This window comes from Bradyrhizobium sp. SZCCT0148 (assembly GCF_018129985.1).
GTDB classification, from domain to species: Bacteria; Pseudomonadota; Alphaproteobacteria; order Rhizobiales; family Xanthobacteraceae; genus Bradyrhizobium; species Bradyrhizobium japonicum_H.
Genome location: NZ_JAFCKT010000008.1, coordinates 1 through 55,634, shown reverse-complemented (window position 1 = coordinate 55,634; position 55,634 = coordinate 1). Strand labels below are relative to the sequence as shown.

At 64.8% G+C, this 55,634-nt stretch carries 55 protein-coding genes and 1 tRNA gene (1 of these 56 running past the window's edge); 30 read left to right on the top strand and 26 right to left on the bottom strand.

Annotated features, from left to right (window positions below; translation table 11 throughout):
• Window positions 1-1,110: the 3' portion of a cell wall hydrolase gene (locus JQ580_RS22765; RefSeq protein ID WP_212282444.1), read on the top strand. Its footprint begins 345 nt before the window's first position; 1,110 of the gene's 1,455 nt are visible here — the last part of the coding sequence; its start codon lies beyond the left edge, outside the window; its stop codon occupies window positions 1,108-1,110.
• Window positions 1,111-1,179: 69 nt separating this feature from the next.
• Here JQ580_RS22765 and nadC read toward each other — a convergent pair whose 3' ends face one another.
• From nadC to nadA, 3 genes are read right to left on the bottom strand one after another with little or no spacing between them, the layout of a single operon-like run.
• Window positions 1,180-2,058, bottom strand: coding sequence for a carboxylating nicotinate-nucleotide diphosphorylase (gene nadC, locus JQ580_RS22760; protein WP_212282443.1), 879 nt, complete (start codon window positions 2,056-2,058; stop codon window positions 1,180-1,182).
• Between the two features lie 11 nt (window positions 2,059-2,069).
• Window positions 2,070-3,668, bottom strand: coding sequence for an L-aspartate oxidase (locus tag JQ580_RS22755; RefSeq protein WP_212282442.1), 1,599 nt, complete (start codon window positions 3,666-3,668; stop codon window positions 2,070-2,072).
• A 9-nt stretch (window positions 3,669-3,677) separates the two neighbouring features.
• Window positions 3,678-4,796: a quinolinate synthase NadA gene (gene nadA / locus JQ580_RS22750; RefSeq protein ID WP_212282441.1), complete on the bottom strand. Its 1,119-nt coding sequence runs from the start codon at window positions 4,794-4,796 to the stop codon at window positions 3,678-3,680.
• Between the two features lie 334 nt (window positions 4,797-5,130).
• Between nadA and JQ580_RS22745 the strand changes: the two genes are divergently transcribed.
• The 7 genes from JQ580_RS22745 (at window position 5,131) to JQ580_RS22715 (ending at window position 14,623) form a co-directional block, all read left to right on the top strand.
• Window positions 5,131-6,384, top strand: coding sequence for an MFS transporter (locus tag JQ580_RS22745; protein ID WP_212282440.1), 1,254 nt, complete (start codon window positions 5,131-5,133; stop codon window positions 6,382-6,384).
• Between the two features lie 40 nt (window positions 6,385-6,424).
• On the top strand, window positions 6,425-7,411 hold the full coding sequence (gene acuI / locus JQ580_RS22740) for an acrylyl-CoA reductase (NADPH) (RefSeq protein ID WP_212282439.1): 987 nt from the start codon (window positions 6,425-6,427) through the stop codon (window positions 7,409-7,411).
• Window positions 7,412-7,523: 112 nt separating this feature from the next.
• Entirely contained in the window at window positions 7,524-8,123 is a 600-nt protein-coding gene (locus JQ580_RS22735; RefSeq protein WP_212282438.1) for a hypothetical protein, read from the top strand.
• Between the two features lie 163 nt (window positions 8,124-8,286).
• Window positions 8,287-8,520: a DUF6894 family protein gene (locus JQ580_RS22730; protein ID WP_212282437.1), complete on the top strand. Its 234-nt coding sequence runs from the start codon at window positions 8,287-8,289 to the stop codon at window positions 8,518-8,520.
• Between the two features lie 231 nt (window positions 8,521-8,751).
• A complete protein-coding gene (locus tag JQ580_RS22725; RefSeq protein WP_212282436.1) occupies window positions 8,752-10,494 on the top strand; it encodes a methyl-accepting chemotaxis protein in 1,743 nt (580 codons plus the stop codon).
• A gap of 195 nt (window positions 10,495-10,689) precedes the next feature.
• Window positions 10,690-12,660, top strand: a complete 1,971-nt coding sequence (locus tag JQ580_RS22720; protein ID WP_212282435.1) for a methyl-accepting chemotaxis protein — start codon at window positions 10,690-10,692, stop codon at window positions 12,658-12,660.
• Window positions 12,661-12,934: 274 nt separating this feature from the next.
• A complete protein-coding gene (locus tag JQ580_RS22715) occupies window positions 12,935-14,623 on the top strand; it encodes a methyl-accepting chemotaxis protein (protein ID WP_212282434.1) in 1,689 nt (562 codons plus the stop codon).
• Between the two features lie 3 nt (window positions 14,624-14,626).
• Here the strand turns inward: JQ580_RS22715 and JQ580_RS22710 are convergent, their stop codons facing one another.
• The 6 genes from JQ580_RS22710 to ygfZ all read right to left on the bottom strand — a co-directional run bounded on the left by JQ580_RS22710 (window position 14,627) and on the right by ygfZ (window position 21,330).
• Window positions 14,627-17,332 carry a DUF2339 domain-containing protein gene (locus JQ580_RS22710; protein WP_212282433.1) on the bottom strand — a complete coding sequence of 902 codons (2,706 nt, stop codon included), beginning with the start codon at window positions 17,330-17,332 and terminating at the stop codon, window positions 14,627-14,629.
• A 53-nt stretch (window positions 17,333-17,385) separates the two neighbouring features.
• Window positions 17,386-18,354: an NUDIX hydrolase gene (locus tag JQ580_RS22705; protein WP_212282432.1), complete on the bottom strand. Its 969-nt coding sequence runs from the start codon at window positions 18,352-18,354 to the stop codon at window positions 17,386-17,388.
• Between the two features lie 190 nt (window positions 18,355-18,544).
• A complete protein-coding gene (locus JQ580_RS22700) occupies window positions 18,545-19,051 on the bottom strand; it encodes a tyrosine phosphatase family protein (protein WP_212282431.1) in 507 nt (168 codons plus the stop codon).
• A 163-nt stretch (window positions 19,052-19,214) separates the two neighbouring features.
• Window positions 19,215-19,829 (bottom strand): YfbR-like 5'-deoxynucleotidase, encoded by a 615-nt coding sequence (locus JQ580_RS22695; RefSeq protein WP_212282430.1) that lies wholly within the window; start codon window positions 19,827-19,829, stop codon window positions 19,215-19,217.
• On the bottom strand, window positions 19,826-20,452 hold the full coding sequence (locus JQ580_RS22690; RefSeq protein ID WP_212282429.1) for a DNA-3-methyladenine glycosylase I: 627 nt from the start codon (window positions 20,450-20,452) through the stop codon (window positions 19,826-19,828). Before JQ580_RS22690 ends, JQ580_RS22695 begins: the two co-directional genes overlap by 4 nt.
• The gene (ygfZ, locus tag JQ580_RS22685) at window positions 20,449-21,330 is read right to left on the bottom strand and encodes a CAF17-like 4Fe-4S cluster assembly/insertion protein YgfZ (protein WP_212282428.1); all 882 of its coding nucleotides are present in this window, start codon (window positions 21,328-21,330) and stop codon (window positions 20,449-20,451) included. Before ygfZ ends, JQ580_RS22690 begins: the two co-directional genes overlap by 4 nt.
• 101 nt (window positions 21,331-21,431) lie before the next feature.
• On the opposite strand from ygfZ, the gene JQ580_RS22680 reads away from it, so the two are divergent.
• The 5 genes from JQ580_RS22680 (at window position 21,432) to JQ580_RS22660 (ending at window position 25,565) form a co-directional block, all read left to right on the top strand.
• Window positions 21,432-22,766 carry a dihydroorotase gene (locus tag JQ580_RS22680; RefSeq protein WP_212282427.1) on the top strand — a complete coding sequence of 445 codons (1,335 nt, stop codon included), beginning with the start codon at window positions 21,432-21,434 and terminating at the stop codon, window positions 22,764-22,766.
• 170 nt (window positions 22,767-22,936) lie between these two features.
• Entirely contained in the window at window positions 22,937-23,806 is an 870-nt protein-coding gene (locus JQ580_RS22675; RefSeq protein WP_212282426.1) for a sulfurtransferase, read from the top strand.
• A gap of 114 nt (window positions 23,807-23,920) precedes the next feature.
• A complete protein-coding gene (locus JQ580_RS22670) occupies window positions 23,921-24,613 on the top strand; it encodes an RNA polymerase sigma factor (protein WP_212282425.1) in 693 nt (230 codons plus the stop codon).
• An 89-nt stretch (window positions 24,614-24,702) separates the two neighbouring features.
• Window positions 24,703-25,233 carry a DUF4142 domain-containing protein gene (locus tag JQ580_RS22665; RefSeq protein ID WP_212282424.1) on the top strand — a complete coding sequence of 177 codons (531 nt, stop codon included), beginning with the start codon at window positions 24,703-24,705 and terminating at the stop codon, window positions 25,231-25,233.
• Between the two features lie 11 nt (window positions 25,234-25,244).
• Window positions 25,245-25,565, top strand: a complete 321-nt coding sequence (locus tag JQ580_RS22660) for a cupredoxin domain-containing protein (RefSeq protein ID WP_212282423.1) — start codon at window positions 25,245-25,247, stop codon at window positions 25,563-25,565.
• Window positions 25,566-25,743: 178 nt separating this feature from the next.
• Here the strand turns inward: JQ580_RS22660 and JQ580_RS22655 are convergent, their stop codons facing one another.
• The 4 genes from JQ580_RS22655 to JQ580_RS22640 form a co-directional block, all read right to left on the bottom strand.
• Window positions 25,744-26,010: a hypothetical protein gene (locus tag JQ580_RS22655; RefSeq protein WP_018323382.1), complete on the bottom strand. Its 267-nt coding sequence runs from the start codon at window positions 26,008-26,010 to the stop codon at window positions 25,744-25,746.
• A gap of 204 nt (window positions 26,011-26,214) precedes the next feature.
• Window positions 26,215-26,592 (bottom strand): TIGR02301 family protein, encoded by a 378-nt coding sequence (locus JQ580_RS22650; RefSeq protein WP_212282422.1) that lies wholly within the window; start codon window positions 26,590-26,592, stop codon window positions 26,215-26,217.
• 46 nt (window positions 26,593-26,638) lie between these two features.
• Entirely contained in the window at window positions 26,639-27,073 is a 435-nt protein-coding gene (locus JQ580_RS22645; protein ID WP_212282421.1) for an NUDIX hydrolase, read from the bottom strand.
• Window positions 27,074-27,090: 17 nt separating this feature from the next.
• Window positions 27,091-27,591, bottom strand: coding sequence for a hypothetical protein (locus JQ580_RS22640; protein WP_212282420.1), 501 nt, complete (start codon window positions 27,589-27,591; stop codon window positions 27,091-27,093).
• Between the two features lie 61 nt (window positions 27,592-27,652).
• On the opposite strand from JQ580_RS22640, the gene JQ580_RS22635 reads away from it, so the two are divergent.
• Window positions 27,653-28,417: an SOS response-associated peptidase gene (locus JQ580_RS22635; protein ID WP_212282419.1), complete on the top strand. Its 765-nt coding sequence runs from the start codon at window positions 27,653-27,655 to the stop codon at window positions 28,415-28,417.
• A 235-nt stretch (window positions 28,418-28,652) separates the two neighbouring features.
• Here JQ580_RS22635 and JQ580_RS22630 read toward each other — a convergent pair whose 3' ends face one another.
• The 6 genes from JQ580_RS22630 to JQ580_RS22605 form a co-directional block, all read right to left on the bottom strand.
• On the bottom strand, window positions 28,653-29,846 hold the full coding sequence (locus JQ580_RS22630) for a CaiB/BaiF CoA transferase family protein (RefSeq protein WP_212282418.1): 1,194 nt from the start codon (window positions 29,844-29,846) through the stop codon (window positions 28,653-28,655).
• Between the two features lie 37 nt (window positions 29,847-29,883).
• Window positions 29,884-30,813 carry a glycine reductase gene (locus JQ580_RS22625; protein ID WP_212282417.1) on the bottom strand — a complete coding sequence of 310 codons (930 nt, stop codon included), beginning with the start codon at window positions 30,811-30,813 and terminating at the stop codon, window positions 29,884-29,886.
• A 156-nt stretch (window positions 30,814-30,969) separates the two neighbouring features.
• Entirely contained in the window at window positions 30,970-31,551 is a 582-nt protein-coding gene (locus JQ580_RS22620; RefSeq protein ID WP_212282416.1) for an NUDIX hydrolase, read from the bottom strand.
• A gap of 10 nt (window positions 31,552-31,561) precedes the next feature.
• Complete coding sequence (locus JQ580_RS22615; protein ID WP_212282415.1) at window positions 31,562-32,023, bottom strand: GNAT family acetyltransferase; 462 nt, start codon at window positions 32,021-32,023, stop codon at window positions 31,562-31,564.
• Window positions 32,020-33,447, bottom strand: coding sequence for an FAD-binding oxidoreductase (locus tag JQ580_RS22610; protein ID WP_212282414.1), 1,428 nt, complete (start codon window positions 33,445-33,447; stop codon window positions 32,020-32,022). Before JQ580_RS22610 ends, JQ580_RS22615 begins: the two co-directional genes overlap by 4 nt.
• Before the next feature lie 80 nt (window positions 33,448-33,527).
• Entirely contained in the window at window positions 33,528-34,517 is a 990-nt protein-coding gene (locus tag JQ580_RS22605; protein ID WP_212282413.1) for an L-threonylcarbamoyladenylate synthase, read from the bottom strand.
• Window positions 34,518-34,585: 68 nt separating this feature from the next.
• On the opposite strand from JQ580_RS22605, the gene JQ580_RS22600 reads away from it, so the two are divergent.
• The 3 genes from JQ580_RS22600 to JQ580_RS22590 all read left to right on the top strand — a co-directional run bounded on the left by JQ580_RS22600 (window position 34,586) and on the right by JQ580_RS22590 (window position 35,946).
• Window positions 34,586-34,662: transfer RNA gene (locus tag JQ580_RS22600), tRNA-Pro, on the top strand.
• Window positions 34,663-34,966: 304 nt separating this feature from the next.
• Window positions 34,967-35,425 (top strand): low affinity iron permease family protein, encoded by a 459-nt coding sequence (locus JQ580_RS22595; RefSeq protein WP_212282412.1) that lies wholly within the window; start codon window positions 34,967-34,969, stop codon window positions 35,423-35,425.
• On the top strand, window positions 35,425-35,946 hold the full coding sequence (locus JQ580_RS22590) for a DUF1003 domain-containing protein (protein WP_212282411.1): 522 nt from the start codon (window positions 35,425-35,427) through the stop codon (window positions 35,944-35,946). The genes JQ580_RS22595 and JQ580_RS22590 overlap by 1 nt, the downstream gene beginning before the upstream one ends.
• Before the next feature lie 86 nt (window positions 35,947-36,032).
• Here the strand turns inward: JQ580_RS22590 and JQ580_RS22585 are convergent, their stop codons facing one another.
• Window positions 36,033-37,136, bottom strand: coding sequence for a DNA topoisomerase IB (locus JQ580_RS22585; RefSeq protein WP_212282410.1), 1,104 nt, complete (start codon window positions 37,134-37,136; stop codon window positions 36,033-36,035).
• Between the two features lie 260 nt (window positions 37,137-37,396).
• Here JQ580_RS22585 and JQ580_RS22580 point away from each other — a divergent pair, with 260 nt between their 5' ends.
• Window positions 37,397-38,221, top strand: a complete 825-nt coding sequence (locus tag JQ580_RS22580; protein ID WP_212282409.1) for a ribonuclease HII — start codon at window positions 37,397-37,399, stop codon at window positions 38,219-38,221.
• A gap of 147 nt (window positions 38,222-38,368) precedes the next feature.
• On the opposite strand, the gene JQ580_RS22575 is transcribed toward JQ580_RS22580, so the two are convergent.
• Window positions 38,369-38,956: an ANTAR domain-containing response regulator gene (locus JQ580_RS22575; protein ID WP_212282408.1), complete on the bottom strand. Its 588-nt coding sequence runs from the start codon at window positions 38,954-38,956 to the stop codon at window positions 38,369-38,371.
• Window positions 38,953-40,128 (bottom strand): transporter substrate-binding domain-containing protein, encoded by a 1,176-nt coding sequence (locus tag JQ580_RS22570; RefSeq protein ID WP_212282407.1) that lies wholly within the window; start codon window positions 40,126-40,128, stop codon window positions 38,953-38,955. Before JQ580_RS22570 ends, JQ580_RS22575 begins: the two co-directional genes overlap by 4 nt.
• Before the next feature lie 408 nt (window positions 40,129-40,536).
• On the opposite strand from JQ580_RS22570, the gene JQ580_RS22565 reads away from it, so the two are divergent.
• The 9 genes from JQ580_RS22565 to JQ580_RS22525 all read left to right on the top strand — a co-directional run bounded on the left by JQ580_RS22565 (window position 40,537) and on the right by JQ580_RS22525 (window position 50,007).
• The gene (locus tag JQ580_RS22565; protein ID WP_212282406.1) at window positions 40,537-41,937 is read left to right on the top strand and encodes an amidase; all 1,401 of its coding nucleotides are present in this window, start codon (window positions 40,537-40,539) and stop codon (window positions 41,935-41,937) included.
• Window positions 41,938-41,954: 17 nt separating this feature from the next.
• Window positions 41,955-42,950, top strand: coding sequence for an acetamidase/formamidase family protein (locus JQ580_RS22560; protein ID WP_212282405.1), 996 nt, complete (start codon window positions 41,955-41,957; stop codon window positions 42,948-42,950).
• Window positions 42,951-42,983: 33 nt separating this feature from the next.
• Window positions 42,984-44,225 (top strand): urea ABC transporter substrate-binding protein, encoded by a 1,242-nt coding sequence (locus tag JQ580_RS22555; RefSeq protein ID WP_409363223.1) that lies wholly within the window; start codon window positions 42,984-42,986, stop codon window positions 44,223-44,225.
• 95 nt (window positions 44,226-44,320) lie between these two features.
• Window positions 44,321-45,187: an ABC transporter permease subunit gene (locus JQ580_RS22550; RefSeq protein WP_212282404.1), complete on the top strand. Its 867-nt coding sequence runs from the start codon at window positions 44,321-44,323 to the stop codon at window positions 45,185-45,187.
• Between the two features lie 12 nt (window positions 45,188-45,199).
• Window positions 45,200-46,270 (top strand): branched-chain amino acid ABC transporter permease, encoded by a 1,071-nt coding sequence (locus tag JQ580_RS22545; protein ID WP_212282403.1) that lies wholly within the window; start codon window positions 45,200-45,202, stop codon window positions 46,268-46,270.
• A gap of 3 nt (window positions 46,271-46,273) precedes the next feature.
• Window positions 46,274-46,993 carry an ABC transporter ATP-binding protein gene (locus JQ580_RS22540; protein WP_212282402.1) on the top strand — a complete coding sequence of 240 codons (720 nt, stop codon included), beginning with the start codon at window positions 46,274-46,276 and terminating at the stop codon, window positions 46,991-46,993.
• Complete coding sequence (locus JQ580_RS22535; RefSeq protein ID WP_212282401.1) at window positions 46,983-47,708, top strand: ABC transporter ATP-binding protein; 726 nt, start codon at window positions 46,983-46,985, stop codon at window positions 47,706-47,708. Before JQ580_RS22540 ends, JQ580_RS22535 begins: the two co-directional genes overlap by 11 nt.
• A 47-nt stretch (window positions 47,709-47,755) precedes the next feature.
• Window positions 47,756-48,517: an SDR family NAD(P)-dependent oxidoreductase gene (locus tag JQ580_RS22530; protein ID WP_212282400.1), complete on the top strand. Its 762-nt coding sequence runs from the start codon at window positions 47,756-47,758 to the stop codon at window positions 48,515-48,517.
• An 86-nt stretch (window positions 48,518-48,603) separates the two neighbouring features.
• Entirely contained in the window at window positions 48,604-50,007 is a 1,404-nt protein-coding gene (locus JQ580_RS22525) for an amidase (RefSeq protein WP_212282399.1), read from the top strand.
• Between the two features lie 198 nt (window positions 50,008-50,205).
• Here the strand turns inward: JQ580_RS22525 and JQ580_RS22520 are convergent, their stop codons facing one another.
• Together JQ580_RS22520 and JQ580_RS22515 are read right to left on the bottom strand one after the other, a co-directional pair.
• Entirely contained in the window at window positions 50,206-50,517 is a 312-nt protein-coding gene (locus tag JQ580_RS22520; RefSeq protein WP_212282398.1) for a P-II family nitrogen regulator, read from the bottom strand.
• 7 nt (window positions 50,518-50,524) lie between these two features.
• Window positions 50,525-51,496 carry a sodium-dependent bicarbonate transport family permease gene (locus JQ580_RS22515; RefSeq protein WP_212282397.1) on the bottom strand — a complete coding sequence of 324 codons (972 nt, stop codon included), beginning with the start codon at window positions 51,494-51,496 and terminating at the stop codon, window positions 50,525-50,527.
• 96 nt (window positions 51,497-51,592) lie between these two features.
• Here JQ580_RS22515 and JQ580_RS22510 point away from each other — a divergent pair, with 96 nt between their 5' ends.
• Together JQ580_RS22510 and JQ580_RS22505 are read left to right on the top strand one after the other, a co-directional pair.
• Window positions 51,593-52,450, top strand: a complete 858-nt coding sequence (locus JQ580_RS22510) for a LysR family transcriptional regulator (RefSeq protein WP_249134358.1) — start codon at window positions 51,593-51,595, stop codon at window positions 52,448-52,450.
• A gap of 302 nt (window positions 52,451-52,752) precedes the next feature.
• Window positions 52,753-53,217: a fasciclin domain-containing protein gene (locus tag JQ580_RS22505; RefSeq protein WP_409363225.1), complete on the top strand. Its 465-nt coding sequence runs from the start codon at window positions 52,753-52,755 to the stop codon at window positions 53,215-53,217.
• A 95-nt stretch (window positions 53,218-53,312) separates the two neighbouring features.
• On the opposite strand, the gene JQ580_RS22500 is transcribed toward JQ580_RS22505, so the two are convergent.
• On the bottom strand, window positions 53,313-53,639 hold the full coding sequence (locus JQ580_RS22500; RefSeq protein WP_212282395.1) for a hypothetical protein: 327 nt from the start codon (window positions 53,637-53,639) through the stop codon (window positions 53,313-53,315).
• Between the two features lie 237 nt (window positions 53,640-53,876).
• Window positions 53,877-54,101 carry a hypothetical protein gene (locus JQ580_RS22495; protein WP_212282394.1) on the bottom strand — a complete coding sequence of 75 codons (225 nt, stop codon included), beginning with the start codon at window positions 54,099-54,101 and terminating at the stop codon, window positions 53,877-53,879.
• Between the two features lie 275 nt (window positions 54,102-54,376).
• Between JQ580_RS22495 and JQ580_RS22490 the strand changes: the two genes are divergently transcribed.
• Window positions 54,377-55,345: an N-carbamoyl-D-amino-acid hydrolase gene (locus JQ580_RS22490; RefSeq protein WP_212282393.1), complete on the top strand. Its 969-nt coding sequence runs from the start codon at window positions 54,377-54,379 to the stop codon at window positions 55,343-55,345.
• The last annotated feature ends 289 nt before the right edge of the window (window positions 55,346-55,634 follow it).

Below are 55,634 nucleotides of genomic sequence, written 5' to 3'. Positions count from 1 at the left end.
GATCGCTCGATGAAGGGTGATCGCCTCACGACCATTGTGCCGACCGAGACTCCCGAAACGGTCGCGCCGGCTGCGGCACCGGCGCAGCAAGACCCCGCGACGTCGAACAGTTCGGTGTTCGGCGCCAAAACGGCCGCGCTGCCGCAGGCGATGTCGCCGGAATCCGCGGCCGCGCTCGATCCCGAGCTTCAGGAGGCGCTGCGCGCGCCGCCGCTGCCACAATATTCCAATTCACCGCGGGCCAGCGACGCCGCGCGCGCGCTCGCGACCGCGCCGCTCGAGGCTCTCAAGCGGACCACCGCGCCGACGACGCCCGTGCGCGATCCCTTCAGCATCAAGACGTCCAACCTGTTCTTCGGCAGCTCCTCGCTCGGCGGCAATCTGGAGAGCATCGAGAGCTGGCAGCCCGGCGCCGAACCGCTGATCGTGATGGCGGACCCTGATATGAAGGTGACCGCCTCGCTGTCGCCGCCGACGGTGGAGATCGCCAGGGATATCGAGAGCGGCGAGAGCGTCGCGCCGAAGGGCGAGGTCAACGCCGACAACCAGCGTGCCAAATCGCCGGCGGAGCGCCTGGCGCTCGACGACAAGTCGCGCGCGAAGTCCGAGAAGTGCCTCGCCGAAGCCGTCTATTTCGAATCGCGCGGCGAGGCCGTGCGCGGCCAGATGGCGGTGGCGCAAGTCGTGATGAACCGCGTGTTCTCCGGCAAATATCCGGACACCGTGTGCGGAGCGGTCTATCAGAACAAGCACCGCCATCTCGCGTGCCAGTTCACCTTCGCCTGCGACAACAATACTGACGTGATCCGCGAGCCCGAGATGTGGGACCGCGCCAAAAAGATCGCCAAGGCCATGCTCGACGGCCAGATCTGGCTGCCTGAGGTCGGCAAGTCCACGCACTATCATGCCTATTGGGTGCGCCCGTCCTGGGTCGCTGAGATGAAGAAGATGTACAGGACCGGCGTGCACACCTTCTATCGGCCACGCGCCTGGGGCGACGGCAGCGAGGAACCAAGTTGGGGTACCCCGGCCCAGACCGCCGCGCTGTCAGCCGAGCTTACGCAGGAAGCGAAGAGTTCTGCCGAGATGGGTGTGAGTGAGCGAAGGTAGTGCTTCACGATAGACTGTCGTGGCCAGGACAAGCCAGGCCATGACGTTGTGGAGGCGTCGGCGCTCCAATCACGCCTCGATATCCAGCGCACAGTCGAAATTCGGCGCCGAATGTGTCAGCGCGCCTGAAGAGGCGTAATCGACGCCGGTCGCCGCGATGGCTGCGATCGACTCCAGCGTGACGCCGCCGGATGCTTCCAGCGCGAGGCGGCCTTCCGTCATCCGCACCGCCTCGCGCAATGTCGCAAGGTCCATGTTGTCGAGCAGCACTGCATCGGCCATTCCGGTGTCCAGCACCTCGCGCAGCTGCACCAGCGTATCGACTTCGATCTCGATCTTGACGAGATGGCCGGCATGGCTGCGGGCGCGCTCCAGCACCGGCGCGACGCCGCCGGCGACCGCGATGTGGTTGTCCTTGATCAGGATCGCATCGTCGAGGCCGAAGCGGTGGTTGAAGCCGCCGCCGCAGCGCACTGCGTATTTCTCCAGCGCCCTCAGTCCGGGCGTGGTCTTGCGCGTGCAGCAGATACGCATTTTGGTGCCTTCGGTACGAGCGACATAGTCGGCCGTAAGCGTCGCAACGCCCGACAGACGGCCGACGAAATTCAGCGCGGTTCGCTCCGCGGTGAGAATGGCGCGCGCGGGGCCCGAGATCGTCAGCACCTGCTGTCCGCGGGCGACGCGCGCGGCATCGCGGACATGCGCGCGGACTTCGATGTCGGACGAGAGTCTTTGCAGCGTTGCAAGCGCCAGCGGCAATCCGGCGATCACGCCGGACTGGCGCGCGACCAGGATGGCTTGCGCCCTGGTCGCTTCCGGGATCGTCGCAAGCGAGGTGATGTCGCCGGCGCGGCCGAGGTCCTCGTCGAGCGCGCGCTGCACGGCCGCGTCGATGGCGAGCGGTGAGAGAAAGGCGTCGGGGTTGAGCAGTGAGGTCGGGGTGATCATGGGGGTCTCCATCAGGCGATCATGGGTTGCGCAGCGCGCGGCAGGGAGCTCAGGCTTTCCGCGGTCTCGCGCGCTGCCGTGAGCGTGGTCATCGTTCGCTGCGCCAGCGCGGGGTTTTCAGCGCGATGGTCGGAGCGGAAATGCGCGCCGCGGCTCTCACGCCGGCTCCACGCCGAGGCGGCCACGAGCAGGGCCGATGTCGCCATGTTGCGCAGCGCGATGCTGGTCGCCCCGCGTTCGACCGCGGCGAAGTGGCGCGCAGCACTCCCGAGACTCTCGCCCTCGCGGATCACGCCGACATGGGCGGCCATCGTTGCCCGCAGCCGCTTCACGGCCGCGGCATCCGGCAGGCCGCCGCCCGGTGCCATCAAGGCGCCGGAGAGGCGAGCAGGCGAGGGGATCGCATGTCCGACGATGTCGTCGGCGATGCGCGCGGCGTAGACCACGGCTTCGAGCAGCGAATTCGAGGCAAGCCGATTGGCGCCGTGCGCGCCTGTCGACGACACCTCGCCGCCGGCCCAGACCCCGTCGATCGAGCTGCGTCCGCGCGCGTCCACGGCGATGCCGCCCATGTGGTAGTGCGCGGCGGGCGCAATCGGGATGATCTGTGTGGCCGGATCGATGCCGGCGGCGATGCAGCTCGCATGCACGGTCGGAAATCTCTCGGCAAAGCGCGCGCCCAGCGCCTGCCGCGCATCGAGGAAAGCCCCGCGCCCGGCCGCGATCTCGGCGAACACGCCGCGCGCCACGATGTCGCGTGGCGCGAGCTCCGCGAGCGGGTGGAGCGCGACCATGAAGCGTTCGCCGGCGCCGTTGACCAGCGTCGCCCCTTCGCCGCGCAAGGCTTCGGTGGCGAGCGGCGCAGGATCGCGGCCAACCATGATGGCCGTTGGATGGAACTGCACGAATTCCGGGTCGGCAATCACGGCACCAGCACGCGCGGCGATGGCGAGGCCGGAGCCAAAAGCTTCCATTGGATTGGTCGTGACGGCGTAGAGATGTCCGATGCCGCCGGTGGCAAGCACCACTGCGCGCGCGGCGAGCAGGACCGGCCGCGCCGAAAGGTTGCCTGCTTCGCGCAATTGAAGGCCGGCGACGGCACCGCCCTCGGTCAGGAGGGCTTCGGCCACAAGCCCCTCGATCAGGCGGATCGACGGCGTGCGGCGTACCGCCTCGGTCAGTGCCGCGATGATCGCGGCACCGGCGTTATCGCCTCGCACATGGACGATGCGCCGGGCTGAATGTGCCGCCTCGCGTCCCACGGCGAGCCTGCCCTCGAGATCGCGATCGAACGGAACGCCATAGCTCAAGAGATCGTGGATGCGCGGCGCGGCCTCGCGCGCGATCCCAAGCGCGACCGCATCGTCGACGAGGCCGCCGCCGACCGCGTTCGTGTCAGCGGCGTGCGCTTCCGGCGTGTCGCCCTCGGCCACCGCCGCGGCGATACCGCCTTGCGCCCATGCGGAGGATGCGCCCTGTCCGAGCGGCGCGGCCGAGATCAACGTCACCGGCCGCGGCGCCAGCTTCAGCGCGCAGAACAGTCCGGCAAGGCCGCCGCCGACGATCACGATGTCGTCGGTGCGGGTGAGGTCGTGGATGTTGCCTGTCATGGTGCAGTCTCAGTTCTTCAGATTGATCATGCGCTCGACCGATCGCCTTGCCCGCATCGCAAGCGCGGGATCGATCGTCACCTCTTCGCGGAGCGTCAGCAGGCTGTCCAAAATGTTCGCGAGCGTGATGCGCTTCATGTGCGGGCAGAGATTGCAGGGCCGCAGCATCTCCACATCGGGCAGCTCGGCGCGCACATTGTCGGCCATCGAGCATTCCGTGATCATCACCAGCCGTCGCGGACGCTTTTCGCGCACCCAGTTGATCATGTGCGCGGTCGAGCCGGTGAAGTCGGCCTCCGCCAGCACGTCCGGCGGGCACTCCGGATGCGCGATGATCTGGACGGACGGATCGGCCTCGCGAAGGGCGCGCAGCTCCTCACCCTTGAAGCGCTCGTGCACCTCGCAGGCGCCTTTCCAGGCGATGATCTTCACGTCGGTCTTCGAGGCCACGTAAGTGGCGAGATAGCGATCGGGCAGGAAGATCACGCTCGGGGCGTTCAGGCTCTCGACCACCTGCACCGCGTTCGAGGAGGTGCAGCAGATATCGACCTCGGCCTTCACCTCCGCGGATGTATTGACATAGGCGACGACGGGCACGCCGGGAAATTTTTCGCGGAGCAGGCGGACGTCGGCGCCGGTGATGCTGGCGGCAAGCGAGCAGCCGGCACGCGAGTCCGGGATCAGCACCGTCTTGTCCGGGTTGAGCAGTTTTGAAGTCTCCGCCATGAAGTGCACGCCGCACTGCACGATGATATCGGCCTTCACCTTTGTGGCTTCGACCGCGAGCTGAAGCGAGTCGCCGCCGATGTCGGCGACACAGTGGAAGATCTCCGGCGCCTGATAGTTGTGTGCGAGGATCACCGCGCCTCGCTTGCGCTTCAGCTCGTTGATCGCCTTGATCGTCGGCGCCATCAGCGGCCATTCGATCGGCGGGATCACATGTTTCACACGCTCGTAGAGCGGCGCGGTGGCGCGCTCGACCTCCGGCGTCCATTCCAGTGCAGGCGTCGGCAGGGGCGGACCCGTTCGCGCGGCTGCTGCGTGGGAGGAGACCGTGACTTGGGCGATGGTTAGGCCCTGCGGCCGGTTGGCAAAGTCGTCGGGGCCGTAGATTTCAGCGATCGGCATTGAAGCTCCCTTAAGTCGTTTATACTCAAAATGAGTATATCGAAGGCCCAGATCATTCGACCGCGGGGCCAGCGCGACCGTCACTGGGAGCTAAATATACTCATATTGAGCAAATCAAAAATAGCATGCTCTTTCGAGGATCGCCAGATGCTGTCGCACACATTTCCGTCAAGCCCTCGACGCCTCCGGCGAGGTCAGATTGAAATGCAATGCTTGCGCGACAGCTCCCCGCGCGATGCAACCGTTTTTGATTTGGGATTTTCATGCAAATGCATTAAGTGACGCATTTGCGGCCGCCTCCTGGCGAATCCGCCAACGATAGACGGGGAATGCCATGTCGACATCAGTGGGCGAACTCGCGCCGGGGCCACGTTCCTCCAACTGGCGCACTCCCGCCGTCATCATCCTCTGTGGCTGTGCGATCGGCATGCTCGGCTTCGGTCCGCGCTCTGCGCTCGGCTTCTTCGTGCAGCCGATGAGCCACGAATTCTCCTGGGGCCGTGACGTGTTCGGCCTCGCCATTGCCTTTCAGAATCTGCTGTGGGGACTGGGCCAACCGCTCGCCGGCGCGGTGGCCGATCGCTTTGGCCTGTTCCGTGTGATGTGCGTCGGCGCTCTGCTCTATGCCGGCGGCCTGCTGTTGATGCGCTATTCCACGACGCCGTTGTCGCTCGACATCGGTGCGGGCGTCATGATCGGCTTTGGTCTTGCCGGCTGCTCGTTCAACCTGGTGCTGTCGGCATTCACCAAGCTGCTGCCGGCCGAGAAGCGCGGCCTTGCGCTTGGAGCCGGCACGGCGGCTGGCTCATTCGGCCAGTTTTTGTTCGCACCGATCGGCGTTGCGTTGATCGACAATTTCGGCTGGCAGCAGGCGCTCTCCGTGTTCGGCTTCCTGATGCTGCTGATCATTCCGCTGTCGCTGGCGCTCTCGACGCCGCCGGTCGCAACCACGGCAAACACGGCGCCTGCGGACGAGCAGACGTTTATGAAGGCGCTCGCGGAAGCCTTCGGCCATCGCTCCTACGTGCTGTTGGTGCTCGGCTTCTTCACCTGCGGCTTCCAACTCGCCTTCATCACCGTGCATCTGCCGGCCTTCCTGGTCGATCGCGGCATCTCCGCGCAGACCGGCGGCTGGGTGATTGCAGCGATCGGCCTGTTCAACATCGTGGGCTCGCTGAGCGTCGGCTATCTCCAGAACTCGCTGCCCAAGCGCTACATCCTCTCCACCATCTACTTCACGCGCGCACTCGCGACCCTCGCCTTCATCTCGTTCCCGATCACGCCGTTCTCGGCGATCGCCTTCGGTGCGGTCTCCGGCCTGACCTGGCTGTCGACGGTGCCGCCGACCTCGGCGCTGGTGGCGCTGATGTTCGGCACGCGCTGGCTTGCGACGCTCTATGGCTTCGCCTTCGTCAGCCATCAGGTCGGCGGCTTCCTCGGCGTCTGGCTCGGGGGTATCGTCTTCGAAAAGTACGGTTCCTACACGCCGATCTGGTGGCTCTCGATTGTGTTCGGCGTGCTCTCGGCGCTGATCAATCTTCCAATCGTGGAGAAACCTGTCGTTAGGGCGGTTGCGCAGCCTGCCTGATCGGCTAAACATCCCGGTCAACCTGTCAGGGAGTTCAGTCGTGGCCACATTCAAGGCGATCCGGATCGACAAGGCGGACAAGGGCACCACCGCCGCGCTGACGCAGTTCGACGAAGCCGAGCTGATGGACGGCGACGTCACCGTCCGCGTGGAATGGTCGACGCTGAACTACAAGGACGGCCTTGCGCTCACCGGCAAGGCCCCGGTGGTGCGCCGCTTCCCGATGATCGCCGGCATCGACTTCGCCGGCACCGTCGAAGCGTCCTCGCATCCGCAGTGGAAGGCGGGCGACAAGGTCGTCTGCACCGGCTGGGGCATGGGCGAAACGCATCTCGGCGCCTATGCCGAGATGGCACGGGTGAAAGGCGACTGGCTGGTGGCCTTGCCGCAAGGCCTGTCGGCGCGCGATGCCATGGCGATCGGCACCGCCGGCTTCACCGCGATGCTCTCGGTGCTGGCGCTGGAGAAGCACGGTCTGTCCCCGAAGAGCGGCCCTGTGGTGGTGACGGGTGCCGCCGGCGGCGTTGGCTCGGTCGCGATCGCCGTGCTCTCCAAGCTCGGTTACCACGTCATCGCTTCGACCGGTCGCGCCTCGGAGGCCGACTATCTGAAGCAGCTGGGAGCAGCCGAGATCATCGACCGCAACGAATTGTCGGCGCCGGCCAAGCCGATCGCGAAGGAGCGCTGGGCAGGGGGCATCGACAGCGTCGGCTCGACCACGCTGGCGAATCTGCTGTCGATGACGAAATACGGCGGTGCGATCGCGGCCTGCGGCCTGGCCGCCGGCATGGACCTGCCATCGTCTGTCGCACCCTTCATTTTGCGCGGAGTGTGCCTTCTCGGCATCGATTCCGTGATGTGCCCGATCGAGCCGCGGAAAGCCGCCTGGCAGCGCCTGGCGTCAGATCTGGATCGGACAAAACTATCTGAAATTACTCACGAAATCTCCCTCGATCAGGTTTCGGAGTGGGGCGCGAAAATCCTGGCCGGACAGGTCCGCGGTCGCACCGTGGTAAAAATTGTCTAACGGCGTTCAGACTTTACCAACCATGCTGCTTCAATGTCGCCATGGTTAGTATGGTAAGCAGCGGGTAAAGAGATAAGGCATCGCCCGCGCTGGGGTTGGTTCGGAGTTGAGCATGCTTGCGCGTATTGTGTTGGGGGCTGTCACGGCGGCAGCAACGTTTGCGCCGGCCCTTGCCGGAAGCATGAATGCCGATGAGGCGCGCCGCTTCGTGGCGGGCAAGGTGTTTGCCTTCACCTGTTTCGACGGCACCCGCGGCGCAGGCCGTATCCTGGACGATCTTGGTGCCGCCGGCGCGGTGCAGTTCTCCGGTGCGGGCCCGGTCAAGCATCTCCGCCTGCCCGGCAATACGTTGCAGATCCGCGGCCAGAACGTCTGTGCCTCGATCAAGGGCATTCCGTTCGAGCCCTGTTTCAACCTGGAAAAGACCGACGACCGCAGCTTCCGCGGCTCGGTGTCGGGAATGGGCTTCGCCTATTGCGACTTCCATCACCAGGGCGGCAACCAGATGCTGATGGCGCGCGCTGCGGCGCGGCCGCGCTCGCTGCACCGGGCGGAGCACACCGGGTCTGTCGGCCCTGCCAACACCGAAGTGGCCTCACGGGTCGAGACGCCACGCGTCGAGAGCAGCCGGCTCGAGCCGGTAAAGTCGGAGGTCAAGTCTGAGCCCGCCAGGACCGAGGGTCCGCTGGAGCTGCGCCGCTCGACCCAGTGAGACAGCAGCGCAGGACGGTTTGCGCACTCTGTCGTTGAAGACGTCCGTCGAACATGAAGCCGCCGCGCCGTAGTCATACGGACGGCGGCTTTCATGCGTTGGTAGCTGTTCGCGCTCAGTTTGCGTACGGCCGGGGGGCGCGGCCCGATAAAAGGGTTCGACGATGTCGCTGTACTTCTTCCGCATCAGCACCGGTCGCTATTCTGGCGCCGCCGACCAGCCCTACGAGTTCGAGGACCGCGCAGCCGCCTGGACCGAGATGACGGAGGTCTGCGCCAACCTGCTCGGTGGTATTGCACGCAGCCTGAAGCCGAACGCCGAGTGGTGCATGGAGCTGCTCGACGAGGACAAGAAGCCGGTCTTTCGCATCAGCCTCCTCGGCGAGAGTTTACGCTGACGATTGTCGATCGAGTGACCCGGCGTTCACGTCTACCGATGCGTTTAAATCCGCGAAGTCCGTTTTCCTGCACGTAAGAGATGCGAAGAACCATGCGGTTCAGCGGCCCATCCGGTATTTCTACGGAGGTCGGCGAGGCTTTGCTTAACGTTAATGAGGAACCTCGCTGTTAGCCTCCCCGGCTGTTCACGCGCTTCGCCGCGGCAAATGCGTACCCTTGGGGATACTTTGATGACGTTCATTCAGAACCTGCGAATCGGCACCAAGCTCGCGGTCACTTCGGCGCTGACCATCGTGCTCGTCGCGCTCATGATCTTTCTGCAGACGAGCGGAGATGCCAATGTCCAGAAGCTCAGCAATGCCGCGTCAGGCCAGCAGGCGATCGCGCAGAACGCCGCGGAAGCGAAAGCGTCGGTCCGGGGCATGCAGATCGGCATTCGCGACATCTTGATGTCTGCTTCGCCGGCCGAGATGCAGAAGGCAGTTTCCTACTTCAATGACCGGCAGGCCGCCGCCACGAAGTTTTCGGGCGAGATGGCGAAGCTTTCGCGCTCGCCGGAGAACCGCAAGCGGATCGATCGCCTGACCGTGTTGATCGGCGAATTCGGCAAGGGCCAGCAGCAGATCGAGGCCATTCGCAAGCAGGAGCTGGCGCTGGAGGGGAAGAAGGACGGCGAAGCGGCGGCGCAGCTCGCCAAGCTCGTGGCCGACGTCGATCAGTTTCGCAAGGGAACGCTCGCGCCGATCAACGCCGAGATTTCCGAGTTGACCAACCAGATAACCGATTTCGCGAAACAGAGGAGCGTCGAGACGCGCGCAGCCGCGGAAGCCGAGGCGACCTCAGTTGCACGGACCTCACTCGTTACCGGCGTTCTGGCCGCGCTTGTCTTGATCGGTGCGTGCATCTTCTCTGTCTTCAGCATCGCGCGGCCCATGCGGGCGCTGACGGCGGCGATGGAAAAACTTGCCGGCGGAGATTTCTCCGTGGTGCTGCCGGGCCTCGGCCGCAAGGACGAAGTCGGAGAGGTCGCTGGCGCCGTCGAAAAATTCAAGGTCGTATCCGAGCAGAAGGCCCGCGAGGAAGCGGAAGCCAAGGTGCGGCAGGACCAGATCGCAGCCCAGCAGCGCAAGGCCGAGATGCACAAGCTTGCGGACAATTTCGAGTCGGCGGTCGGCCAGATCGTCGGCACGGTGTCCTCGGCCTCGACCGAGCTCGAGGCATCCGCCACCACGCTGACCTCGACCGCGGAGCGCACGCAGGAACTCACCGCCATGGTGGCTGCCGCGTCCGAAGAAGCCTCCACCAACGTGCAGTCGGTGGCGTCGGCGACCGAGGAGCTGTCGTCTTCGATCACGGAGATCAGCCGCCAGGTGCAGGAATCTGCCCGCGTCGCCGGCGAGGCAGTGAGCCAGGCCCGCACCACGACCGACCGTGTCGGCGAGCTCTCGGCTGCGGCGGCACGAATCGGCGACGTGGTGGAACTGATCAACACCATCGCCGGCCAGACCAATCTGCTGGCACTCAATGCAACCATCGAGGCTGCGCGGGCGGGCGAGGCCGGCCGCGGCTTCGCCGTGGTCGCCTCCGAGGTCAAGGCGCTCGCCGAGCAGACTGCGAAGGCGACCGGCGAGATCGGCCAGCAGATCGCCAGCATCCAGACCGCGACCGAGCATTCCGTCGGCGCGATCAAGGACATCAGCCATACCATCGAGAGGCTGTCGGAGATCTCCTCCACGATCGCGGCCGCCGTCGAAGAGCAGGGCGCGGCGACGCAGGAGATTTCCCGCAACGTGCAGCAGGCGGCTGAGGGTACCCATCAGGTGTCGTCCAACATCACCGACGTGCAGCATGGCGCGAGCGAGACGGGGTCCGCTTCCTCCCAGGTCCTGTCCGCCGCGCAGTTGCTGTCCGGCGACAGCAACCGCCTCAAGATCGAGGTCAGCAGATTTCTCGACACCGTGCGCGCCGCCTGACGGCGGCGTCTTTCGACGCTCATCTGCAACCATCGCGCGTGACTGCGCGGCGGTTGCGCGCTTTCATGGTCCATTCGCCGCGATTTCAGCCCGCGCAGGATTAACCTTCCGGAAAAGCGATCCGGTCATCATTGCCGTAATTTCCCGGGCACTGAGTCGCCCTTCGCATTGCCCATCAATCGTTGGAGCACTTTCATGAGTGGCATTTCCATTCGCCTCACTCACAAGGTCATGGCGATCGGACTGTTCGGTCTCATCGGGCTCATCGCCTTCGGCGCGATCTACCAGATTGGCAGCCTCTCCCAGGACACGTCGCGCGATGCCGCTGATAGCGCGCGCAAGATGTCCGATCTCAACCAGCGGGTTTCCCAGCAACTGCTCGAAGCGCGCCGGGCCGAGAAAGACTTCCAGCTGCGTCGCGATCAGTCTTACGCGAAGCGGCACGCCGAACTCGCGTCCGACATCGTCGGGAATTTCGATCGCCTCGGCAGTGCGACGCGTGCGGCTGGCTACGCGACGATTGGCGAGAAGGTGGCGCAGGCCCGTGCCGGGTTCGAGCGATACGTGAATGAGTTTGCGGCCGTCGAGAAGGCCGAGGTCAAGCTCGGTTTGAACGAAACGCTGGGCTTGTCAGGTTCGCTGCGCGCGGCGGTCCACGACATCGAGACCAAGCTGAAGGAGGTCGATGACCCGCGACTTACCAGTGGCATGCTGATGATGCGCCGGCACGAGAAGGACTTCATGCTGCGTCGCGACCAGAAATATGTGGAGGCTCTGAAGAAGACCGCGGCGGAGTTCTCCAAGCAGGTGGATGCATCGACAATTCCCCCGGCGATGAAGGCGGATATCGCCAAGAAGCTCGCCAAGTATGAAAGTGATTTCTCGACCTGGGCAGCCGGCGCGCAGGATCTGGCCTCGCACGGCTCGGCGATGTCCAAGGAGTTCAGGGTGATTGAACCCGTCCTCGAAGACATCGAAAAGAACGTCGCCCAACGATACGACGCGGCGAAGGCTGACGAAGCGTCGACACGGGCCTCGATCAAGCTGTGGATGTGGGTCGCGCTCGGATGCTCCGTCCTGCTGGTGGGAAGCGTGGCCTTTTTCGTCGGCCGCTCGATCTCGACCGCGCTGATAGCCATGGTGCGGTCGATGACCGGCCTGGCAAACGGTGACACCTCCGTGGTGATCCCCGGCGTCGGCCGCAAGGACGAGATCGGCGAGATGGCCGGAGCGGTTGCGGTCTTCAAGGCCAACATGGCGGAGGCCGACCGGCTGCGCGCCGAGCAGGCGGAAGCCGAGGCGCGTGGTCGCGCACAGCGCAAGGCCGACATGCAGCGGCTCGCCGACGGCTTCGAAGGCGCAGTCGGCGAGATCATCGAGACCGTGTCGTCGGCCGCGACCGAGCTTGAGGCGTCATCCAACACGCTGACGCGGACCGCCGAGCGCGGCAATAGCCTCGCCACCGCCGTGGCGGCGGCCTCGGAGGAGGCGTCCGCGAACGTGCAGTCGGTGTCGTCCGCGAGCGAGGAGCTGACCTCCTCGGTCTCCGAGATCAGCCGTCAGGTGCAGGAATCGGCGCGCGTCGCCGACGTCGCGGTCGGGCAGGCGCAGCGCACCAATACGCGTGTCGCCGAGCTGACCAAGGCTGCTTCCCGCATTGGCGACGTGGTCGAGCTGATCAACACCATCGCCGCCCAGACCAACCTGCTGGCGCTCAACGCGACCATCGAGGCGGCGCGGGCGGGCGAGGCCGGCAAGGGCTTTGCTGTGGTGGCGACCGAAGTTAAGGCGCTTGCCGAGCAGACCGCGAAGGCCACCGGCGAGATCGGCCAGCACATCGGTGCGATCCAGACCGCGACGGAAGAATCCGTCGGCGCGATCAAGGAGATCGGCGAAACCATCGCGCGGATGTCGGAGATTTCGTCGACCATCGCTGCGGCCGTGGAGGAGCAGGGCGCCGCCACGCAGGAGATCTCCCGCAACATCCAGCACGCCGCGCAGGGCACCTCCGACGTCTCGGCGAATATCGTCGACGTCCAGCGCGGCGCGGGTGAGACCGGGGCCGCCTCGGCACAGGTGCATTCGGCCGCGCAGTCATTGTCCCAGGAGAGCAACCGCTTGAAGAGCGAGGTCACGCGGTTCCTGGAGACAGTCCGGGCGGCCTGAAACGTCGGCCCCCCGTCCAACAAGGTGCGGTGCGATGGTGCGGTGCTGCGCGCCGTCGGCCGTGCTGCTACAAATGGTAGCGGACCGTATAGTGGGTGCGCTGCCGAATTCCGTAATTCAACGTAGCTTCCTGTTAACGCCTGTTTGTAATTATGGGCGCAATCTTACGAGATAAGAACCAGCCAGCATTATTGGAATGACCACGTCCAGTCGTCCGTCGAGGCGATTGCGGCGCGGGTGATCTGCGCGTTGTATGTTCTTCGGGATTTGTGTGATGTCGAAATTGTCGATCGTCTTCAAGCTGCTGACCGTGCTGTCGGTCCTCGTGCTCTCGCTTGCCGGTGTCGGCGTGATGGCGATCGGCACCATGCAAAACATCAACTCCCACACCGTCGAGATTGCGCAGAGCTGGCTCCCCAGCGTGCGTGCGCTGGGTTCCATGCGCGCCGACATCAACGAGCTGCGCGTCGCGCTCCGCCTGCACCTAATGCAGGATACTGTCGAGGGCAAGGATGCAGCCGAGAAGCGGCTCGCCTCGTTGCGCGAGCGCATCGAGAAGACCCGCAAGGTCTACGAGCCGCTGATCACGACCGCCGAAGAGCGCTCGCTCTACGAGCAGTGGACCAAGGCATGGGCCGAATATCTCAACGGCGTGCAGGAGACGATGGCCCTGTCCCGCAAGACCATCGGTCGTTTCCCGACCGACGCCAACGAGATGCTGCAGACCAAGGTCGCGAAGATGGCCCAGGCGGCCGATCCGCTGCTTCAGAAGGGCATCGAGCTCAACAACAACGGCGCCGAGCTGGAGACCAAGCAGGCGGCCGACAGCTACGCGTTGATCTTCCGCGTGCTGGTCGGCATCATCGTCGCGGCCGTCGTGATCGCGATCGCCGCCGCATATTTTCTGGTGCGCGACGTCTCTCGCGGCATCGCCTCCATCATCAGGCCGATGCAATCGCTCGGCGAGGGCGACCTCTCGGCCGAGGTGCCGCATCGCGGCGAGAAGACCGAGATCGGCGCGATGGCGGATGCGCTGCAGATCTTCAAGGAGGCGCTGGTCGCCAAGAGGGCTGCCGATCAGGCTGCCGCGCGAGACGCCGAAGCCAAGATCGAACGCGGCCGCCGCGTCGATGCCATCACGCGCAATTTCGAGGTCATGATCGGCGAGGTCGTCGAGACAGTGTCGTCCGCCTCGACCGAGCTCGAGGCCTCCGCCGCCACGCTGAGCGGCACGGCGCAGCGCGGCCAGGAACTCGCAACCGTCGTCGCAGCCGCCTCCGAGGAAGCTTCTACCAACGTCCAGGCGGTCGCGTCCGCCTCGGAAGAGCTGTCATCCTCGATCACCGAGATCAGCCGCCGCGTACAGGATTCGGCGCGAATGGCTGCGGAAGCCGTCGAGCAGGCGGCGCGGACCAACGACCGCGTCAACGCGCTGTCGCAGGCGGCCTCCCGCATCGGTGACGTCGTCGAACTCATCAACACCATCGCCGGCCAGACCAACCTGCTGGCGCTGAATGCGACCATCGAAGCGGCCCGCGCCGGCGAAGCCGGCCGCGGCTTTGCCGTCGTCGCGTCGGAGGTCAAGGCACTGGCCGAGCAGACCGCGAAAGCGACCGGCGAGATCGGAGCGCAGGTCGCAGGGATCCAGGCTGCGACGCAGGAATCCGTCAGCGCCATCCAGGAGATCGGCGGCACCATCGAGCGGTTGTCCGAGGTGTCCTCAGCCATCGCCGCCGCTGTCGAGGAGCAGGGCGCCGCGACGCAGGAGATCTCCCGCAACGTCCAGCAGGCCTCGGTCGGCACGCAGGAGGTCTCGTCCAATATCACCGACGTGCAGCGTGGTGCGATGGAGACCGGCGAGGCCTCGGGCGAAGTGCTCTCGGCCGCGAAATCGCTGGCGACCGACAGCACCCTTTTGAAGGTCGAGGTCGCGCGGTTCCTGGAATCGGTTCGCGCGGCCTGATCCTCACCCACCCGTCTGCGGAGCCGGCGGCGGTACTGTCTGCCGCCGGAACAGGATGCGCTGGTACAGCCAGCCGATCGCGACCAGCACGACGCCGAGGCACATGAACGACAGCGCCCGGTAGACGCCGGTCAGCGTCGACATGTCGATGACGAAGGCCTTGAGGATGGTCAGCGCGATGACGGCGGCCGAGGCCAGCCGAGCCCGCTCGGAGTTGACCAGGATGCCGACGCCCAGCAACACCACGCCGAAGGCGAGCCAGCCGATCGAATAGGTGTACTGCTCGGCGCCCGTCGTCGGGCCGGTCGAGAGGATCGGGCCGTGATAGAAGCGGCGGATCTCCAGCGTGACATAGGCGAGGGCGAACAGCAGCGCGCCGCCCGCAATCGTGTTGGCGTAGACCTTGCCGCGTTGACCGACCACCGCATAGGACAGCAGCAGCATCAGCACCGCCGGCAGCGCATAGCCGAGCAGCAGCAGGTTGAACACGGCGCCGCCGACGTCGACGTGCGAGATCAGCGGGTTCTCGAGGATCAGGAGGCCGAACACGCTGACGAGCCCGCCGATCGCCGTCAGCACGACCGCGCCGACATTGTGCACGATGCTGCCGCTGCGCAGCCGCAGGCGCTCCAGCCCGATCGCCATCGCGAGCGAGACGCAAACCTGCAGCGCGAATTCGAGCAGCGATGGCGGCGAGATCATGTCGCCATGGGTCGCAAAGTGCCGGACCTCCATGAAGGCGAGCAGCGCGGTGAACAGGATCGCCGCGGTCTCGACCATGCGCAGCGGCGGATCGTCGCCGCGGCGGCGCAGGAACAGGCTCGCGCCCCAGAACGAGGCCGCCGGCAGGCCGTAGCCCCACAGCAGCCAGTTGAAGATCGGCGTGGTTCCGACGGCATCGCCGACGATGCGCGGATCGTGGACGATGCGCGCAGTGACGATCGCGGCGAACACCGCCGCGAGCCGGCGCAGCACCGGGATCGGCCGTTGCAGCGAGATCCAGGCGGTGCCGAGCGACATCAGCGCCAGGGCAATCGTGAGCCAGCCCTTTTCCAGCGCGAAGGTCAGCGCCAGCGCCAGCGCGCCGAGCGTGCCGGTCGCGAAAAGTGCGGTCGAGGTCGCTGCGCCCGGTCGATCCTCGCGGCGCGTCAGCGCTTCGGTCGCGGCGCCGAAGGCGGCTGCGAGCAGGACAGCCAGGATCGCGAACGGGATCGAGCGGTCGAGATGGGCGATGCGGGCGTAAAGCGCGACGAGGATCGCGATCGGCGTGGCGACGGCCGCCGCCGACCACACCACGGGGATGATGGTCGAGTTGGAGCGGCCCTGCGCGAGGAAGCCGGCAACGCCGAAGCCGATGGCGAAGATCGCGGCCATCACCAGATGCAGCGTGACCGAGCTGTCGATCGCAGTCGGCCCGATACCGGACATCGCGCCGCCGGGCAGCACGAGCATGTCAGGATTGGCGCGCACCGCCCATTCCGCGAACACGATGAAGACGGTCGCTGCCGCCGCGCCGAGCGCGCCGGTGGCCGCCGGCGCACGCCAGGCGACGAGCAGCGTCGCGCCGACGAGAAGCGCGAACGCGATCAGCGCCAGGTCCGCATGTGCGCTCGACAGCACGATCAGCATTGCGCTGAACAGATAGGCGCCGAGCGAGCTCGATGAGACCGGCTCGATCTCGCCGTCTTCGATGCTGGGGCCGAACATGAAGCCGCAGACGACGAGCAGTGCGGCGAGCACGAAGCCTGCGATGGCATGGAAGGCGTGCGGCGCGACCTGCACTTCGCTGGTGTCGAGACCCGGGAAGATCCACAGCACGGCGAAAGCAATGGTGGTCACCGCGAGCCAGCGCCACAGCCGGATCCGGGCGAGGCCGAAGCTCGCGGCGGTGACGACGGCAAGATAGATGTAGAGCGCCCAATAGTCTGGCCTGCCGCTGGAGACGAGCAGGGGCGTCACGAAGGCGCCGACCACGCCGAGGCCGGCGAGCGCGGGTCCGTGCAGCAGTGCGGCGGCGAGTGTGCACATGGCCACGATGCCGAGCAGCACGAAGGCGGTCGCGGGCACCAGGAAGCCGTAGAGCGCGTAAGCCGCGTAGACGGTCGCGAATGCGACGGCCGTACCCGCGGCGGTGAGGATCGCCGGGATGTTGGCGATCGGCAGCGCATGGATGTTCGAAATGCTTTCCTTGCGGCGCGACCATTCGCCGGCCCCCAGCAGCGCAGCTGCGAACAGGCCGCCCAGGAACACGCGCACGCCGGGGCCGAGCAGGCCGGCCTCGATCGAATAGCGCACCATGAAGAAGCCGCCGAGCGCGAGCGCAAGGCCGCCGATCCACACCACCCAGCGGGTGCCGAGCCGCTCCTCGAAGCCGGGCGCAGCGGCCGGCACTGGAGGTGGTGCGGCAGCCGCGAGGCTCGCTTCGAGCGGGGGCGGTGCAGGCTGTTCGGTGACCAGCGGAGGCGGTGCCGCCTCGGCCTCAGGCGCCAGCGGCGGTGGCTCGGCGGCTGCCGTCGCGGGCGCTTCAGCCTGCGCCTGTGGGGGAAGCGGTGGCGGCGCCCGAACCGGCCGCTGCTCCGCGTAAAACATCTGTTCGAGCGCGTTGAATCGCCGGCGCAGCTCGGCCGCCTGGCTGGAGGCCTTGATGGCGATCAGGATGGCGATGATCGCGATGATCAGCGCAAAGACGTCAAACGGGCCGTCGAACATGAAGCCTCCAGGTAACCGGCGCGCAGGGGCCGGTCCCGCGTATCCTTGAAGTTTTAGCGCCGGGAGCGCACGCGCAAGCCCGGCGCGGGCCGCTCCTGGAGCACGTCGCGGCGGAAGCGGTAGAGCGCCGCCGGCCGTCCGCCCGTCTGTGTCGACATCACCCCGGTCGGTTCGACCAGGGCTTCCATTTCGACCAGGCGGCGGAAATTCTGCTTGTGCAGGTGTCGGCCGGAGATCGCCTCGACCGTATGCTGCAGTTCGGTAAGTGTGAATTCAGGCGGTAAAAGTTCAAACACGACAGGACGATACTTCAATTTTGCCCGCAGCCGCGCGATCGCGGTAGCGAGAATCCGCCGGTGATCGAACTGCATTGAGGTCCCGAGCGGCGGTAGCGTCTTTCGCGCTAATGCCGCTGGGCGGCCATCGCGCCGTGCTTCCTCGACGAGCCCCGCCTCGTACAGCAGCTCGTAGCGGTCGAGCACGCGCTCTTCGTCCCAGGCCGCCCCGTCGAGGCCGAAATAGAACCGCACGCGATCCTTGCGCGGCAGCGCGCGCGTCGTCTCCGGCGTCTCTACCGCGGCCCATTCGGTCAGCGCCGGAATGATGTCGCGGGCGATGATCGCAGGCGGCTCCTCGCGCCGGTCTTCCCAGGGGAAGAATCGATACCAGGGCGCGAAGCTCGCCGCGTTAGCCGCAAGCTCGCCGTCCACCGCGCGCGTCAATGCGAGATAGCCGATCGACACCATATGGGCTCCGGTGTCGCCGGCCTCGGCATGGCGGCCGCGATCGCCGAATGTGTAGAGCTGTTCGACATAGCCAAGCCGCAAGCCGGTCTGCTCCTCGACCCAGGCGCGCAGGCCGATGTCGAAGGTGCGGTGCGCGAGTGCGTCGAATGGGCCGAACGGCAGGCCGGCAAGCCCGTCACTGCCGCGCGCGGTCAGGATTAACGGCTCATGCCCCTCGATCGCGACGATCGCCGCGGTCAAGCCGATCTCGATCGGCGTCAGCAGCGCCTCGCTCATGCGATGACGATCGCAGGTGCTGCCACAAACTCGTCGTACCCCGGCTCGTCCCGAGCATCCGCGTTCTTCGTACCGCGGGAAAACTCGTGGATGGCCGGGACAAGCCCGGCCATGACGATGCGGAAGCATCTGCGCCCGAACTTACTGAGCCGCCATGCTCGATCCGCACCTGCAATGTAGCGCGCAGCTGTCATTCGAGCTCGATCACGAAGGGGCGGCCCTCGACCATCATCGCGCCCGGGCCGATCTCGTCGAGCGCGCGCAGCATGCGGCCGTTGCGTCCCAGGGCACGGTCGGCCAGGCTGACGATGCGCCGGTTCGGCGAGGCGATTGGCGAGGCCGTGCGGATCTTCTGCGCGATCTCGAGTTCATCGCGGTTTGGGTTGAGCGCGCAGGCCGCCGCGAACGCGCTCGCGGTGGAGCGGCTGATGCCGGCATAGCAATGCACCACCAGCGGTGCGCCGCGGTCCCAGCCGCGCACGAAGTTCAGCACCTGATCGATATGGTTCTCTGACGGTGCGACGAACCCGTCCATCTCCTCGGTGATGTCGTCCATCGACACCTTGAGATGGTTGGCGGGCAGCACGGACACCGGCCGTGCCACCTGCTCGACATTGGCCATCACGGTCAGCACGTGGCTGGCCCCGGTGAGGCGGACGGTTTCGGGAAGCGCGGCGAGGGAACAGACGTGGATCATGGGGGACCTTTTTCCCGCGATTATAGCCGGTGCCGTAGGGTGGGCAAAGCGGCATGTCCACGGTAGCTCGAACAGCGAAGGCGAAAGCGTGCCCGCCACCTTTGTCGCAAACGCGAAAGGACGTGGGCACGGCGCAGGAGCGCCTTTGCCCACCGTGCGGCGCCTACGAGAACACCGCCCCGAACCGCTCCAGGAACTGCTTCTCGGCCCGCGCCGCGGTCCAGGGCGTGAGGTAGTCGCGCCGGACGCTGTCGGAGAGCCCGGGGTCCTTGCCGAACAGCCGCCGTGCCTCGCTTTCGCTGAAGCCGGCAAGCTCGGTCGCCTCGAGGTAAGCTGCGCCGCGATCGGCGGCCTTGATCGCCAGCGTGATCTCCTCCGGCAAGTCCGGCGGCAGTCCGAAGCGGATATGGATGGCGCCGAGCAGGCGCTTCTCCACCGCCTTGTAATGGCCGTCGAGCACCGCCTTGAAGGGTGAGATCATGTCGCCGATCACATATTCCGGCGCATCGTGCAGCAGCGCGGCGAGCCGCATGCGCTGGTCGGCGCGCGGCATCTCTTGCCGCAGCACGGTCTCCACCAGCAGCGTGTGCTGTGCGACCGAGAAGATGTGCGCGCCTGTCGTCTGCCCGTTCCATCGCGCGACGCGCGCCAGGCCATGCGCGATGTCGGCGATCTCGACGTCGAGCGGGGAGGGATCGAGCAGATCGAGCCGCCGGCCCGACAGCATGCGCTGCCAGGCGCGGGACGCCACGTCGCGTGCAGTCTTCTTCGCGGTCATTTGACCTTGAGGCGCGGCTTGCGCTGCGTCTTGCTGCAGCTGGCGTGACAGTGGCAGTCGACGAGGTGGTCGTTGACCATGCCGGTCGCCTGCATGAAAGCATAGACGATGGTCGGGCCAACGAATTTGAAGCCGCGCGAGGACAGCTCCTTCGAGATTTGCACCGACAGCGGCGTCGAGGCCGGGACGCTCGCGGTCGTCTTGAAATGGTTGACGAGCGGCCGCCCGTCCATGAAGTCCCACAGCAGTTTTGAGAAGCCCGGGCCCTTCTCCATGATATCGAGATAGGACTTCGCGCTCGCAATCGTGCCGTCGATCTTGGCGCGGTTGCGCACGATGCCGGCGTCGTTCATCAGTGCGTGAACCTTCTTGGCATTGTAGCGCGCGATCTTCTCCGGCTGGAAATCGTCGAAGGCTTTGCGGAAATTATCGCGTTTGCGCAGGATCGTGATCCAGGACAGGCCGGCCTGGAAGCCGTCGAGAATCAGCTTCTCGTACAACGCGCGGTCGTCATACTCCGGCACGCCCCATTCGGTGTCGTGATAGGCGACGTAGAGCGGGTCATCTCCCGGCCAGGGGCAGCGGGTCTTTCCGTCGGGATGCAGACGAGGGGCTCGGCTCATGCGATGGGCTGCTTCGCGGGAATACGGACGACCTCAGGTTCTGCCAGCTTCAACGCGAGACCGCCCGCGGTGAGCGGCTGGCCGGCATCGAGCGCCTCTGCGACACGGTCGATGCGCACCAGGGCAATACCCTTGCCGCCGGACGTCGAGCCGAGGGTGCCGACCGGCTTGTCGCCCGCGAGAATGGTCGCGCCGGCTTCGGGCGAGGCACCGTCGAGCAGCACCTTCACGCTGCGGGTGCGCGCGGTGCCGCGGTGCTGCATGCGCGAGACGACCTCCTGGCCGACATAGCAACCCTTGTCGAAGTCGACGCCGGCAAGCCGGTCCATGTTGGTCTCGTGTGGAAACGCATCGCTGTACATGAAATCGAGCCCGCCGCGCGGCACGCCGAGCGCGATGCGGTGCGCTTCGTACTCGGTCGCATCGACCAGCTCGGCCCCAATGAGGTCGGATAGCTTTTTCTTGAGATCTTCAGGGATCAGGATGCGCAAGCCGAGCGCATCATTGCGCGGGTCAGCGAAGGCAAGATCGGGCTGCGCCGCGGGCTGGCCGTCCCAGGCGGCGAGCACGCCGAGATCGTCGGACAGGTTTTCCACCGTGACCTTGGCGCGCAGCTTGTAGAATTTCAGCTTGGTGGCGAGACTTTCGGCGAGCGCCTTCGGACAGTCGATCAGGAACCCGCCGCCGTGCCCTGCGGGTGCTTCCGTGATCAGGAAATCCACGATGATCTTGCCTTGCGGCGTCAGCAGCGCGCCGAATCGCCCGAGACCCGGTTTCAGCCGGTCGACATCGGTCGTGACCAGGCCGTTGAGGAAGTTGCGCGCATCCTCGCCCGCGATCTTGACCACGCCCCGGTCGGGAAGAAACGCTGATTTCATGCGAAAATCTCTTGCGACATGTTGCTCCGGAACGTAAGCCCGCAAGGCATAAACGACAAGACCTCGAGCCCTGCGCTTGGGGATGAAAGAGGCCTTCAGCCATGACCCAGCGCTTCGATGTGATCCTCAAGGGCGGCACCGTCGTCAACCAGGATGGCGCGACTATTCGCGATATCGGCATTGCCGGCGGCCGCATCGCCGAGCTGGGTCCGCTGTCGCAGACCTCGGCCGCGGAGGTGATCGACTGCAAGGGCCTGCATATCCTGCCCGGCGTGATGGACACGCAGGTGCATTTCCGCGAGCCCGGGCTGGAGCAGAAGGAAGATCTCGAAACCGGCTCGCGCAGCGCCGTGATGGGCGGCGTCACCGCGGTCTTCGAGATGCCGAACACCTCGCCGCTCACGGTGACGGAGGCGACCTTCACCGACAAGGTGAAGCGCGCCCATCATCGCATGCATTGCGATTTCGCCTTCTTCATCGGCGGCACCCGAGAGAACGTGCAGGATCTGCCGGTGCTGGAGCGCGCGCCGGGCTGTGCCGGCGTCAAGGTGTTCATCGGCTCCTCGACCGGCGCGCTGCTTGTGGAGGACGACGAGAGCCTGCGTCGCATCTTCCAGGTGATCCGCCGTCGCGCCGCGTTCCATGCCGAGGACGAATACCGACTCAACGAGCGCAAATCGCTGCGCATCGAGGGCGACGCCCGCTCGCATCCGGTGTGGCGCGACGAGACCGCGGCGCTGATGGCGACGCAGCGCCTCGTCAAGCTCGCGCACGAGACCGGCAAGCGCATCCACGTGCTGCACATCTCCACCAAGGAAGAGATCGAGTTTCTGCGCGACCACAAGGACGTCGCGTCCTGCGAGGCGACGCCGCATCATCTCACGCTGGTGGCGCCCGAATGCTACGAGCGGCTCGGCACGCTGGCGCAGATGAACCCGCCGGTGCGCGGCGCCGATCACCGCGCCGGCATCTGGCGCGGCATCGAGCAGGGCATCATCGACGTGCTCGGCTCCGACCACGCCCCGCATACGCTGGAGGAGAAGCAGAAGACCTATCCGGCCTCGCCCTCCGGCATGACCGGCGTGCAGACGTTGGTGCCGCTGATGCTCGATCACGTCAATGCGGGCCGGCTGTCGCTGGCGCGCTTCGTCGATCTCACCAGCGCCGGCCCCGCGCGCCTCTACAACATGGCCTGCAAGGGCCGCATCGCCGCCGGCTACGATGCCGACTTCACCATCGTCGACTTGAAGCGCAGCGAGACCATCACCAACAAATGGGTGGCGTCGAAAGCCGGCTGGACGCCCTATGACGGATTGCGAGTCACCGGTTGGCCCGTTGGTACCTTCATCCGCGGCCGCCGCGTGATGTGGCAGGGCGAACTGGTCACGCCGTCGCAAGGCGAGCCGGTGCGGTTTCTGGAGACGTTGAAGCCGTAGGGGGAGAGTGGTCTAGCCTCTCGCGCCGCTGTCATGCCCCGCGAAAGCGGGGGCATCCTGTACGCCGCGGCTTTCGGTTGGTCACCACCGCCTCTGGAATACTGGATTGCCCGCCTTCGCAGGCAATGACAGTGTCATGCGGACGACGAACCTAACGTGGGGAAGCAACAATGACCCGACTGGCACCCCTCATCACCACCGAACAGCTCGCCGCCATGCTCGGCGATCTCAATCTGCGCCTCTACGACTGCACGACCTACAACGAGCCGGTGCCGCCGGGCAGCGACGTACCCTATCGCGCCGTCCCCGGCGACAGGACCTTCGCGGCCGGCCACATCCCAGGCGCCGATTTCCTCGACCTGCAAGGCGAGTTTTCCGACACCTCGTCGCAGCAGTTCTTCATGATGCCTGATGTCGCCCAATTGGAATCCGCCTTCGGCCGCCACGGCCTCGATGCGAGCAAGACCATCGTGCTCTACAGCATCGGCACGATGATGTGGGCGACACGGTTCTGGTGGATGCTGCGCGCGCTCGGCGTCGATGTCCATGTGCTCGACGGCGGTTTCGACAAATGGAAAGAGGAGGGGCGGCCGGTCGAGACGGGCGCACCGAAGGGCTATCCAGCCACGACCTTCAAGGCCGTGCCGCGCGCGGGCTTCTTCGTCGACAAGACCGCCGTGGCGGCCCGCATCGGCGATCCCGCAACCGTCATAGTCAACGCGCTAGGGCCGCAATTTCATCGCGGCCTCGAGCCGAGCCGCTATGGCCGGCCTGGCCGCGTCCCCGGCAGCGTCAACGTTCCCGCGGCCACGCTGACCAATGCCGACAAGACCCTGACGACACTCGCCGACGCCGAAGCCAAATTCGCCGCGGCCGGAGTCACGCGCGACAAGACCGTGATTCTGTATTGCGGCGGCGGCATCTCGGCGACGATCGACCTCTTCCTGCTGGCCCAGCTAGGCTTCGAAAGGCTGACGCTCTACGATGCCTCGATGGGCGAATGGGCGAGGGATACGGCGCTGCCGATCGAGACGGACTAGGATCGTTCACCGCCTTCCTGGAAGGGCGAGGTCAGATCAGAGCAAGAAAATCCGGGAACCTTTGCCCTGGGTCTGCATCCAATGTCCGGAACCAATGGAGACAAGGTAACCGCCATGCCAGGGACCGCAGCCGGCCGGTCCGCCGGCGCCAGGCCATTAGAGGCAGAGCTGATCGACCGCGCGCGGCGCCGTGACGAGGCCGCACTCCGCGAGATCATGCAGGCCAACAACCGCAGGCTCTACCGGCTCGCCCGCGGTATCCTGCGCAACGACAGCGAGGCCGAGGATGTGGTGCAGGAAACCTATGTCCGCGCCTTCACGCATCTCGATGGCTTTCTTGGTGAAGCCGGGCTATCGACCTGGTTGTCGCGCATTGCGATCAACGAGGCGCTGGGGCGCCTGCGCAGCCGGAAGCCGGAGGTCGAACTGGGATCGGTGCCGGAGTCGGTGCTCGAAGCCCAGATCATCCGGTTTCCACTTTCGTCCGCCGCAACCGATCCGGAAAGATCCATGGCCCAACGCGAGATTCAGCGTGTGGTCGAACACGCGATCGACGAAATGCCGGACGTCTACCGCATGGTCATCATCGCGCGGGTGATGGAGGCCATGAGTATGGAGGAAACGGCCGAGCTGCTCGGCATCAAGTCCGAGACCGTCAAGACCCGTTTGCATCGTGCGCGTGCTCTGCTGCGCGAGAACGTCGAAAAGAAGATCGGCCCAGTCGTGATGGACGCATTTCCGTTTGCGGGGCAGCGCTGCGAGCGCCTGACCGAGGCGGTGCTCCGGCGCCTTGGCCCTGGCGCGTAGTTTTCCGGGAACGTTTGCACGAAACGTCCATCTAATTCCTGTGAAGCAACGTGCCGGCGATGCGTCCGGCAGCACAGGAGTGTCAAACCATGTTCTCCCGCTGGAGCGCGGCGATCGCCGCCGCCATTTTTTTGTCGAGCTCTGCGCTGCAAGGCGCCGGCGCTGCCGACAAGCCGACCGATCCGCAGATTGCCCACATCGCCTACACGGCCGGCGTGATCGACATCAACGCCGCCAAGCAGGCGCAGAAAAAGGCGAAGAGCAAGGACGTGAAGGCGTTTGCCGAGGACATGCTGCGCGACCATGAAGCGGTCAACAAGCAGGCGCTCGCGCTGGTCAAGAAGCTGAATGTCACCCCAGAAGACAACGACACCAGCAAAGCGCTGTCGAGACAGGCGAGCGAAAAGTTGGTCGAACTCGGCAAGCTGAACGGCGCCGCCTTCGAAAAGGCCTATGTCGCCAATGAGGTCGCCTACCACAAGGCGGTCAACAGCGCGCTGGAGGCCCAGCTGATTCCGTCGGCGAACAATGCCGAGCTGAAGAGCCTGCTGCAGACCGGCCTGAAGATCTTCCAGGGGCATCAGCAGCATGCCGAGCACGTCGCGGCTGGACTGAAATAGGGAGTGGTGCGATGCGGTTGGGGCGCCTGTTTTCGATTTCCATCGCGCTTGTCGTTGCGGCGATGGCCGTCCCGGCCCGCGCCGCGACGATCGAGATCACGATGGAGAACCTCGTGATTTCGCCGGCAGAGATATCGGCCAAGGTCGGCGATACCATCAACTGGATCAACAAGGACGTCTTCGCCCACACCGCCACGGCAAAGAACGGCGACTTCGACGTGACGCTGCCGCCGAAGACATCGGCGACGTCAATTCTGAAGAGGGCGGGAACGATCGATTATTATTGCCGCTATCATCCCAACATGAAAGCGACGCTCAAGGTCGAGCACTAGGGGAGGGAGTACGTTCCCGCTCGCCGCGGGAACATCTCCCGGCCGGCGCGAGACTAATGCTTGTCCGCAGAAAGCGGCTTCCGTGCGATAAACGCAGCAGACTTCGCGAAGAATTTCGCAAAGTCATTCATCCGTCGACTGGCCCCGCCCACGTGGCGGGGTCATTTTCGTGGACGGCCTACTGCCTTGCCAGCGTGACCGAGAATTCGCCGTTGCGGATGCGGCCGGGAAAACCCTCGACGAACTTGGCGACCGCGTCCTCACCATAGGTGCCGACGAGCTCGGCAAAGGCCGCAAACAGGCTGGCCTGCGCCAGGCAGTCGCCGTCGACGCCCTCATGGCGGGCTTCGGCCCAGGCCTCGTTGAGATAGCTCAGTGCGGCCTGCTTCTGCTCGTGATCGGGCAGCGGCGCGCGGTCGGGGGCGTAGGAAATCGGCTGGCTCATGAAACTCGATCAGGGCTGGGGCGCGATCCACGGCGATGCGCTGTGCGAGAGGTTTAGCACGGGCGTTAACGACCGCTAGGCCACATCTTTAGGAACGGTTAACGGCTGTGAACAAAGTCGATGACAGGGTTCCCGAGGGGCCCTCAGGTCGATCCTCGCTGTCATTCCGGGGCGCGTTTAGCGCGAGCCCGGAATCACGAAGAACTAGTTCGCGTAGCGCGCCGTCAGATCCCGCGAGATCTTCGAACCTTCCTCGATGTAGCGGCGGATCGCCACGGTCGCGGCCGGCGTGCAGCTGCGATAGGTCTGCTGAAAGCCGTTATAGCCGCGGTTGAAACCGGCGATCATGCGGGTGCGGCGCTCTCCGGAGGGGGTCTCGGCATCGATCAGCGCCTGCATCTCGTTGCGCCACCTGTTGCCCTCGTTGGAGCCGCAGATGCCGCGCAGGTAGTGCAGGCCGCCGAGAATCTCCGCCAGCCGCTGCAAATCGGCGTCGAACGGCGCCGCCGCGTCCTGGGCCCGCGCGGGCACGGAAGCGCAGGCGAGAATCAGGGCAAAAATGGCCAGAAATCGCGTGGACATCGGCGGGGTGTATGCCCCCTCGGGGCGGTGGACGCAAGGCGGAGCGTCAGGCTCCAATCAGCCGCGCGGCGGACTGGATCACCTCTTCCAGTCCTCCGGTTAGCTTGAGGTCGTCGAGGCCCGCCAGGGCGTCGGGAGCGACCCAGCGGTAATCGTCGAGCTCGTCGTTCAGGGACGGCTCCCTGGCCACCCAGCGGGCGGCAAAGGACATGATCAGATAGTGGCCGGTGCCGGGCGCGGCCGGCAGCACCTCGCGCCAGCCGGCGAGGCCGATGATCTCGATCTCGAGCCCGGTTTCCTCGCCGACTTCGCGGCTCAGGGCCTGGTGCAGCGATTCGCCGAATTCGACCCGCCCGCCGGGCAGCGAATAGAAGCCCTTGGCGGGCGAGCGGGCGCGGCGGGTCAGCAGCACCTTGCCGTCGCGGAAAATCGCGGCGCTGACCGCGATCTGGGGACGGGTGGGCTGGACGACGGCCGACATGGCTTTGGCAATCCGGCTCAGTTCGACATGATGGTTTCGACGTCGGCGTCGGCGCCACCATGAATGATGCCGCCGCAGGCCGCGATCAGCGGCTGGACCCAGAGGGTCGCCTGCTCGGCGAGCTTGATGCGGGTCTGATCCTTCTCGACTTCGCGCATGGCCGTGCCGACCGCGGTCAGGATCGAGTGCAGGGTCTGGGTGATGTGGTCGAAACGCGCCCGCACGTTCGGATCGGCCTTCTCATAGGCCTCGATGGCCAGGTCCCGCGCCTTGAAGTTCGATGCCGTGAAATGCTCGGCATAGGACAGTGGCGACCAGGTCAAAAAGTCTTCTGCGCATTCCGGCATGTCCGGAATCATTTCAAGCAGCATCACGGCTTCATTGAAATGGTTGAGATAGTCCGTGGCCAGCCCGGTGCGCGGATTGATATTGGCCACGCGCAGCCGTTCGGCCCAGTCGGCGGCCTCGGGGCCCGTCTGTGCATGCGTCCGAGCGGGTTGGGAGGCCGTTGAGCTCATCCGCCGCAGTGTTAACGTTCGGGGTTAAAAGGACCTGAACGGACCCTATATAGCCCCTGAGATGTGTGGACGCTTCGTCATAACTTCGGCCCCCGCGGCTTTGCGGCAACTGTTCGGCTATGTCGAGCAGCCGAATTTCCCGCCCCGGTACAACGTGGCGCCGACACAACCGATTCCGGTCGTCTGGACCGAGAACGGCGCGCGTCATTTCCGTCTGATGCGCTGGGGCCTTTTGCCGAGCTGGGTGAAGGACCCCAAAGGGTTCACGCTCCTGATCAATGCCCGCTCCGAAACGGTGTTGGAGAAGCCCGCGTTCAAGCGGGCGATTCGCCGGCGGCGTGGCCTCATCCCGGCCGACGGCTATTACGAATGGAAGACGGAGGACGGCCGCAAGCAGCCCTTCTTCATCCACCGCGCCGACGGTGCGCCGCTCGGCTTCGCTGCCGTATACGAAACCTGGGCCGGGCCGAACGGCGAGGAGCTCGACACGGTCGCGATCGTCACGGCCGCGGCAGGCGAGGATCTCGCCGCTCTGCATGACCGCGTGCCCGTCACCATCAGCCCGCGCGATTTCGAGCGCTGGCTCGACGTCAGCGGCGACGAGGTCGATGCGATTCTGCCGCTGATGACGGCACCACGCATCGGCGAATTCGCCTGGCACCCGGTCTCCACCCGCGTCAACCGCGTCGCCAATGACGACGATCAGCTCCTGCTGCCGATCAGCGCCGAGGAGATGGCGGCGGAAGCAGAGGCGGCGAAGCCGAAGAAGGCGGCCCGAAAGGTGGCGGCGGCGTCATCAGATGACGGGCAGGGCTCGTTGTTCTAACCAAGCTCGTCTTAGGCAAGCTGGTCTTGGGCAAGCTGGTCTTGGGCAAGCTGGCGCCCTTTACTCCGCTGTCCCCTCGGACAAGCGAAGCGCAGATCCGGGATCCATAACCACAGGGCGAAGTTTGGCAACGCTCGTCGTTATTGGCTCGCGCCATAAGCGTCCCCTATGATCATGGATCACGGGCTCGCGCTGCGCGCGCCCCGGGATGACGGGAGAGTGTCAAGCGCGGTCTTCAGACAACCTCTCTTGTCCTGAGACCAGCGATCTCGGCCTCATCGAAGCCCAATTCGCCCAGCACCGCCTCCGTATCCGCCCCCAGTTCCGGCGCCATCCGGTCCAGCCGGCCGCCGCCATGGGCGAGCTTGAAACCGCTGCCGGCAAAGCGCAGGGGGCCGTATGGCGTGTCCAATTCCTGGATGGCGTCGCGGGCCTTGATCTGCGGATGGTCGATCACCTCTTCGACCTTCCAGATGCTGGCGCAGGGCGCGCCGGCGTCTTCCAGAATCGTCTCCCACTCGCGCGCCGGTCTGGCCGCGAGCGCTTCCTCGATGATGGCACGCAGCGCTGGCTCGTTCTCGTTGCGGGAAAACCAGTCGGCAAAGCGCGGATCGGCGAACGTATCCTCGCGGCCGAGCGCGCTCATCAACGCGCGGTACTGCTTCTCATTGTTGACGGCGAGCAGGATGTGGCCGTCGCCGCATTTGAACAAATTCGCCGTGGTCCTGCGGCTCACGGCCTGATTGCCCGAGAGCTGCTGGCAATGGCCGGCGACCGACCAGTCCGCGATCTGCCCCGACAGAAACGCCATCGTCGCCTCCAGCATGGAGACGTCGACGAACTGGCCCTTGCCGGTGCGGTCGCGCTGGTACAGAGCGCTCGACACGCCGAACGCGGCGGTGGCACCCGACAGCACGTCGCAGACCGCAAAGCCCGCGCGCGTCGGTCCCGTCTCGGGATGCCCCGTGATCGCCATGATGCCCGACAGCGCCTGCATCTTGCCGTCATAGCCGGGGCGCAGCCGATCCGGGCCGGTCTGGCCGAAGCCCGAGACCGCGCAATAGATCAATTTTGGATTGATTGCGGACAGCGCTGCAAAGCCGATGCCGAGCTTGTCCATCACGCCCGGGCGGAAATTCTCCATGACGACGTCGACGCTCGCTGCGAGCTTCTTCACGATCGCGATCGCTTCCGGCTTCTGCAGATCGAGCGTCAGGCTGCGCTTGTTGCCGTTGACGGCCTGGAACGCCGGCGCAAGGCCGCGATCGGCCCATTCGCGGCTCAGCGGCGTGCGACGCATGTCCTCGCCCTCGCGCCGCTCGACCTTGACGACATCGGCCCCCAATAGCGCGAGCTGATAGCTCGCATAGGGACCGGCCAGCACTTGCGTGAAGTCCAGGATCTTCACGCCCTCGAACGGTCGCGTCACGTCGCTCTCCCCATCTTGTTTTCGTTATCGGAGGACGTCAGGCGGCGCGGTTGCCGCGCGCGATCTCCTTCTGCTTGTCGAATTCGGCGCGGCGGCGTGCCAGCTCTTCCGGCGAAAGCTGCGCGACGTTGTTGTAGTCGAGCTTCCAGGAGGCGTCCTCGCTCCAGCGCAGCGGCGATTGCATCGTGGTCTGCGGGCCGCTCGCGCTTTCAAGCAGCTTGAGCGCCAGTTCGAGCGTCTGGGCCTGCGAGGTGACGTCGTGCGGCTTGCCGGCGGAATTGCCGAGCGGGAAGTCCGAGAACAGAAAGCGCGGCACGGCGGCGTGCTCGATGATGTCCTTGGCACAGCCCATGATCACGGTCGGGATGCCGTTCCGCTCGAGATGCCGCGCCACCAGCGCGGTGGTCTGGTGGCAGACCGGGCAGTTCGGCACCAGCACCGCGACGTCGACCTTGTCCGCGAGGCAGCGCGCAAGAATTTCCGGCGCGTCGGTGTCCAGCGTGACGCGATGGCTGCGATTGGTCGGCGCGCCGAAGAAGCGCGGCGCGACCTCGCCGATGCGGCCGGCGGCGGACGCCTTCAGAAGCTGCGGCAGCGGAAACCAGGTGCCGTTGTCGGTCGCCGAGGTGTGCTTGCGGTCGTAGCCGATGTGCGAGATGCGCAGATCGTGCTCTTTCGAGGTGTCGCCGTCATAGACCTGGTAGAACTTCGCGCCGCCATTGTACGCTGCGCCCGGCCCCTGGTCGCCCTTGGCGGGATCGTAGGGTGCTGCCGTGGTGATGATCGTCACGCGGGACTTTGCCAGCGGCCTCTTCAGCGGCTGGAACGGCGCCTCGGTGTAATGCGCCCAGCGATACGGCGTGGTGTAGCCGATCGCAGCGTAATAGTCGCGGGTGCGCTGCATATAGGGGACGGGGGCATCGTAGTCGGGCGCAAAGCCGAATTCGTCGTCGCGCGGCGTGGACATGGGCGCGTCTCCTGGTTCTTGGTTGGCGACAGACTAGAGATAGTTTCGGGGTTTCTCAACCGGGGGGCGGAGGACGCAGGCCTGAATTGCATTGCGCCATGGCTCGCCACGCGGCAGGTGCGCTCCTTTGCCCCCCGCTTGCGACGAGGGAAGCCCCTACCGGAAAATATGCAGGGCTGCATATTGCAGCAGCATGATCGCCTTGGCGTCGATAATCCTCCCGTCTGCGACCATCGCCAGGGCCTCGTCGATCGAGAGCTCCAGCACCTCGATGTCCTCGCCCTCGTGCTCGAGGCCGCCGCCGTCGCTGACGCGCATCGAAGGTTCGTATTCGGCGACGAAGAAATGCAGCTTCTCCGTGATCGCGCCCGGGCTCATGAAGGCCTCGAACACTTTCTCCACATGATGCAGGCGATAGCCGGTCTCCTCCTCCGCCTCGGCGCGGATCCGCACCTCGGGCTCCGCGTCGTCAAGCACGCCTGCCGCCGCTTCGATCAGCAGATCGTCATAGCCGCGGACAAATGCCGGGAGGCGGAACTGGCGCACCAGGATCACGGTCCGCCCGGCGCGATTATACGGCAGCACGGCCGCGGCGTTGTCGCGCTCATAGGTTTCCCGGTGCTGCGTCTGCCACTCGCCGCTGGCGCGCCGGTACTCGAACGTGGTGGTCTTCAGCGTGGTCCAGCCGTCCGAAAGCACGCGGACGTCCTTGATGCGGACGCGGTCGGAAATGGTCATTTGCCTGATCTCAGTTGCTTGGCGTGGTGTCCCGCCCGTCGAGCCACTTCTGGAACATCACCGAGGTGGATTCGTCGAACCCCAGCGACTGGTAGAACGCGTTAGCCTGCGCATTCTCGCGGCGGACCAGGAGCTGCAGCTTCGCAATTCCGGCGGCGCGCAGCCAGTCCTCGGCCGCGGCCATCATGACGCGGCCATGGCCGCGCTTGCGGCCCTCGTGGTCGACCGCGACGTAATAGACCCAGCCGCGGTGGCCATCATGGCCGACCATCACGGTCGCCACGACGGCGCCGGCGTCGCGGCCGATCAGCACGGTGGAATTGTCGCGCCGCCGCGCCAGCGCGATGTCGGCATGGGGATCGTTCCACGGACGCGTCAGGCCGCAGCGCTGCCACAGCGCGACGACGGTCTCGACATCGGCGTCAGTGATGGCGTCGATTGCGAGTGGAGCAGGCGAGACCGACGCGCTCACAGCACCTTGCCCGGATTCATGATGCCGAGCGGGTCGAGCATCGCCTTGATCGCGCGCATCAGCTCGATCGCGGTCTTGTCCTTGACCTCGGGCAGTTCGTCGCGCTTGAGCACGCCGATGCCGTGCTCGGCGGAGATCGAGCCGCCCATGCGCAGCACGATCTCGAACACCACGGCGTTCACCTCGTGCCAGCGCGCCAGATAATCGGCGGTGTCGGCTCCGATCGGCTGGCTGACATTGTAATGCAGATTGCCGTCGCCGAGGTGGCCGAACGGCACCGGTCGCGCGCCCGGGATCAGCTTCACCACCGCGGCGTTGGCCTCGTCGATGAACGCGGGCACCGCGGCGATCGGCACCGAGATGTCGTGCTTGATCGAGCCGCCCTCGGGCTTCTGCGCCCACGACATCTCCTCGCGCAATTTCCAGAATCCGTTGCGCTGGGTGAGGTTGGCCGCGATCACCGCATCGTCGACGATCTCCGCCTCCATGGCACGTCCGAGGATCGTCTCCAGCGGCGTGCGGGCGTCGTCGCCGGGCGAGGACAATTCCATCAGCACGTACCAGGGATGCTTCTGTGCGAGCGGATCGCGCACGTCGATGGCGTGGCGCACCGAGAAATCGACTGCCATCTCCGACAGCAGCTCGAAGCTCGTCAGCAAATTGGCGGCCTCGCTCTGTGCGATCGCGAGCAGCTTCAGTGCCGCCTCCGGCGATTTCAGCCCGACATAGGCCGTCTCGATCGCCCGCGGCTTCGGAAACAGTTTCAGGGTCGCCGCCGTGATGATGCCGAGCGTGCCTTCGGCGCCGATGAAGAGATTGTGCAGATTGTAGCCGGTGTTGTCCTTCTTCAGCTTCGAGAGCGTGTTGAGCACGCGCCCGTCGGCGAGCACCACTTCCAGCCCCAGCGCCATCTCGCGCGCGACGCCATAAGCGAGCGCGGCGGTGCCGCCGGCATTGGTGGAGAGATTGCCGCCGAGGGTGCAGCTGCCCTCGGCACCGAGCGACAGCGGAAACAGACGGTCGACCTCGGACGCCCTCTGCTGCGCAACCTGCAGCACCACGCCCGCCTCACACGTCATGGTGTTGGAGGCGGTGTCGACCTCGCGGATCTTGTCGAGCCGCCGTAGCGACACCACCACCTCGCCATTGTGCGGGGTCTGGCCGCCGACCAGCCCGGTGTTGCCGCCCTGCGGCACCAGCGCGATCTTGTGCGCGGAGGCGAGCTTGCAGATTTCGGAAACTTCTGCGGTCGAGCCCGGACGCAGCACCAGCGGCGAGCGGCCGTGGAACAGATTGCGCTCCTCGGTGACGTATGGCTCGATATCGGCTGCATCGGTGATCGCGTGGCGCTCGCCGACGATCTTGCGGAATTGGTCGATCAGCTCGGGCGCGAGCGGAGGCGTGGCGGATTGATTGATGTTCATTGCCGTGTCTCTTCTCAAGCTTCTTACTCTTTGCGCATGATCTTTTCGGAAAACCGCTGCACACTTGTCCGGATCGTGCGTTATCGCACCACCGCGGCCCGGCGCAGCCGGTCGTTGATCGCTTCGCCAAGTCCTTCCTCCGGGATCGCCATCACCGCAATCGCCCGCGGGCTCTTCGCATCGAGGCTGCGAAGATAGCCGAACAGATTGGCGGCGGCTTCATCGAGATCAGCGGTGGGCGACAAATTCATGACGGCGACGGCGCCGTCGACGCCGGGAAGGCGCGCCGGTCCGAACGCCAGCAGCGCTTCGTCAGCCGCAACGTCCTGCGCACCAAGTCGCACCTGGGCGCGCGGCGCGTAATGCGAGGCCAGCATGCCCGGCGCCAGCGGCTGGCTGTCGCAGCTTTCGGCCTCCAGTGGCGGGCGCGCCAGGGGCGCACCCAGCACCGCCTCGATGCGCTCGCGCGACAGCCCGCCGGGGCGAAGCAGCATCGGTGCGTCGAGGCAGCCGACGATGGTCGATTCGACGCCGACCTTAACGGGCCCGCCGTCCACGATCAGGTCGATCCGGCCCGATAAGTCGTTCTCGACATGGGCCGCCAGCGTCGGCGAGACGTGGCCGGAGATGTTGGCGGACGGCGCCACCACAGCTCCGCCGAAGGCGCGCAGGATCGCCTGCGCAACCTGGTGGGCGGGGATGCGAATCGCGACCGTGTCGAGGCCGGCGGTGGCGAGATCCGCCACCGGGCAGTTGTCCGTCTTCGGCACCACCAGCGTCAACGGCCCCGGCCAGAACGCGTCCGCGAGCCTCAACGCGCGGGCGTCGAACCGCCCGATCCGGCGTGCGGCCGCGATGTCCGGGACATGGGCAATCAGCGGATTGAAGGCCGGCCGCCCCTTGGCGGCATAGAGATGGGCGATCGCGGCGGCATTCGCCGCATCCGCCCCCAGCCCGTAGACGGTCTCGGTCGGAAACGCGACCAGCCCGCCGGCGACCAGCGTGCGGGCGGCAGCCTCGGCGCCGGCCGCACCGGCCGGTAAAATCAGCGTTTCAAGACCCGTTTTCACAGGGATAAAATTCCTCAGCTCGGCCGCTTGCGGTGCGCCAAACCCGACGCTATAAGCCGGCCTCTTGTCGGAGTGTGGCTCAGCCCGGTAGAGCACTGCGTTCGGGACGCAGGGGTCGCAGGTTCGAATCCTGCCACTCCGACCAAGATTTCAATGGTTTGCTCGCCTCACGGCAGTTCCAGACCAGGCTTTTCTGCCCCATCAGCACGCAAAATGCACGCACCGTTTGAGGTCGCGGGACGCAGCCATGTCGCCGTAATGGGACGGCATGGGTCGCCATCATACACGCCCCTTCAGCCCCGCTTGACGGCGTGGCCTTCTCCAGTCCCGCTTTTTGGTGTGCCCTTTATTGACCTCGCGCACGAAGGCTCCGACGGCGGCGTTCCCTGGCGATGGAACTTAGGGCGCAATGCCGGTTTATCCCGGCGTCTGGCGCAAGGGCGACACGCATGAAGAGCAAAGCAAAAGCCGAAGAACCATCCGGGGTCTCGAAGTTTTTCGGCGAACTCGCCAACAAAACCTCGCTGGCGGCGGGCAGGGCTTCGACGTTCATCATGGCCGCCGGCATCGTCATCGGTTGGGCCGTAAGCGGACCGCTCTTTGGGTTCTCTGATACGTGGCAGCTGGTGATCAACACAGGAACGACGATCGTCACGTTCCTGATGGTGTTTCTCATCCAAAATTCTCAAAACCGCGACAGCGCCGCAATTCAGGTCAAGCTGGACGAATTGATCCGGGTCGGCGCGGCCCGCAATTCACTCGTCGGCATTGAACATCTGACACACGACGAGATCGAAGATCTACGCGACAAATGCGAGGCGAGGGCGCGCGCTGAAAAATCGGCCGACAAGACCGTCGACAAGACGCGGAGATCGGCGCGACGGGCCGCAGAAAAGGTCGCAACCTGATGCAAGCGGGCACTCGGTCAGAGAAGCCCGCCGCCCAAAGCATCGACGCAATTCTTCGGCTTGAAAAGCAGGATGAGAAAACTCTAGCGGTTCATCATCGGCTGTTTCATTGGATCGGCTGGTTCGCCGGCACCATTCAATTTATCGTTCTTCAATGTGCATTCGTGCTCGGCTGGATCATCTTCAGCCGTTTTTTCCCGCATTATGCCTTCGACGAATATCCGTTCCCGCTGCTCGCGACGATCCTCGCGGTCGAAGCAGTCCTTCTGACCTCCTGCGTGCTGATCCGCCAAAGTCTGATCGACCGGACTCTCGAACGGCGCGACCATCTGGAGCTGCAGATCAATCTGCTTGCAGAGAAGGAGGCGACCCAGTCGTTGCGGATATTGCAGCGCATTGCGAAGAAACTGGATGTGGAGGACGCCGAAAATAGCAGGCCTGATGAGCTTGCAAGCGAGACGCCGGTTGATCAGATAGCGCAAGACTTGAGAGATCGCCAGGACGAAGCCGCAAAGCAGTAAGCGCGTGCGGAATTGGAGCCGTAGGCGGAAGCGGTCCGGCGGCTCGCCGGAATCGAGTTGCACCCTTGCAGCATGCGCGCTGGCGGCTAGGCGGGGGCTTTCAGAGAATCGAGACGCTTTCGGAGAAATGCCAGCACCATGATCTCGTCGGACGTGAGCTTGGCGTACTGGCGCTTGAACTTCTGGGCGATCTTGGCTTCGATCATCTTCACGAGGTCGCCGGACATGTAGGCGTCGAGGACTTCCGGGTGCACGTAGCACTTGCGGCAGATGGCCGGCGTGTTGCCGAGCTGCTTCGAGACGCTCTCGATCGCCGCCACGACATTGCGCTTCGCCTCGGCCTGGCTGTCATATTTCTTGAATTCGGCAAGCGCCAACGCTGCTAGAACCGTCCCTGCCCACGTGCGAAAATCCTTGGCACTGAAGTCCTCGCCCGTAATGTCCTTGATGTAGGCGTTGACGTCACCGGAGTCGACGGTACGCGGCTGGCCGTCGTTCTCCAGATACTTGAAGAGCTCGTGTCCGGGGATCTCCGCGCAACGCTTCACGATCGCGGCTATCCGCTTGTCCTCGACACGAAGCTTCCATTGCTTGCCCGACTTGCCCGTGAAGTCGAACCGCAGAACGCCGCGCCCGACCGCGACGTGCTTGCGGCGCATGGTGGTGAGCCCGTAGGACTTGTTCTTCTCGGCATATTCGACGTTTCCGACCCGGATCAGTGTCTTCTCCAGAAGACTGACGATCGTGGCCAGCACCTTCTCGCGGGGCAGTCCATCCCGCTTCATGTCGGCAGCGACCCGCTCCCGCAGGGCGGGCAGGGCGGCCGCGAACTGGATGATATGCTCATACTTGTTCTGATCGCGAAGTTCCCGCCACTTCGGATGGTAGCGATACTGCTTGCGACCCCGCGCATCGAGCCCGGTTGCCTGGATGTGGCCGTTCGGTGAAGGACAGATCCACACGGATTCATAGGCCGGGGGGATGCCGATTGATTTGATACGCCGGATAATTGCGGCGTCGGCGATGCGCTTGCCCTCCTTATCGTAGTAGCTGAAGGTGGTTCCGGTCCGCTTGCGCGTGTACCCGGGCGCGGAATCGCTGACGTACCGAAGCCCCTCTTCCGCAATGGTGGCCGCCACTTCGGCGGTGCGGTCCAGAACCTGTTCTTCGTTGCTTGTCTGTCTGAGCATGGGGCCTATCCATCGGAAGCACCCTGGGATCGAGGCTCCGCTCTGTCTAAGGGACTAAGGCAGCTTTTGGTTCCGATCCGAGCTTGGCGGACGCGAAGGGCGGGCACAGTGGCTGCGCGGAATATCAGGACCCTCGCTGAGAGCCGGTGGTTCCTCTCGACAGGTCGCTACGCAGGCGATGATGGCGGTGCAGCTCAACTTCAGACAATCGCCACAAAGTTGATCGACAGGCTCCTCCGCAATTCTTTGCGAAGGCCGCGATGTCCCAGTATTCACTTGATGTGTTGCGTCAGCGCTATGTCGTCGAGAAAAGACCGCTCGAGGCCAGCGTTGAGCAGATCTTGCGGGCCGACACCCGCGCGGGAGTCCGTGCCATCCTGGCTTCAATTGATAGAAGGCGCTTCGAAAATCGATCCGAAGGACAGCGCCTCCGCAAGATGCTCCGCTTCGAGGCCTCGCTTTGGGAAAGTGGCGATCATGCCGTGGCAGGCGTCGACGAGGCCGGAATGAGCCCGCTCGCCGGGCCGGTCTCCGCTGGCGCCGTGATTCTCAAGCCCGGCACACGGATAGTCGGTATCGACGACTCCAAAAAGCTGGACGCCGCGGCTCGCGAAGAACTCGCCAAGGAGATCAAGGAAAAGGCAGAGTGTTGGTGTGTGGCGTTCGTCGAGGTCGAGGAGATCGACGCGATCAACATCTACTGGGCAGGCATCCAGGCTATGCAGCGCGCGGTGCGGGGGTTGGGGGTGACGCCGCAGCACTTGCTCGTCGATGCGAAGCGGCTGAAAGATATCGACATCCCTCAGCAGGCCATCATCAAGGGTGACGCCAAGTCCGCCAGCATCGCCGCCGCCTCCATCCTCGCGAAAGTCGAGCGCGACAAGGTCATGCGGACGCTCGACGCGCATTATCCCGGCTACGGCTTCGCGAATCACAAGGGGTACCCGGTGCCGGCTCACTATGAGGCGCTCGCAAAGTTGGGCGCTTGCGCGGTACACCGGCGTTCATTCGGGCCGGTACGCAAGGTTCTTGGATTGCCGCCCCTGCCGCCGTGGCCTTCGGCATCCGAGCGCGTCGCCAGCTGACTGCCGACTTGGGGGCAATTGGTTGATAGCTCATCAAGGGCTGTGCGATGCGCGTGCTCGCCTTATCTCCCCAATTGACGATGCAGACGGCAAAGTGTCGAAGCAGCTTAGGAATTCCTGCCACACTCGCCCGCAGCTGAAGGCGACCTAACCCGTTGCGCGCGGGAGGGTGCCTCTTGCCGTGATCTCTGCCGAAAGCTCTTCGATCGTCTTGCGTTGCTCCATGGCGGCTTTTCGGATCAGCGCAAAGGCGGCAGGTTCAGCAAGCGCATGCGAATGCATCACCTGGAGAACTGCGGCGAGCACGACACGGCGTGACCGCAGGCGCTGTTCGAGCTTGAGAATCTGTTGCTTCAGCTCGCTGGTGCGCTCGTTGCGCTCGAATGCCATGACGAGCGCTGCGTAAATGCCGGCCGAACGCAACGGCTTGATCAGGAACGAGGCCGGATCGAGTTCGAACACCAGCTTGAGGCGGCTTGGCGTCTCGGTTCCGACCAGGGCGATCACAGGCGATTGCGCCAGGAACGCGCGTTGCGCCGGTTGCAGCAGGGGCAGGAACTCGTCGTCGATCAGCGACAGGTCCGGTGCGAAGCCAACGGCCTCCGCCGGCGTCCATGCAACCCCCTCGATCCCGAGACGTTCGAATTGGCGCCGCACGATGGTTGCGTCGCGTTCGTCCTTGATGGCGACGAGCGCCTTGCGTCCGCGTAGCGAAAATGAAGACGGTCTGCTCATTTTACAACCCGCAAATGCGGCGCAGTCGGCAATGCGCCGCCCGCCGCGGTTTCTTTCGACGGACTGACGGCAACGTCGAGCTGCGTCAGGTAAGGATCAGGCTTAACAGGCGCGTCGGCTTCCCAGAAGATATCAAACTGTCCTCGCGGATTGGATACGGCAAGCCGCGGTGTAAGGACACAATGATTGTTGCCGCCGTCGATCCACACCGGTCCTTGCGGCGAATTGTAGCGATATCCGGCCGCGGCGCGCCGCACCTCGGCAATGTCGGACGTGCCCGCGCGCTGCAGCGCGCGCGCCAGCAGATAGACTGCGACGTAGGCGGATTGCCCGTCGACGGAGGGGCTGCTGTCCTCGCCATAGCGCGCCTTCCAGCGCGCAACGAAGGCGCGGTTCTCCGGCAGGTGGATGCTCTCGAAATAGGCCGATGAGGTGATGCAGCCGGCCGATGCCGGCCCGACGATCGCCAGTTCCGGCTCGCACAGGCTGCAGCTCAGCATGGGAATCTTCAGCCCGGCAGCCTTGGTACCGGCGTGAAATGCGCGGATGAAGTCGTAGCTCGAGCTTCCGACCAGCGTATTGAACACGATGGGCGGCTTGCGGCGAACGATCTCGTCGACGATATGACCGACGGCACTCTCGCCGAGCTCGAGCAGCCGCTCGGCGATGATGTGGCCATCTGCCGCACTGACCAGTTCACGGGTGACGCGATTGGTCTCCCATGTCCACACGTAGTTGGAGCCGACGCAAAAGATCTCCCGCGACAGGTTGTCGAGCACGTAGCGGACCAGCGGCAGCACGTTGTGATTGGGCGAGGCGCCGACATAGATCACGTTGTCGGAGCACTCGAAGCCTTCATAGCGGGCGGGATACCAGAGCAGGCGATCGGTACGCTCCACGATGGGAAGCACCTGCTTGCGCGAGGCTGAGGTGTAACAGCCGATGATGTGCGCGACGCCGACATTGCGAATGAGGTCGTCGCAGACGGCGTGATATTCGGAGACGATGCCACGAGGATCGCGAACATGAGGCGCAATCGCGAAGTCGAACTCCGCCTGGCTGTTGATCTCGTCGACCGCCATCATCGCGCTCTTGAGGATCTCGCGTCCCATGGCTTGATAAGGCCCGGATTGCGAGCAGACGATGCCAACGGGCACAGGCGGCTTTGTCATTGACGGCTTTCGATCGCGTAAAGCGAGAATGAAATCATCTTCGCCGATCACAGCGCAAGTGGCTTGCCGATTTGCTGCGCAGCACTCTCGAAATTTAGGCAGACAGCATCGTTGACAACGCGATAGGCAGTTACTTAGACTTTTCTCCTACAGGGCGACCTGTCGAACCTCGCGTGCGCCGATCTGGCCGATGACGTCCAGTTCCTTGCACTAAGTGCTTCGTTCGATCACGGACCCTAAAGCGACAGATCATAGCCGCGGCATTTGAGCCATTCGTCACCTCATTCGGGAGGGACGGGTGGCTTTTTTCGTTTGCCGCCGAAGAAGCTGGCGATGCGTCCGCGTCGCCAGAACGATGGCGCATGCGCGGGACGGCGGTGTGTCAGGTGAGCGGGAGGATGAAAAGCGATGGCGGAAACGGATCTCCACTATCTCGGGCTCGTCGACGTCGGACGAAAGATCCAGGCCAAGGAGCTGTCGCCGACCGAAGCGACGAAGGCGATGCTCGGGCGGATCGAGAAGCTCGACGGCAAGCTCAAGAGCTTTGCCTATGTGATGGCCGACTCGGCGCTTGCCGACGCCGCCGTGGCCGAAAAGGAGATCGCGTCCGGCAAGATCAGGGGGCCGCTGCACGGTGTGCCGGTGGCGGTCAAGGATCTCTGCTGGGCCAAGGGCGCGCCAGCGGCGCATGGCATGACGATCCATCGCGACTTCCGTCCGACCGAGGACGCAACGGTGGTTGCGCGACTGAAGGACGCCGGCGCGATCATCCTCGGCAAGCTGCAGCAGACCGAGGGCGCTTACGCCGATCATCACCCCAAGATCGATCCGCCGAAGAATCCGTGGAACGCGGATCTGTGGCCCGGCGCATCGTCCAGCGGTTCCGGCGTCGCCACCGCGGCGGGTCTATGTTTCGGTTCGCTCGGCACGGATACGGGCGGGTCGATCCGCTTTCCGTCCGCGGCCAATGGCGTCACCGGACTCAAGCCGACCTGGGGACGGGTCAGTCGCTACGGCGCGTTCGAGCTCGCGGCGACGCTGGACCACATCGGTCCGATGGCGCGAAGCGCGGTCGATTGCGGTGCCATCCTCGGCGTGATCGCGGGGCAGGACCCCAAAGATACGACGTCGGTATCGCTGACCGTGCCCGACTATCTCGCCGGGCTGACCGGAAATCTGCGCGGCCTGACAATCGGCGTCGATCGGCGCTGGACCAGCGAGGGCACCGACGGCGATGCCGGCAAGGTGCTGGCCGAGGGCTTGCGTGTCGCGGCCGAACTCGGCGCGACGATCAAGGAAATCACGTTTCCCGATCCCAAGGCGATCATCGACGACTGGTTCCCGCTCTGCGGCATCGAAGTCGCGGTAGCGCACGAGGAGACCTATCCGGCGCGCAAGGACGAGTATGGCCCGGCACTCGCAGGTCTGCTCGATCTCGGCCGGCAGCAGTCCGGCATGGACTATCAGAAGATCGTGCTTCGACGCGAAGCGTTTCGCGGCGCAGTGCGTCTGCTGTTCGAGACGGTCGATCTCATCGCCGTCCCGGCCCAGGCGTTCGCGGCGCCCACGCTCGCCAAGATGGCGGCGCTGGGCGAGGACGCCTCGCTGATCGGAGGCCTGCTCCGCTTCACATGCCCGTTCGACATGACGGGAAGTCCGACCGTGACATTGCCCGGCGGCTTCGCGGCAAATGGGGGGCCGGTCGGCTTCCAGTTCGTCGGCCGTCATTTCGACGAGGCCTCCCTCGTTCGCGCAGGCGATGCGTTTCAGCGCGTTACCGACTGGCACAAGCGTCATCCCGCGATCTGACCCGAGGAGTCGATCACATGTCCGAAGACTGGTTGAACACATCCATCATGGCCAAGCGTGCCGTCGCCAAGGGCGCGGCGGGCGCGACGCATGGTCTGACGATCGAGCAGCAGGGCGGATTCCACTACGTCTACGGTCCCTATGCAAAGCCGACCTTGTCGATTGATCCGGGCGGGGTGGTCGTCGTCGAGACAGAGGATGCCTTCGGCGGCGTGCTGACCAAGGACACGGACAGCCCCACCGCCAAGCTCAACTTCCCTTATCTCAACCCGCAATGCGGGCCGATCGCGGTGAATGGCGCCAAGAAGGGCGATTGCCTTGCGATCTACATCCGCGACGTCGAGACCCGGGGCGAGCAGCCGGCCGGCACGACCTGCATCATTCCGGAGTTCGGCGGGCTGGTCGGAACCGGCTCGACCGCTCTGCTCAATCCGCCGCTGCCGGAACGCGTGAAGAAGGTGCATGTCGACCGGAACGGCGTGCGCTGGAACGACAGGCTGACGCTGCCCTACGAGCCGTTCATCGGCACCATCGGGGTCTCGCCGGAGATCGAGGCGATCTCCTCGCTGCAGCCGGACTATCACGGCGGCAACATGGATCTACCCGACGTCGCGCCGGGCGCCATCATCTACTTCCCGGTCCATACCGACGGCGGGATGCTCTACGTCGGCGATTGCCACGCAACGCAAGGCGACGGCGAGCTTTCCGGCGTGGCGCTGGAGCAGCGCGCGACCGTCACGCTGCAGGTCGACCTGATCAAGAACTGGAGCTTCGCCTGGCCCCGGCTCGAAACCAAGGACTTCATCATGACGATCGGAAGTGCGCGTCCGCTCGAAGACGCGGCGCGCATCGCCTATCGCGAGCTCGTCCGGTGGATGGCGGCCGACTACGGTTTCGACGAGATCGACGCCTACATGCTGCTCAGCCAGGCCGGCCGCATGCGCCTCGGCAACATGGTCGACCCCAAATACACCATGGGAGCGTCGATCCTGAAGAATTACCTCAAGCCATGACATCCAGCCGCTTTCAATAGAGGGGACATCACGATGAATTCGGGACTCAAACTACGGATGGTTTTGCTCGGCGCCATGCTCGGTACGGCGGCGTCGATGAGTGTTGCCCGGGCGGCCGAGCCGCCGCTGAAGGTCGGTCTGCTCGAGGACGTGTCGGGTGATCTTGCCTTCATGGGCATGCCGAAGCTGCACGGTTCGCAACTCGCCGTCGAGGAGATCAACAAGAGCGGCGGCATCCTGGGACGGCAGATCGAGCTCATCCACCTCGATCCGCAGGGCGACAACGCGCGCTACCAGGAGTTCGGCCGGCGTCTGCTCAATCGTGACAAGGTCGATGTGCTGATCGGCGGCATCACCTCCGCTTCGCGTGAGGCGCTGCGTCCAATCGTCGACCGCACCACGACGCCTTACTTCTACACCAACCAGTACGAGGGCGGCGTCTGCGACGCCAGCATGATCAGCATGGGCGCGGTGCCCGAGCAGCAGTTCTCGACATTGATTCCGTGGATGGTCGAGAAGTTCGGCAAGAAGGTCTATGTCATCGCCGCCGATTACAATTTCGGTCAGATCTCGGCGGAGTGGAACCGCAAGATCATGAAGGACCTCGGCGGCGAGGTCGTCGGCGAGGAGTTCATCCCGCTGGGGGTGTCGCAGTTCGCGCAAACCATCCAGAACATCCAGAAGGCGAAGCCGGACTGGCTGCTGACGATCAATGTCGGCGCCGCCCAGGATTCATTCTTCGAACAGGCGGCCGCGGCCAACCTCAACCTGCCGATGGGCTCGTCGATCAAGGTCATGCTCGGCTTCGAGCACAAGCGGTTCAAGCCGCCGGCGCTCAACAACATGCACGCGACCGCGAACTGGTTCGAGGAGATCGACACGCCCGAGGCCAACGAGTTCAAGAAGCGATGGCACGCGAAATTCCCCGACGAGCTCTACATCAACGACATGGGGTACAACGCCTATAACGCGCTCTACATGTACAAGGCGCTTGTCGAGAAGGCGAAGTCGATCAAGCTCGAGGACATGCGCAAGGTCATCGCCACCGGCGATGCGTGTATCGATGCTCCCGAAGGCAAGGTCTGCATCGATCCCAAGAGCCAGCACACGTCTCACCGCATGCGCCTGATTTCGGTTGGGCCAAAGCACGAGGTGAAGGTCGAGAAGGACTACGGCACGATCCAGCCCTACTGGCTCGGCGAGATCGGCTGCGATCTGACCAAGAAGAACGACAAGGATCAGTACACGCCGAGCCATCTTCCCAAGAAGTCGTGATGTTCGGGCACGGATCTTGCTCGTGTTGAATCTCTCGTTCTCGAACAAGACCGGCGCCGCAACGACGCGGCGCCGGGAGCGGTGGGGGTGCCAAGATGTCGGCTGAAGTGTTCTCGGTATTCTACCAGTTCGCCGATGTGTTCGCGTTCCTCATTCTCTCTGCGGCGGGTCTTGCCATCGTGTTCGGCATGATGGGCGTCATCAACATGGCGCATGGCGAGTTCATCATGTGCGGCGCCTATGTCACCGTTGGCCTCGTGAATCTCGGCGTGCCGCTCCCGATCGCACAGATCCTGGCCGCGGTGACGGCGGGTCTCATCGGGGTCCTCGTCGAGTTCCTGGTCGTGCGGCGCTTTTACAAGCGGCCGCTGGATTCGCTGCTCGCGACCTGGGGACTCAGCCTCATCGTGACGCAATCGATGCTCTTGATCGTCGGCTCCGCCGTGCGCGGCATCGGTACGCCCGAGGGAAGTTTTGCGGTCGGTGGCTACACGTTCTCGACCTATCGCCTCGTGCTGTTCGGTTGCGCGGTGGCTGTCCTCGCCGGTCTCTACGTCATCTTCATGAAGACGCGGTTCGGCGTGATCGCCCGCGCCACCATGCAGAACGCCGCGATGGCGAAGGCGCTCGGCGCGCGCACCGGCCGTATCTATGCCATCAGCTTCGGGATCGGCACCGGCCTCGCCGGGCTTTGCGGGGCGCTGTACGCGCCGACCATGACGCTGATTCCGACCATGGGGGCGACGTTCGTGGTCGAGAGTTTCGTCACCGTCGTGATCGGCGGCGCCAACGTGCTGCTCGGAACGGCGCCGGCGGCGGTGTTCCTGGCGATGATCCGGATGGCGCTGAACGCGAGCTACGGCCAGATCATCGGGCAGATCGGCATGCTGGTGGCCGTCATCCTGATCATCCGCGTGCTGCCCGAAGGTCTCTCCAGCGTGCTGGTTCGTCGTGGGCGCTAGGAGGAAACGTTAATGTTCAAGCTGCTGGAAGGCCCACAAACGCTCGGACGGGGCAGGATGTTCTGGGCCTGCTTCCTCGTCGTGCTCGCGGGCGCGCTGGCCTACCCGCTTTTTGCGGACTCATACGATGTCGGCAATTTCGCCTACTTCCTGATCTGGATCTTCATGGCGCTCGGCCTCTGCCTGATGTGGGGCTATGGCGGGATGCTCTCGTTCGGCCAGACTCTGTTCTTCGGCATTGCCGGTTACGGATACGGCGTGCTCGCGATCAACATGGGCGGCGGCACCGCGACGATCGCCGCGCTCGTGCTCTCCGTGGTGCTCGCGATGATGGCGGCGGGCATCCTCGGCTACTTCATGATCTGGGGCGGCATCAACGGCATCTTCTTCGGCATCGTGACGCTGTCCGCAACGCTGGTGCTGGCCTTCTTCCTCGGCCAGACGGCCGGGCCGGAATGGCATATCGGTCCCGCCCGGCTGAACGGCTTCAACGGCATGAAGGGCATGGATCCGCTGACGGTGGGTGACTTCTACATCGAGGGATCGGCGCTCTACTACGTCATGGTCGCGCTGATCGTGATCGTCTATCTCGCGCTGCGGATGCTGGTGAATTCGGGGATCGGCAACGTCATCGTGGCGACGCGCGAAAATCCGCAGCGCGCGGAAATGCTGGGCTATGACGTCCGTAAATATCAGCTGCTGACCTTCGTGATCGGCAGCGGCCTCGCCGGGCTGAGCGGCGCGCTGTACACGTCCTGGGGGCAGTTCATCACGCCATCCAGCATCGGCCTGCCGGCTGCCGCGATGCCGATCGTATGGGTCGCTTTCTCCGGGCGCAGCGATCTGACTGCGACGCTGATCGGTTCGTTCCTTCTCCTGTTCGGCTTTCAGACCATCACCGTCTACAGCCAGCAGGCGGCGCTCGTGCTGATGGGGGCGCTGCTGCTCGCCACGGTGATGCTGGCGCCGCAGGGTTTCGTGCTCGGCATCGGCAAGCTTGTTGCGGACTGGTTGCGCGGACGACGTCGCGGTGACGGTGACGTCGTCGCGGAGGCCGGTCGCTTGCAGTCGGAAGAGTCCTGATCAATGGCGCTGGTCGAAGTCAAAGGCGTATCCAAACGGTTCGGCGGATTGACCGCGGTCTCCGGCGTCGACCTCACGGTCAACGCCGGTGAGATCCACTGCCTGATCGGTCCCAATGGCGCCGGCAAGAGCACGCTGTTCAAGCTGATCGTGGGTCTCTACCCCCCGACCGAGGGCAGCATCCTGTTCGACACCGTCGACATCACCAAGGAGCGTCCCTATGCGCGCGTGCAGAGGGGCATGAGCATCAAGATGCAAGCACCGAGCGTGTTCAAGGAGTTGCCGGTCCGGCAGAACATCCAGACTGCCCTCCAGGAACGATTGTCCGGCGCGGAACGTATCGCAGAGGAAGACCGGCTGCTGACGCTGTTCAACCTCGCACCGGACAGCGACAAGCTCGCGGGCGCGCTGTCGCATGGCCAGCAGCAATGGCTCGAGATCGGGATGGCGCTGGCGCTGAAGCCGCAGCTTCTGCTGCTGGACGAGCCGACGGCCGGCATGTCGCCAGAGGAAACCTTCAAGACCGGCGAGCTGATCAAGTCGTTCAATGCCGAAGGCATGACCGTGCTCGTCGTGGAGCATGACATGGCCTTCGTCCGCCAGGTCGCCCAGCGCGTCACGGTGCTGCATCTCGGCAAAATCTTCGCGCGCGGCGATCTCGAAAGCATCTTGCAAGACGAGAAGGTCGCGGAAATCTATCTCGGTAAGACCCATGCTCACTAAGCCCGCTTCTGCAGACCGGATCTTGGACGTATCGGAATTATGGGCCGGATATGGCGCGACGCCCATCCTGCAGGGTGTCACCATGTCGGTCGCGCGAGCCGAGATCGTCGGCGTGATCGGCCGCAATGGTGTCGGGAAATCGACCCTGATGCGATGCCTGATCGGCCTGCTGCAGACGTGGCGCGGCACGATCCGTTTCATGGAGCAGGATGTCACCGCGCTGGAGGCCGATGCACGGGCGCGGGCCGGCTTCGGCTACATCCCGCAAGGGCGCGACGTGTTTCCGCAGATGACCGTCGAGGAAAATCTTCAGGTCGGAGAGCTGATCGGCGGCCCCGGCGGCAAGAAGCTGCCGGAGCTGGTCTACGAGTATTTTCCGCGACTGAAGGAACGCCGCCGGCAGGCCGCCGGCACCATGTCGGGCGGCGAGCAGCAGCAGCTCGCCATCGGCCGGGCGCTGATCGGCAATCCGTCACTCATGATCCTGGACGAGCCGTCCGAGGGCATCCAGCCGTCGATCGTCCAGCACATCTGCGAGGCGCTGCAGTCGTTCCGCAACGAGCTCGGAACCACCATCATTTTCGTCGAGCAGAACCTCGACACGATCCTGGCAATCGCCGAGCGCTGCTACATCATGGAGAAGGGCAAGATCACGCGGTCGCTGGCGGGCGGCGAGGTCAACGAGGACAATGTTCGCGAGCAGCTCCTGCTCTGAACCAGAGCATCGGATTTTTTCAAGTCGTCGATAGGGAGGGAATGGACATGGATCTAGGACTCAAGGGAGCAAGGGTTCTCGTCACCGGCAGCACCAAGGGCATCGGCAGGGCGATCGCCGACACGTTCGCGGCCGAGGGCGCCAATGTCGGCATCTGCGCGCGTCACCAGGCCGATGTCGACAGCGCGGTCACCGCGATCAAGGCGAAGGGCGTCGCCGCGTTCGGCAGCTCGGTCGACGTCTCCAACGGCCCGGCACTGAAGGCCTGGGTGGAGGATATGGCCTCAAAGCTCGGCGGCATCGACATTGTCGTCGCCAATGTCAGCGCATTGTCGATCGGGCAGGACGAGGAGAGCTGGGAGAAGGAGTTCTCCACTGACATGATGGGCACTGTGCGGTTGGTCAACGCGGCGATGCCATATCTGGAGAAGAGCGAGGCCGCCGCGATCGTCACCATTTCCAGCGTGTCGGGCCGCGAGGTCGATTTCGCCAGCGGCCCCTATGGCACGTTCAAGGCCGCGATCATCCACTACACCCAAGGGCTCGCATTCCAGCTTGCCGGAAAAGGCATCCGGGCCAACTCGGTCTCGCCCGGCAACACCTATTTCGAGGGTGGGGTCTGGCACCAGATCAAGGACGGCAATCCCGAGCTGTACAAGAGTGCGCTTGCGCTGAACCCGACCGGCCGCATGGGCACGCCGCAGGAAATGGCGAACGGTGCGGTGTTTCTTGCAAGCAGGGCTGCAAGCTTCATCACGGGGACCAACCTCGTGGTCGATGGCGCGCTCACGCGCGGCGTGCAGTTCTAGGCGCATCGCGAGCCGCGCAGTCACCAGACCGCGCCCGTTGGGGCGCCGGTTGGTGAAGCCGTTTCCGACAACAACAGGGCTGTCAGATGTCAGCAGATCCAATCCACTACAAGTCGATCACCGAACTTTCCGAGCTGTTCCGCCGGGGTGAGCTGCTGCCGTCGAAGGTGACGGAGGCCATGCTGAGCCGGATCGAGAAGCTCGACGGCAGATTTCATGGCTACGCCCTCGTCCTTGCCGAGCGCGCCATGGCTCGGGCGAAGGTTTGTGACGCCGAGCTCGCGAAAGGGATCTGGCGCGGGCCGCTGCACGGCGTGCCGATCGGGCTGAAGGATCTCTGTTACACCACCTTCGCGCCGACGGCGGGCGGCACCACGATCCACGCCAGGTTTGTACCATCGTTCAATGCGACGATCGTGGATCGGCTCGAACTCGCTGGCGCCGTCACGCTTGGCAAGCTGAAGATGACCGAGGGGGCGTATACCAGCCATCATCCGAACGATCAGGCGCCGCTCAATCCCTGGAATGTCGACTACTGGGTCGGCTCCTCCTCCAGCGGATCGGGCGTGGCGACCTCGGCTGGGCTCTGCTTCGGTTCGATCGGCAGCGACACGGGTGGCTCGATCCGGTTTCCGTCCGCGACCTGCGGGCTGACAGGGATCAAGCCGACCTGGGGACGCGTGAGCCGTCACGGCGTCTTTCCGCTGGCGGACTCGCTCGACCATGTCGGGCCGATGTGCCGGAGCGCAGCCGATGCGGCCGCCATGCTCGGCGTGATCGCGGGAGCGGATGTCAATGACCCGACGGCGCTGCAGGCGCCGGTGCCGAACTATCTGGCCGGGATCGGAGGCGGCGTTCGAGGCCTGCGGATCGGCGTGGACCGCAGCTATACCCAGGATGGGATCGATCCGCAGGTGGTCGCCGCGCTGCTGGAGGCCGAGCGGACACTTGCGGCGCTGGGGGCCGATATCCGCGAGGTCAGATTTCCGGCCTACGAGAAGCTTGTCAGCATGTGGATCCCGATGTGCTCGATCGAAACCGCGGAAGCGCATCTCGAGACCTATCCGTCTCGAAAGTCGGAATACGGCCCCGATCTGGCGCAACTGATCGAGCAGGGCAGGTCAATGAGCGGCCTCGAGATCGCGCAGATCCATCATGAGCGCCTGAAGTTCTGCGGCGGCCTCTCCGCGCTGTTCGGTGACGTCGACCTGCTGCTGATTCCCACCATGCCCGTGCCGATCCCGACGCTGACCAAGATGGGCGAATACGGCGCCGACCCGAGTGTGCTGCTCAGTATCCTGCGCTTCACCGCGGTGTTCGACTTCTCCGGCAGCCCGACGATCACGCTGCCGAACGGCATGGCGTCGGACGGCCTGCCGCTCAGCATGCAGCTGGTCGGCCCCCATCTGTCCGAAGATGTGCTTGCCCGCGCTGGTCATGCCTTCCAGTCGGTAACGGACTGGCATACCCGGCGCGCGCCCATCGATTGAACGGAGTCACGGATCGATATTGGACATGCGAAGATCCGCTGGAGGATTGCTCAACGGCATCTGTCTGGGACCAGTCCTCGGGCTGCATCGATCTCGAGCCATTCTTCTCGGGGCCGACGAGTTGACCGAGTATGCTCCTGGTGAATCAATCCTCTCGACGGCACGGCTCTGCCTCATGGCCACGCGAGGTCGGCAGGCTCAGAATCGCTCCGGCCGCACCACCTGAACGTCGCTGACGGAAACGAGGCCCACCTGCCGGGCAACGATGGCGAAGACGACCTGCAGCAAATCGTCCAGCCGGGCCGCATCGACGATACACCATAGTGCGAACATCCCGGCGGCATCGCCGATCTGGCCGTCCGCTTCCCATCGACCGGCTCGGCCGCGCCCGCCGGCGAGCGGAGCCACGGAGTAGCCACTCACGCCCGTGCGCTCGAGTTCGTCGGTCAGTCGCTTCAGCACAGCCCGTTCGATCAGGATTTCAATCCGCTTCTTGGCAAACATCTGCATGCTGTCCTCATCGCGCGATCATCTGAGCGGCAGCAATGTAGAGCGGGATGCCGACGATCAGGTTGAATGGAAATGTCAGGCCGAGCGAAAGCGTCAGAGCGATGGCCGGGTTCGCCGCGGGCAGGGCAAGCCGCATCGCGGCCGGGACCGCGATGTAGGAAGCCGATGCCCCGAGCGTCATCAGGATCGCGGTGCTGCCTGCCGATAGGCCGATGAGCCAGGCGAACAGTGCCGCGAAGGCTGCGCCGATGAGCGGCATCACCCAGGCAAACCCTGCCACGGCGGGAGAGAGCGATCTCCAGCCGTCCCGCAGTCCACGCCCGGCGATCAGGCCCATGTCGAGCAGGAAGACGCAGAGGAAGCCGGGGAATGCATCCAGCAGGAAAGGCTTGAGCGAACTCATGCCGCGCTCACCCGTGATGCAACCGACCACAAAGGCGCCGAGCAGGGCAACGATCGAGCCGTTCAGTGCGATCTCGCGCAGGAAATTTCCGGACAATTCGCCTTTTGCGCGGCCTTGCCCGCTGCGCGCGATCACGAGCGCCGTGAAGATCGCCGGCGTCTCCATCGCGGCCGCGACCGCGATCATGTAACCGTCATAGGGCAGCGCGAGCTGGGTGAGCGCGCCCGTGATGGCAACGAACGTCACGGCCGATATCGATCCATAGTGACCGGCCACGGCGGCAGCGTTGACGTGGTCCAGCCCCGCACCGTAGCGCAGCAAGGCGTAGGCGATGAACGGCAAGCCGGCCGACAACACGATGCCGGCCACGATGGCCAGCGCCAGCTCCGACGTCACGCCCTGATGGGCGACTTCCGCACCGCCCCTGAAGCCGATCGAGATCAGGAGATAGAGCGAGAGAAAGCGTGCAATTGCCTCCGGCACGGAGAGGTCTGAGCGGCCAAGCGAGGCGCCGAGACCCATGCCGAAGAACAGCACCGCAGGTGACACGAGATTTTGGACGGCGAGCGCGAGCAAGGGACCTCCATCGGGCTGGAAAGAGTGGTGGCTGCATAGCTTTTCGCTGGCATTTGACAAAATTGATTGTATCAAGGGTCATCATTGAAAAAGGCAATGATGATGCCCCGTTCGCGCCTGAACCTCGATATCGACCTCATCCGGTCCTTCGTGACGATCGTTTCGCTGGGCAACTTCACGCGCGCCGCGCAGGCGCTCGGATTGCAGCAGTCGACGATATCCCTGCAGATCCGCCGGCTCGAGCAATTGGTCGGTGGCAAGCTGCTCGAAAGGTCGCCGCAAGCGGTCGCGTTGACCGCGGAAGGCGACACGTTCTTCGAATATGCGCGGCGCATGCTGGATCTGAATGACGAAATGGTTGCGCGCATCCGGGAGCCTGCGATGCGTGGCCTCGTTCGCCTTGGTGCGCCCGAGGATTTCGCGACCCGCCATCTTCCCGACGTACTCGCCCGGTTTGCCCACGCCTATCCTCAGGTCGACCTCGAAGTGACCTGCGATCTGACGATGAATCTCATCGAGCGCTTTCGCAAGGGTGCCTTCGATCTGGCGCTGATCAAGCGCGAGCGGTCGATTGAGATCCACGGCACGCGGGTGTGGCGCGAGCCGCTGGTCTGGGTGACGGGTGGTGTCGATCTCAGACAAGGCGTCCTGCCGCTGGCAGTCTCGCCAAAACCCTGCGTCTACCGGAAACGCGCAACCGAGGCGCTCGATCGTGCCAAGCGATCGTGGCGGGTCGCCTACACCTGCGGATCGCTGGCCGGAACGCTCGCCGCCGTCCGCGCCCGGCTTGGCGTCACGGTGCTTCCCAAGGACATGGTACCTCCCGATCTTCACGTCGTGGACGGAAAGCCGATGCCTGACCTCAAGGACACGGAGATCGCGATTCTGGAGCGCGACCGTCTCCCGCTGCCCGCGCAGCGGCTCAAGGACTTCGTGATCAAGACCCTGAGCTGAATCCGTCCCGAGGCACCGTCAAGAGCCTGAATTCGCACGGCACCGCGGCGCGGCTCGACGACGCGGGTACGGCGATGACCGCGGCTTTCCGAGCCGTTGCCTCGCCGAGACAATCCGACCCAGGTGGATATTTGAACCGGCCGGTGATCCAGCCGTCGCGGCCCTTCGTTTCGTGGGAGTCGATCGTAACTGATCGGACGATGGATGCGCGGTATCGCGTGCACCCATCGCTCGGCATGCATGAAACACACCTGGAGAATTTGATGACGCCCGCAATTCGCTCGTTCGTGGCCGGAGCGGCCATGGTCGCCGGCCTGCTTGGTCCTTCCGTCGCGCGCGCCGCCGACATCGTGGACACCGCGGTTTCCGCCGGTTCGTTCACCACGCTGGTGACGGCCGTGAAAGCCGCCGGTCTCGTGAAGACGCTCAAGGGCAAGGGCCCGTTCACGGTGTTTGCGCCTAACGACGCGGCCTTCGCCAAGTTGCCGCCCGGAACGGTTGAATCGCTGTTGAAAAACAAGTCCAAGCTCGCGGCAATTCTGAAGTATCACGTCGTTCCGGGGCGCGTGAAGGCCGCCGATGTCGCCGGCAAGTCGCTCAATGTGGCGACCGTTCAGGGGCAGACCGTCGCCGTCGACGGAAGCCTCGGCGTCCGCGTCAACGATGCGCGCGTCATCCAGCCGGACATCGAAGCGTCCAACGGTGTCATTCACGTCATCGATACGGTGCTGCTGCCGCCGGCGCGCGCGAAGAAGATGCACCACTAGGACGGTCCTTGACCGCGCACCTGGCCGCTACGGCGGCCGGGTGTCGTGCCTGACCGCTTGCTGCGCTGCGGATGCCGCCGCTCGCGCGAAGGGGCTTACCGTCGCGCCACCAGGACGCCCGCCATGAACGCCACCATCAACGCCGGCAGCGGGGCGTCGCGTACCATGCGGCGCACGATGTCCGGCCAGTGCTGCTCGGAGGATCGCCCCTGTGATCGCAAATCACCTGAAGGCTCGATGCCCCAGTGTGACGCGAGCTCGGCGATCTCGCTTTGCGCCAGACGCACATCGTCGCGGACGCGGTAGATTGCGGTCCCGGAGCGGTCGCGCGGCGCCAGCAACATCAGCGTGGTCACGGCCGTGCGCAGCGTCATCTCGCCATAGCCTTGCAGCCGCACCTGCTCTTCGGGGTCGGACGTCATGCCAAATTCCTCACTGCGCCAACTTCTTCACAACGCCAAAGTCTCATAACGCAAAGTGGCGCGCAAAAGCGAAAGCTGCCGTCGCGCACAGGACCAGCGTGGACACCGCGCCGGCCACGCCGCGCACGAGATCGGCTCGCGTCAGGTGCCTGGTCATGATCATGCTCCATGCTCTGCATGGGCAATGGCGGCGGCGGAACTTGGTTCCTTCGCGCGTTGCGAGTCGGCGGGCGCCTTCTACTTCCGTAGCAACTCGCTCAAGGCCGCCGTCGCCTCGGCGCAGCGGATGTCGTCGATCTCGCGCGACAGGTTGAGCGCACTCGCTCTCAGTTCTTCCAGCCTCCAGCTATCCGGATGCTGGCTTTCAAGCTGACCGAGACGCTTGTTCAGATCGTCCAGTCTCGACTGGAGCTGCCCGATGCTGGCGTCCCCATTCACTTTCCAAACGCGTTGTGCACGCATCGTCGTTCCCCTGCTAGTCTCACGGCCTTGTGAGAGCGGTTCGTGGCCGGAATGGGAGTTTGTTTTGTCCGGCTTCAGATCGTGGGGAACCGTTGCAGATTGGCAACGAAGTCCCTGGATGTGTCGCGAGCCATTGCGCGGCGCCGCACGATAATACCCGCAGGCATGGAATTTGATTGGGCCTCAGCAGGATGGCGGGCCGAGGTGGCCTGTGCGTGCGTGGCGCTGCTCGATAGGCTCGGGCCCGACGCACTCCGAAAACGAAGGAATCAGGCGTGACGAGATTTGTGACCATCGCGGCCGGCCAGCTCGGCCCCATCGCCAGGACCGAGAGCAGGACCGAAGTCGTGACCCGCCTGTTGGCTTTGATGCGCGAGGCGAAGGCGTGCGGCTGCGACCTGATCGTGTATCCCGAGCTCGCACTGACGACGTTTTTTCCGCGCTGGTATTTCGAAGATCAGGCGGAGATCGACAGTTTCTTCGAGCGCGAGATGCCGGGGCCGGAGACGCGAGCCCTCTTCGATCTCGCGCGCGAGCTCGGGGTCGGCTTCTGTCTCGGCTATGCCGAGCTGGCGGTCGAGGATGGAATTGTCCGGCGCTACAACACGTCCATTCTGGTCGACAAGAGCGGCGCGATCGTCGCCCGATATCGCAAGGTTCACCTGCCCGGCCATGCCGAGCACGAGCCCTGGCGGAAATTTCAGCATCTGGAAAAGCGCTATTTCGAGCCGGGCAACGGCTTCGGCGTCGTCGATGCCTTCGGCGGCGTGATGGGTATGGCGATCTGCAATGACCGCCGCTGGAGCGAGACCTACCGTGTCTTGGGCCTGCAGGGGGCCGAGATGGTGATGATCGGGTACAACACGCCGGTGCACAATCCGCCCGCGCCCGAGCATGACGATCTCTCGCTGTTCCACAACCATCTGGTGATGCAGGCCGGCGCTTATCAGAACGGCACCTTCGTGGTCGGCGTCGCCAAGGCCGGCGTCGAGGAGGGCGTCGACCACATCGGCGGCAGCTGCGTCATCGCGCCCTCGGGCGAGATCATCGCGAGATGCACGACCAAGGGCGACGAGATCGCCCTGGCGCGCTGCGATCTCGACCTCTGCAACTCCTACAAGCGCACCACCTTCAATTTCGACGTTCACCGCCAGCCACACGCTTACGGGATGATCGTGGAACGTAAGGGCGTGACGACGATGGCGGATGGAACGGCGGTGCCGCCGAAGCGGTCACTCGTGTAGCCCGGGTGAACGCAGCGATACCGTGACAGTGCCTGTCGAGATCCCTGATGTCGCTGCGCTCATCCGCGCTAGACCCTTGCCTGTGTCGCGCGCTGTCAATCCACGTGCGCGAAAATATTCCACTTTACCGAAATTCGGTTTCGGCGTATGTGTCGCCCATCCCGGCTCACCCAGGAGGGGCGACGTGAAGTCGTCACGTTCGCGAGCTGGGCTTGCGGTGGACGCGGCAGCGTCGGCACGAGAGGCGCGGGCAGGGCGGGTAGTCCCTGTGAGCCCGAGGCCACGTGCG

Bases quoted from the DNA above. Each gene is read 5' to 3' on its own strand.
- JQ580_RS22660 (WP_212282423.1), top strand. From the start codon at position 25,245: ATGCGGTTGGGGCGCCTGTTTTCGATTTCCATCGCGCTTGTCGTTGCG.
- JQ580_RS22575 (WP_212282408.1), bottom strand. From the start codon at position 38,956: ATGAGCAGACCGTCTTCATTTTCGCTACGCGGACGCAAGGCGCTCGTC.
- JQ580_RS22525 (WP_212282399.1), top strand. From the start codon at position 48,604: ATGTCAGCAGATCCAATCCACTACAAGTCGATCACCGAACTTTCCGAG.
- JQ580_RS22705 (WP_212282432.1), bottom strand. From the start codon at position 18,354: ATGAGCGAGGCGCTGCTGACGCCGATCGAGATCGGCTTGACCGCGGCG.
- nadC (WP_212282443.1), bottom strand. From the start codon at position 2,058: ATGATCACCCCGACCTCACTGCTCAACCCCGACGCCTTTCTCTCACCG.
- JQ580_RS22675 (WP_212282426.1), top strand. From the start codon at position 22,937: ATGACCCGACTGGCACCCCTCATCACCACCGAACAGCTCGCCGCCATG.
- JQ580_RS22560 (WP_212282405.1), top strand. From the start codon at position 41,955: ATGTCCGAAGACTGGTTGAACACATCCATCATGGCCAAGCGTGCCGTC.
- JQ580_RS22495 (WP_212282394.1), bottom strand. From the start codon at position 54,101: ATGCGTGCACAACGCGTTTGGAAAGTGAATGGGGACGCCAGCATCGGG.
- JQ580_RS22635 (WP_212282419.1), top strand. From the start codon at position 27,653: ATGTGTGGACGCTTCGTCATAACTTCGGCCCCCGCGGCTTTGCGGCAA.
- JQ580_RS22620 (WP_212282416.1), bottom strand. From the start codon at position 31,551: ATGACCATTTCCGACCGCGTCCGCATCAAGGACGTCCGCGTGCTTTCG.
- JQ580_RS22535 (WP_212282401.1), top strand. From the start codon at position 46,983: ATGCTCACTAAGCCCGCTTCTGCAGACCGGATCTTGGACGTATCGGAA.
- JQ580_RS22625 (WP_212282417.1), bottom strand. From the start codon at position 30,813: ATGTCCACGCCGCGCGACGACGAATTCGGCTTTGCGCCCGACTACGAT.
- JQ580_RS22720 (WP_212282435.1), top strand. From the start codon at position 10,690: ATGAGTGGCATTTCCATTCGCCTCACTCACAAGGTCATGGCGATCGGA.
- JQ580_RS22520 (WP_212282398.1), bottom strand. From the start codon at position 50,517: ATGCAGATGTTTGCCAAGAAGCGGATTGAAATCCTGATCGAACGGGCT.
- JQ580_RS22710 (WP_212282433.1), bottom strand. From the start codon at position 17,332: ATGTTCGACGGCCCGTTTGACGTCTTTGCGCTGATCATCGCGATCATC.
- JQ580_RS22665 (WP_212282424.1), top strand. From the start codon at position 24,703: ATGTTCTCCCGCTGGAGCGCGGCGATCGCCGCCGCCATTTTTTTGTCG.
- JQ580_RS22680 (WP_212282427.1), top strand. From the start codon at position 21,432: ATGACCCAGCGCTTCGATGTGATCCTCAAGGGCGGCACCGTCGTCAAC.
- JQ580_RS22745 (WP_212282440.1), top strand. From the start codon at position 5,131: ATGTCGACATCAGTGGGCGAACTCGCGCCGGGGCCACGTTCCTCCAAC.
- JQ580_RS22610 (WP_212282414.1), bottom strand. From the start codon at position 33,447: ATGAACATCAATCAATCCGCCACGCCTCCGCTCGCGCCCGAGCTGATC.
- JQ580_RS22670 (WP_212282425.1), top strand. From the start codon at position 23,921: ATGCCAGGGACCGCAGCCGGCCGGTCCGCCGGCGCCAGGCCATTAGAG.
- JQ580_RS22590 (WP_212282411.1), top strand. From the start codon at position 35,425: ATGCAAGCGGGCACTCGGTCAGAGAAGCCCGCCGCCCAAAGCATCGAC.
- JQ580_RS22730 (WP_212282437.1), top strand. From the start codon at position 8,287: ATGTCGCTGTACTTCTTCCGCATCAGCACCGGTCGCTATTCTGGCGCC.
- JQ580_RS22580 (WP_212282409.1), top strand. From the start codon at position 37,397: ATGTCCCAGTATTCACTTGATGTGTTGCGTCAGCGCTATGTCGTCGAG.
- nadA (WP_212282441.1), bottom strand. From the start codon at position 4,796: ATGCCGATCGCTGAAATCTACGGCCCCGACGACTTTGCCAACCGGCCG.
- JQ580_RS22655 (WP_018323382.1), bottom strand. From the start codon at position 26,010: ATGAGCCAGCCGATTTCCTACGCCCCCGACCGCGCGCCGCTGCCCGAT.
- JQ580_RS22755 (WP_212282442.1), bottom strand. From the start codon at position 3,668: ATGACAGGCAACATCCACGACCTCACCCGCACCGACGACATCGTGATC.
- JQ580_RS22700 (WP_212282431.1), bottom strand. From the start codon at position 19,051: ATGATCCACGTCTGTTCCCTCGCCGCGCTTCCCGAAACCGTCCGCCTC.
- JQ580_RS22650 (WP_212282422.1), bottom strand. From the start codon at position 26,592: ATGTCCACGCGATTTCTGGCCATTTTTGCCCTGATTCTCGCCTGCGCT.
- JQ580_RS22540 (WP_212282402.1), top strand. From the start codon at position 46,274: ATGGCGCTGGTCGAAGTCAAAGGCGTATCCAAACGGTTCGGCGGATTG.
- JQ580_RS22735 (WP_212282438.1), top strand. From the start codon at position 7,524: ATGCTTGCGCGTATTGTGTTGGGGGCTGTCACGGCGGCAGCAACGTTT.
- JQ580_RS22585 (WP_212282410.1), bottom strand. From the start codon at position 37,136: ATGCTCAGACAGACAAGCAACGAAGAACAGGTTCTGGACCGCACCGCC.
- JQ580_RS22695 (WP_212282430.1), bottom strand. From the start codon at position 19,829: ATGACCGCGAAGAAGACTGCACGCGACGTGGCGTCCCGCGCCTGGCAG.
- JQ580_RS22555 (WP_409363223.1), top strand. From the start codon at position 42,984: ATGAATTCGGGACTCAAACTACGGATGGTTTTGCTCGGCGCCATGCTC.
- JQ580_RS22595 (WP_212282412.1), top strand. From the start codon at position 34,967: ATGAAGAGCAAAGCAAAAGCCGAAGAACCATCCGGGGTCTCGAAGTTT.
- JQ580_RS22530 (WP_212282400.1), top strand. From the start codon at position 47,756: ATGGATCTAGGACTCAAGGGAGCAAGGGTTCTCGTCACCGGCAGCACC.
- JQ580_RS22550 (WP_212282404.1), top strand. From the start codon at position 44,321: ATGTCGGCTGAAGTGTTCTCGGTATTCTACCAGTTCGCCGATGTGTTC.
- JQ580_RS22725 (WP_212282436.1), top strand. From the start codon at position 8,752: ATGACGTTCATTCAGAACCTGCGAATCGGCACCAAGCTCGCGGTCACT.
- JQ580_RS22510 (WP_249134358.1), top strand. From the start codon at position 51,593: ATGATGATGCCCCGTTCGCGCCTGAACCTCGATATCGACCTCATCCGG.
- JQ580_RS22545 (WP_212282403.1), top strand. From the start codon at position 45,200: ATGTTCAAGCTGCTGGAAGGCCCACAAACGCTCGGACGGGGCAGGATG.
- JQ580_RS22500 (WP_212282395.1), bottom strand. From the start codon at position 53,639: ATGACGTCCGACCCCGAAGAGCAGGTGCGGCTGCAAGGCTATGGCGAG.
- JQ580_RS22645 (WP_212282421.1), bottom strand. From the start codon at position 27,073: ATGTCGGCCGTCGTCCAGCCCACCCGTCCCCAGATCGCGGTCAGCGCC.
- JQ580_RS22715 (WP_212282434.1), top strand. From the start codon at position 12,935: ATGTCGAAATTGTCGATCGTCTTCAAGCTGCTGACCGTGCTGTCGGTC.
- JQ580_RS22570 (WP_212282407.1), bottom strand. From the start codon at position 40,128: ATGACAAAGCCGCCTGTGCCCGTTGGCATCGTCTGCTCGCAATCCGGG.
- ygfZ (WP_212282428.1), bottom strand. From the start codon at position 21,330: ATGAAATCAGCGTTTCTTCCCGACCGGGGCGTGGTCAAGATCGCGGGC.
- JQ580_RS22640 (WP_212282420.1), bottom strand. From the start codon at position 27,591: ATGAGCTCAACGGCCTCCCAACCCGCTCGGACGCATGCACAGACGGGC.
- JQ580_RS22690 (WP_212282429.1), bottom strand. From the start codon at position 20,452: ATGAGCCGAGCCCCTCGTCTGCATCCCGACGGAAAGACCCGCTGCCCC.
- JQ580_RS22565 (WP_212282406.1), top strand. From the start codon at position 40,537: ATGGCGGAAACGGATCTCCACTATCTCGGGCTCGTCGACGTCGGACGA.
- JQ580_RS22505 (WP_409363225.1), top strand. From the start codon at position 52,753: ATGGTCGCCGGCCTGCTTGGTCCTTCCGTCGCGCGCGCCGCCGACATC.